At 65.3% G+C, this 55,244-nt stretch carries 57 protein-coding genes and 1 tRNA gene (2 of these 58 only partly in view); 19 read left to right on the forward strand and 39 right to left on the reverse strand.

Annotation, left to right across the window (positions count from 1 at the left end; genetic code table 11):
- From AC3WS4_RS01995 to AC3WS4_RS02070, 16 genes are all read right to left on the reverse strand, one after another.
- Positions 1-488: the start of an aldehyde dehydrogenase family protein gene (locus AC3WS4_RS01995; protein ID WP_157228455.1), read on the reverse strand. Its footprint begins 937 nt before the window's first position; only the first 488 of its 1,425 coding nucleotides appear in the window; it begins with the start codon at positions 486-488; the stop codon falls past the left edge of the window.
- 1 nt (position 489) lies between these two features.
- Entirely contained in the window at positions 490-633 is a 144-nt protein-coding gene (locus AC3WS4_RS02000) for a hypothetical protein (protein ID WP_168196078.1), read from the reverse strand.
- A gap of 86 nt (positions 634-719) precedes the next feature.
- On the reverse strand, positions 720-3,329 hold the full coding sequence (locus AC3WS4_RS02005) for a TonB-dependent receptor (RefSeq protein WP_223181513.1): 2,610 nt from the start codon (positions 3,327-3,329) through the stop codon (positions 720-722).
- Positions 3,330-3,767: 438 nt separating this feature from the next.
- Positions 3,768-5,093, reverse strand: a complete 1,326-nt coding sequence (locus tag AC3WS4_RS02010) for a tyrosine-type recombinase/integrase (RefSeq protein WP_081095415.1) — start codon at positions 5,091-5,093, stop codon at positions 3,768-3,770.
- Positions 5,094-5,283: 190 nt separating this feature from the next.
- A tRNA-Met gene (locus tag AC3WS4_RS02015) sits at positions 5,284-5,360 on the reverse strand.
- 87 nt (positions 5,361-5,447) lie between these two features.
- The gene (locus AC3WS4_RS02020) at positions 5,448-5,927 is read right to left on the reverse strand and encodes a 2'-5' RNA ligase family protein (RefSeq protein WP_492740347.1); all 480 of its coding nucleotides are present in this window, start codon (positions 5,925-5,927) and stop codon (positions 5,448-5,450) included.
- Between the two features lie 219 nt (positions 5,928-6,146).
- Positions 6,147-6,905 (reverse strand): alpha/beta fold hydrolase, encoded by a 759-nt coding sequence (locus AC3WS4_RS02025; RefSeq protein WP_187142348.1) that lies wholly within the window; start codon positions 6,903-6,905, stop codon positions 6,147-6,149.
- 30 nt (positions 6,906-6,935) lie between these two features.
- Entirely contained in the window at positions 6,936-7,853 is a 918-nt protein-coding gene (mltG, locus tag AC3WS4_RS02030) for an endolytic transglycosylase MltG (RefSeq protein ID WP_187142356.1), read from the reverse strand.
- A gap of 321 nt (positions 7,854-8,174) precedes the next feature.
- Positions 8,175-9,434 (reverse strand): beta-ketoacyl-ACP synthase II, encoded by a 1,260-nt coding sequence (fabF, locus tag AC3WS4_RS02035; protein ID WP_056349227.1) that lies wholly within the window; start codon positions 9,432-9,434, stop codon positions 8,175-8,177.
- Between the two features lie 181 nt (positions 9,435-9,615).
- Complete coding sequence (locus AC3WS4_RS02040; protein WP_003039428.1) at positions 9,616-9,852, reverse strand: acyl carrier protein; 237 nt, start codon at positions 9,850-9,852, stop codon at positions 9,616-9,618.
- A 44-nt stretch (positions 9,853-9,896) separates the two neighbouring features.
- Positions 9,897-11,099 carry a serine hydrolase domain-containing protein gene (locus AC3WS4_RS02045; RefSeq protein WP_492740065.1) on the reverse strand — a complete coding sequence of 401 codons (1,203 nt, stop codon included), beginning with the start codon at positions 11,097-11,099 and terminating at the stop codon, positions 9,897-9,899.
- A gap of 31 nt (positions 11,100-11,130) precedes the next feature.
- Entirely contained in the window at positions 11,131-12,939 is a 1,809-nt protein-coding gene (locus AC3WS4_RS02050) for a tetratricopeptide repeat protein (protein ID WP_492740064.1), read from the reverse strand.
- Between the two features lie 484 nt (positions 12,940-13,423).
- Positions 13,424-14,041: a cytochrome b family protein gene (locus AC3WS4_RS02055; protein WP_187142351.1), complete on the reverse strand. Its 618-nt coding sequence runs from the start codon at positions 14,039-14,041 to the stop codon at positions 13,424-13,426.
- Positions 14,014-14,415: a VOC family protein gene (locus tag AC3WS4_RS02060; RefSeq protein ID WP_056349214.1), complete on the reverse strand. Its 402-nt coding sequence runs from the start codon at positions 14,413-14,415 to the stop codon at positions 14,014-14,016. Before AC3WS4_RS02060 ends, AC3WS4_RS02055 begins: the two co-directional genes overlap by 28 nt.
- Positions 14,416-14,428: 13 nt before the next feature.
- The gene (locus AC3WS4_RS02065) at positions 14,429-14,986 is read right to left on the reverse strand and encodes a DUF3617 domain-containing protein (RefSeq protein WP_187142352.1); all 558 of its coding nucleotides are present in this window, start codon (positions 14,984-14,986) and stop codon (positions 14,429-14,431) included.
- A gap of 74 nt (positions 14,987-15,060) precedes the next feature.
- Positions 15,061-16,023 carry a TonB family protein gene (locus AC3WS4_RS02070; protein ID WP_492740060.1) on the reverse strand — a complete coding sequence of 321 codons (963 nt, stop codon included), beginning with the start codon at positions 16,021-16,023 and terminating at the stop codon, positions 15,061-15,063.
- A gap of 105 nt (positions 16,024-16,128) precedes the next feature.
- On the opposite strand from AC3WS4_RS02070, the gene uvrB reads away from it, so the two are divergent.
- From uvrB to AC3WS4_RS02085, 3 genes are all read left to right on the forward strand, one after another.
- The gene (uvrB, locus tag AC3WS4_RS02075; RefSeq protein ID WP_492740059.1) at positions 16,129-18,315 is read left to right on the forward strand and encodes an excinuclease ABC subunit UvrB; all 2,187 of its coding nucleotides are present in this window, start codon (positions 16,129-16,131) and stop codon (positions 18,313-18,315) included.
- 7 nt (positions 18,316-18,322) lie between these two features.
- The gene (locus AC3WS4_RS02080) at positions 18,323-19,291 is read left to right on the forward strand and encodes a Gfo/Idh/MocA family protein (RefSeq protein ID WP_492740058.1); all 969 of its coding nucleotides are present in this window, start codon (positions 18,323-18,325) and stop codon (positions 19,289-19,291) included.
- A 99-nt stretch (positions 19,292-19,390) separates the two neighbouring features.
- Positions 19,391-20,896 (forward strand): S10 family peptidase, encoded by a 1,506-nt coding sequence (locus tag AC3WS4_RS02085; protein ID WP_492740056.1) that lies wholly within the window; start codon positions 19,391-19,393, stop codon positions 20,894-20,896.
- Between the two features lie 166 nt (positions 20,897-21,062).
- Here the strand turns inward: AC3WS4_RS02085 and AC3WS4_RS02090 are convergent, their stop codons facing one another.
- Positions 21,063-21,500: a hypothetical protein gene (locus tag AC3WS4_RS02090; RefSeq protein WP_492740055.1), complete on the reverse strand. Its 438-nt coding sequence runs from the start codon at positions 21,498-21,500 to the stop codon at positions 21,063-21,065.
- A gap of 132 nt (positions 21,501-21,632) precedes the next feature.
- Here AC3WS4_RS02090 and AC3WS4_RS02095 point away from each other — a divergent pair, with 132 nt between their 5' ends.
- Positions 21,633-22,331 carry an NRDE family protein gene (locus AC3WS4_RS02095; RefSeq protein WP_492740053.1) on the forward strand — a complete coding sequence of 233 codons (699 nt, stop codon included), beginning with the start codon at positions 21,633-21,635 and terminating at the stop codon, positions 22,329-22,331.
- A 12-nt stretch (positions 22,332-22,343) separates the two neighbouring features.
- Here the strand turns inward: AC3WS4_RS02095 and infC are convergent, their stop codons facing one another.
- Positions 22,344-22,865 (reverse strand): translation initiation factor IF-3, encoded by a 522-nt coding sequence (gene infC / locus AC3WS4_RS02100; protein ID WP_056349184.1) that lies wholly within the window; start codon positions 22,863-22,865, stop codon positions 22,344-22,346.
- Between the two features lie 194 nt (positions 22,866-23,059).
- A complete protein-coding gene (locus AC3WS4_RS02105) occupies positions 23,060-24,196 on the reverse strand; it encodes a penicillin-binding protein activator (protein ID WP_492742719.1) in 1,137 nt (378 codons plus the stop codon).
- 61 nt (positions 24,197-24,257) lie between these two features.
- Here AC3WS4_RS02105 and rsmI point away from each other — a divergent pair, with 61 nt between their 5' ends.
- The 4 genes from rsmI to AC3WS4_RS02125 all read left to right on the forward strand — a co-directional run bounded on the left by rsmI (position 24,258) and on the right by AC3WS4_RS02125 (position 27,206).
- Positions 24,258-25,118, forward strand: a complete 861-nt coding sequence (gene rsmI / locus AC3WS4_RS02110) for a 16S rRNA (cytidine(1402)-2'-O)-methyltransferase (RefSeq protein WP_492740049.1) — start codon at positions 24,258-24,260, stop codon at positions 25,116-25,118.
- On the forward strand, positions 25,115-25,465 hold the full coding sequence (locus AC3WS4_RS02115) for a YraN family protein (RefSeq protein ID WP_492740047.1): 351 nt from the start codon (positions 25,115-25,117) through the stop codon (positions 25,463-25,465). The genes rsmI and AC3WS4_RS02115 overlap by 4 nt, the downstream gene beginning before the upstream one ends.
- A 153-nt stretch (positions 25,466-25,618) precedes the next feature.
- Positions 25,619-26,569 carry a glutathione synthase gene (gene gshB / locus AC3WS4_RS02120; protein WP_492740346.1) on the forward strand — a complete coding sequence of 317 codons (951 nt, stop codon included), beginning with the start codon at positions 25,619-25,621 and terminating at the stop codon, positions 26,567-26,569.
- 22 nt (positions 26,570-26,591) lie between these two features.
- Positions 26,592-27,206, forward strand: a complete 615-nt coding sequence (locus AC3WS4_RS02125; RefSeq protein ID WP_492740044.1) for a DedA family protein — start codon at positions 26,592-26,594, stop codon at positions 27,204-27,206.
- 111 nt (positions 27,207-27,317) lie between these two features.
- Here the strand turns inward: AC3WS4_RS02125 and AC3WS4_RS02130 are convergent, their stop codons facing one another.
- The 4 genes from AC3WS4_RS02130 to rph all read right to left on the reverse strand — a co-directional run bounded on the left by AC3WS4_RS02130 (position 27,318) and on the right by rph (position 30,892).
- On the reverse strand, positions 27,318-28,208 hold the full coding sequence (locus AC3WS4_RS02130; RefSeq protein WP_492740043.1) for a tyrosine recombinase XerC: 891 nt from the start codon (positions 28,206-28,208) through the stop codon (positions 27,318-27,320).
- Positions 28,209-28,309: 101 nt separating this feature from the next.
- Positions 28,310-29,488, reverse strand: coding sequence for a radical SAM family heme chaperone HemW (gene hemW / locus AC3WS4_RS02135; protein WP_492740042.1), 1,179 nt, complete (start codon positions 29,486-29,488; stop codon positions 28,310-28,312).
- Positions 29,489-29,550: 62 nt separating this feature from the next.
- Entirely contained in the window at positions 29,551-30,174 is a 624-nt protein-coding gene (gene rdgB, locus AC3WS4_RS02140) for an RdgB/HAM1 family non-canonical purine NTP pyrophosphatase (protein ID WP_492740040.1), read from the reverse strand.
- Position 30,175: 1 nt separating this feature from the next.
- Entirely contained in the window at positions 30,176-30,892 is a 717-nt protein-coding gene (gene rph, locus AC3WS4_RS02145) for a ribonuclease PH (RefSeq protein ID WP_492740039.1), read from the reverse strand.
- A 166-nt stretch (positions 30,893-31,058) separates the two neighbouring features.
- Here rph and AC3WS4_RS02150 point away from each other — a divergent pair, with 166 nt between their 5' ends.
- Complete coding sequence (locus tag AC3WS4_RS02150) at positions 31,059-31,718, forward strand: hypothetical protein (RefSeq protein ID WP_492742597.1); 660 nt, start codon at positions 31,059-31,061, stop codon at positions 31,716-31,718.
- 15 nt (positions 31,719-31,733) lie between these two features.
- Here AC3WS4_RS02150 and AC3WS4_RS02155 read toward each other — a convergent pair whose 3' ends face one another.
- Complete coding sequence (locus AC3WS4_RS02155; RefSeq protein ID WP_492740036.1) at positions 31,734-32,534, reverse strand: dienelactone hydrolase family protein; 801 nt, start codon at positions 32,532-32,534, stop codon at positions 31,734-31,736.
- 146 nt (positions 32,535-32,680) lie between these two features.
- Here AC3WS4_RS02155 and hrcA point away from each other — a divergent pair, with 146 nt between their 5' ends.
- Entirely contained in the window at positions 32,681-33,724 is a 1,044-nt protein-coding gene (gene hrcA / locus AC3WS4_RS02160) for a heat-inducible transcriptional repressor HrcA (protein WP_492740035.1), read from the forward strand.
- Between the two features lie 4 nt (positions 33,725-33,728).
- Positions 33,729-34,289 carry a nucleotide exchange factor GrpE gene (gene grpE, locus AC3WS4_RS02165; protein ID WP_187142261.1) on the forward strand — a complete coding sequence of 187 codons (561 nt, stop codon included), beginning with the start codon at positions 33,729-33,731 and terminating at the stop codon, positions 34,287-34,289.
- 102 nt (positions 34,290-34,391) lie between these two features.
- Here grpE and def read toward each other — a convergent pair whose 3' ends face one another.
- From def to recR, 3 genes are all read right to left on the reverse strand, one after another.
- Positions 34,392-34,925 carry a peptide deformylase gene (gene def, locus AC3WS4_RS02170; RefSeq protein ID WP_492740034.1) on the reverse strand — a complete coding sequence of 178 codons (534 nt, stop codon included), beginning with the start codon at positions 34,923-34,925 and terminating at the stop codon, positions 34,392-34,394.
- Positions 34,926-34,956: 31 nt separating this feature from the next.
- Entirely contained in the window at positions 34,957-35,469 is a 513-nt protein-coding gene (locus tag AC3WS4_RS02175) for a hypothetical protein (RefSeq protein ID WP_492742599.1), read from the reverse strand.
- Between the two features lie 157 nt (positions 35,470-35,626).
- Positions 35,627-36,223, reverse strand: a complete 597-nt coding sequence (recR, locus tag AC3WS4_RS02180) for a recombination mediator RecR (protein WP_492740031.1) — start codon at positions 36,221-36,223, stop codon at positions 35,627-35,629.
- 99 nt (positions 36,224-36,322) lie between these two features.
- Here recR and fmt point away from each other — a divergent pair, with 99 nt between their 5' ends.
- Together fmt and truA are read left to right on the forward strand one after the other, a co-directional pair.
- Complete coding sequence (gene fmt, locus AC3WS4_RS02185; RefSeq protein WP_492740030.1) at positions 36,323-37,243, forward strand: methionyl-tRNA formyltransferase; 921 nt, start codon at positions 36,323-36,325, stop codon at positions 37,241-37,243.
- 96 nt (positions 37,244-37,339) lie between these two features.
- Positions 37,340-38,080: a tRNA pseudouridine(38-40) synthase TruA gene (gene truA, locus AC3WS4_RS02190; protein WP_492740029.1), complete on the forward strand. Its 741-nt coding sequence runs from the start codon at positions 37,340-37,342 to the stop codon at positions 38,078-38,080.
- Between the two features lie 169 nt (positions 38,081-38,249).
- Here the strand turns inward: truA and AC3WS4_RS02195 are convergent, their stop codons facing one another.
- Positions 38,250-38,780, reverse strand: a complete 531-nt coding sequence (locus tag AC3WS4_RS02195; RefSeq protein ID WP_056349127.1) for a CarD family transcriptional regulator — start codon at positions 38,778-38,780, stop codon at positions 38,250-38,252.
- A 312-nt stretch (positions 38,781-39,092) separates the two neighbouring features.
- On the opposite strand from AC3WS4_RS02195, the gene AC3WS4_RS02200 reads away from it, so the two are divergent.
- A complete protein-coding gene (locus AC3WS4_RS02200) occupies positions 39,093-39,911 on the forward strand; it encodes an SDR family NAD(P)-dependent oxidoreductase (RefSeq protein ID WP_492740027.1) in 819 nt (272 codons plus the stop codon).
- 39 nt (positions 39,912-39,950) lie between these two features.
- Here the strand turns inward: AC3WS4_RS02200 and AC3WS4_RS02205 are convergent, their stop codons facing one another.
- The 6 genes from AC3WS4_RS02205 to hisG all read right to left on the reverse strand — a co-directional run bounded on the left by AC3WS4_RS02205 (position 39,951) and on the right by hisG (position 48,053).
- Positions 39,951-41,999, reverse strand: a complete 2,049-nt coding sequence (locus tag AC3WS4_RS02205) for an alpha/beta hydrolase family protein (RefSeq protein WP_492740026.1) — start codon at positions 41,997-41,999, stop codon at positions 39,951-39,953.
- A 194-nt stretch (positions 42,000-42,193) separates the two neighbouring features.
- Positions 42,194-44,311, reverse strand: coding sequence for a sodium-translocating pyrophosphatase (locus tag AC3WS4_RS02210; RefSeq protein ID WP_187142320.1), 2,118 nt, complete (start codon positions 44,309-44,311; stop codon positions 42,194-42,196).
- Between the two features lie 183 nt (positions 44,312-44,494).
- Positions 44,495-45,424 (reverse strand): thiamine-phosphate kinase, encoded by a 930-nt coding sequence (gene thiL / locus AC3WS4_RS02215; RefSeq protein WP_187142321.1) that lies wholly within the window; start codon positions 45,422-45,424, stop codon positions 44,495-44,497.
- A 119-nt stretch (positions 45,425-45,543) separates the two neighbouring features.
- Positions 45,544-45,996 carry a transcription antitermination factor NusB gene (gene nusB, locus AC3WS4_RS02220; protein WP_056349111.1) on the reverse strand — a complete coding sequence of 151 codons (453 nt, stop codon included), beginning with the start codon at positions 45,994-45,996 and terminating at the stop codon, positions 45,544-45,546.
- Between the two features lie 118 nt (positions 45,997-46,114).
- Positions 46,115-47,410 carry a histidinol dehydrogenase gene (gene hisD / locus AC3WS4_RS02225; RefSeq protein WP_492740025.1) on the reverse strand — a complete coding sequence of 432 codons (1,296 nt, stop codon included), beginning with the start codon at positions 47,408-47,410 and terminating at the stop codon, positions 46,115-46,117.
- Positions 47,397-48,053, reverse strand: a complete 657-nt coding sequence (gene hisG / locus AC3WS4_RS02230) for an ATP phosphoribosyltransferase (RefSeq protein WP_492740024.1) — start codon at positions 48,051-48,053, stop codon at positions 47,397-47,399. Before hisG ends, hisD begins: the two co-directional genes overlap by 14 nt.
- Before the next feature lie 39 nt (positions 48,054-48,092).
- Between hisG and AC3WS4_RS02235 the strand changes: the two genes are divergently transcribed.
- Positions 48,093-49,175 (forward strand): DUF2332 domain-containing protein, encoded by a 1,083-nt coding sequence (locus AC3WS4_RS02235; RefSeq protein ID WP_492740022.1) that lies wholly within the window; start codon positions 48,093-48,095, stop codon positions 49,173-49,175.
- A 182-nt stretch (positions 49,176-49,357) separates the two neighbouring features.
- Here the strand turns inward: AC3WS4_RS02235 and AC3WS4_RS02240 are convergent, their stop codons facing one another.
- Positions 49,358-49,840, reverse strand: a complete 483-nt coding sequence (locus AC3WS4_RS02240; protein ID WP_262408120.1) for a DUF1465 family protein — start codon at positions 49,838-49,840, stop codon at positions 49,358-49,360.
- A gap of 94 nt (positions 49,841-49,934) precedes the next feature.
- On the reverse strand, positions 49,935-50,132 hold the full coding sequence (locus tag AC3WS4_RS02245) for a YdcH family protein (RefSeq protein WP_056349099.1): 198 nt from the start codon (positions 50,130-50,132) through the stop codon (positions 49,935-49,937).
- A gap of 141 nt (positions 50,133-50,273) precedes the next feature.
- Here AC3WS4_RS02245 and AC3WS4_RS02250 point away from each other — a divergent pair, with 141 nt between their 5' ends.
- Entirely contained in the window at positions 50,274-50,432 is a 159-nt protein-coding gene (locus AC3WS4_RS02250; RefSeq protein WP_082545256.1) for a YdcH family protein, read from the forward strand.
- A gap of 57 nt (positions 50,433-50,489) precedes the next feature.
- On the opposite strand, the gene AC3WS4_RS02255 is transcribed toward AC3WS4_RS02250, so the two are convergent.
- From AC3WS4_RS02255 to AC3WS4_RS02265, 3 genes are all read right to left on the reverse strand, one after another.
- Positions 50,490-50,873, reverse strand: a complete 384-nt coding sequence (locus AC3WS4_RS02255) for a PilZ domain-containing protein (RefSeq protein ID WP_235535698.1) — start codon at positions 50,871-50,873, stop codon at positions 50,490-50,492.
- 126 nt (positions 50,874-50,999) lie between these two features.
- Complete coding sequence (gene dksA / locus AC3WS4_RS02260) at positions 51,000-51,461, reverse strand: RNA polymerase-binding protein DksA (RefSeq protein ID WP_056349089.1); 462 nt, start codon at positions 51,459-51,461, stop codon at positions 51,000-51,002.
- A 711-nt stretch (positions 51,462-52,172) separates the two neighbouring features.
- Positions 52,173-53,117 carry a hypothetical protein gene (locus AC3WS4_RS02265; protein WP_492742603.1) on the reverse strand — a complete coding sequence of 315 codons (945 nt, stop codon included), beginning with the start codon at positions 53,115-53,117 and terminating at the stop codon, positions 52,173-52,175.
- A gap of 116 nt (positions 53,118-53,233) precedes the next feature.
- On the opposite strand from AC3WS4_RS02265, the gene AC3WS4_RS02270 reads away from it, so the two are divergent.
- The 3 genes from AC3WS4_RS02270 to serS form a co-directional block, all read left to right on the forward strand.
- Entirely contained in the window at positions 53,234-53,578 is a 345-nt protein-coding gene (locus AC3WS4_RS02270) for an ArsR/SmtB family transcription factor (protein WP_492740018.1), read from the forward strand.
- Entirely contained in the window at positions 53,575-54,039 is a 465-nt protein-coding gene (locus AC3WS4_RS02275; RefSeq protein ID WP_492740017.1) for an SRPBCC family protein, read from the forward strand. Before AC3WS4_RS02270 ends, AC3WS4_RS02275 begins: the two co-directional genes overlap by 4 nt.
- 127 nt (positions 54,040-54,166) lie before the next feature.
- Positions 54,167-55,244 carry the 5' portion of a serine--tRNA ligase gene (serS, locus tag AC3WS4_RS02280; protein ID WP_492740016.1) on the forward strand. It continues 203 nt past the right edge of the window, so only the first 1,078 of its 1,281 coding nucleotides appear in the window; the start codon lies at positions 54,167-54,169; the stop codon falls past the right edge of the window.

Below are 55,244 nucleotides of genomic sequence, written 5' to 3' on the forward strand. Positions count from 1 at the left end.
CGGCGCACAAGCCGCTCGCTGGCTTCGGCGGCGTTGGCGGAAACTTCGCTCGGCTTTGCGATCACGCGGTTGCCGGCCGCCAATGCACCGGCCGCGCCAACGAATATGGTGCCGAGCGGATAGTTCCACGTGCCGAGAACGCCCACCACACCTAGGGGCTGGGGGACCAGGCGCGATGAACCGGGAAGGCCGAAGATGTCAGTCTTCACCCGCCGCGGCCTCAGCCACGTCTTCAGATTGCGGCGCGCAAATTTAATTTCCGATATGCCAAGCATCAGGTCGAGCAGGATAGTCTCGTAGCGGGATCGAATGCCGAAATCGGCGGCAACGGCATCGACCAATTCGTCTCTGTGCTGCTCAAATATCCGGCCAAGGCGCCCGAGCAGGTCCATGCGTTCTTCGTAGCTGCGCGAAACCTGCTCACGCGTCCCTTCGCGTTGGGTCGCGAAAATTCGTTCCAGCTCAGTTCTGTTCCGAGACGCATCCACGTTAAATCGTCCGGAGGCGCGCTGGCCGCTCGGCGCTGCTCGCCTGGGCGGTGCTTTCAGCTGCGCCGATCTCAGTGATCACAGCGCGCTCGATTCTGTACGCCGTGCCGATGAATGAGGGACCGTTGCCGGTGGAACGCATCATGGATGCTCCTCGGTCTGAAAGTCAGGTCGAAAAAATCGGGGGCAGCGGGCGGGAGAGGATGCCCGCCGCCCCCGTCGCAGCAGCGATCAGAACTTGACTGTCGCTTCGACGCCATAAGTGCGCGGCATGCCGCGGTTCAGATAATCGTAGCCGAACACGTTGATGTTGAGGCCGTAGGTGTAGTAATATTTGTCGAACAGATTCTTCGCCCACAAGCTAACCGACATATTGTCGTGCGCATAGGTTAATCGCGCATTGGCGAGCCAGTAGCCCGGATTTGCGCATGTAATCGCCTTACCCGCGAGCGTTATGTTCGATCCCGCTGGGGGTGTATCGCACGGTGTCTGCCCATAATTCTTGAACGGATCAAAATAGTACTTGCCCATGTAGGACGCATCACCGCGCAAGGTCAGCTTGTTGGTGCCGTCATCGATCATATCCCAGTCGAATCCGGCCTGGAACGTAACCTCCGGCGCGTTCGGGAAGGGATTGCCGTTGACGTTCAATGTCGGGCTGGCCGGGTTTGCCGGATCGATCACATTGCCTTTGTACTTGCTGTTGAGATAGCCCAGCGAAGCATCGAAACGCAACGTATCGGCCACCTGCCAGGCGAGTTCGGCCTCGCCACCGAACAGGCGACCATTGGCGCTGCGCGTGAAGGTTGTAGCGCCGACCACCTGCGTTACTTGGTGATTCGAATACTCGTAGTAGAAGCCCGCGAGGTTAAGTTGGACGCGGCGATCGAACAGCCGGGTTTTGAGCCCCGCCTCATATGCATTCACCTTTTCAGGCTGGATATAATAGACTTGATTGACGCCCTGATAGGCAAGCCCGTTGAAGCTGCCGCTGCGGTAACCGCGACTGTACTGGAGATAGCCCATGATATCATCGGCGAACTCATAGCTGACATTGATACGGCCGGTTAGCCTGTTTGCCTTTTCGCGCTGCTCAAGCGGCGCGAGATTGGGGTTGTATGGATTGCTGTAGGGGATCAGGTTGACAACCGGCGTCGTACCGTCGAGCGCATAGAGGAAAGTGCTGCCGTTAAGGTAATTGACCTTATCCTGGGTGTAGCGTGCACCCACCGCCACGGTCAGCCGCTCGGTCGCTTTCCAGGTTACGTCGCCGTAGATCGCCTTCGAGGGGCGCGACACGTCAAAACGCTGTTCGCCGAGGATCGGGGTGAACGGAGGCGCGCCTGCCCCGGCGCAGCCCGCCGAAAAGCTACCCCCCATGCCGCCATTGCCCGTATTATTGATCGCGATGTCGGTCTGGAGTGCAATCAGCGAGCGTGCATCAAGGAAGCCGTTGGGATTGATCTCGATCGCGTCGCAGAATCCGGCATCGCCAGGCCCCAACGCCGGATTGGCGGCAAAGGCTGGGATATAGCGGATCGCGTCGGGCGTTCCGATTGCGGCGTTATTGTAGCTGCCCGGAAGACCGGCGCCAAGCAGCAGCGGCCTCAGCGCCCCGAAAAAGTCCGGGTAGTTGACCGTCTTGACCTTGTCCCTGCCATAATAAAGGCCGGCAATGATATCGAGGCGGTCGTTCGAATAGCTGAAACGCAGGTCCTGGTTGAAATTCTTGCTCGTCGACGTGAGGCCGATCGAGCAGAGATCGGCTGGGCCGCCATCGCAATCATCAGGATTGTTGATATAGTCGCCGGTGTCGTAGCCGGTAATCGAGGTGACGGAGAATTGGTCGCTGACATCCCATTTGATGTTGAGGGCTATCCCTTTCGACTTGCTGATGTTCTTACCTACCCGATCAACTGCGACCTCATTGTCACGCAGCAACCGCCCGCCTAGGAAAGGTTGCGGATCGTAACGCGAATAGCCGAGCGCATCCTGCCCGCCCGCGAGTTGACCACCTGCATAGGGCGCGGTGCCCCATGGATCGTCCTTCGCGGCATAGAGCTTCAAATTGATGTCGAGATCGGGATCGGGCCGGAAGCGGATCGAGATGCGACCGCCGATCGTATCGGTGGTCCCTAGGTCGCGCTCATTCCCAGGCAGTACATTGCGCTGCCAACCATCCCCTTTTGCAAAAGTACCGGCGACGCGGACGCCCAAGATGTCGGGAACCAGCGTCGCTTCAGCGGCGCCCTGCACCGTGAAAGTGTCGTAATTGGCATAGCCGGCGGTCAGATAGCCATTGGCCTCTCCCAGATCCGGCTTGCGCGTGAAGAAGCTGATCGCGCCACCCGTGGTGTTGCGACCGTAGAGTGTTCCTTGCGGTCCGCGCAGTACCTCGACCCGGTCGATGTCATAGAGTTGCAGGCCATGGCTCGCCCGGAAGCTCTGATAGACTTCATCGACATAGACGCCAACCGGCGACGCAGTGGAGGCGGAAAATTCGTTCGCCACTGAAATCCCGCGCAGCGAGAAATTCGGTTGGGTGCGACCATAGGGAGTGGTGACTTGCAGGCTGGGGATCGCGCCCATCAAGTCTGAGGTCTCCGTGATGCCGCGCGTGCGCAGCGTCTCGCCGCCTATGGCGGAAACGGCGGCTGGAACATCCTGCAAATTCTGTTCGCGCTTCTGCGCCGTGACGACGATTGTCTCAAGGCCACCTTCCTGCGCCTCGGGCTTTTCGCCCTGCGATGCAGCGTCCTGGGCATGTGCCGGCACTGCAAGCGCACACGCGATCGATAGCGCGGTGGCACAAAGCAAATTTGTCCTAAAGGCTGTGACCATGACTGTCCTCCCCACGGCATTTTTTGATTTGGCGCCATTTGCCGCGCCTTGGGGCTCATCGTCCAATTCAATTTGTTGGCGAACTATTCCTCCCACTCATTGATTAAGGACTGATGAGCCTGCACCGCTGACGCTTCGTGGCGACGCAAATAACCCCATATATTTCATTGAATTAGTCACGCTGAGCGCGTCCATCGGGACGGATGCGCGCGTTCTGCTCGCCCCAATCGAGCCCTTCCAGACGATGTATCGGCGTAATTGGCGGTCCCGGCGGTTTCCCTTGTCGAGTTGCAAGGGGAATCAGCTATGATGAGATGTAGTGAGATACGGTTTCTTGGAGTTCATTCTACTATTCGCGGATGCATCTAAGTAGCTGATATTTCTAACAACTATGGCAGAAAACCGCGCCTCTAAATCGGCGGTTCTGACTTTTGAGGCTCATCGCGAAGCCGCCCGAAGGGGGCGTTGCCAATACGGCTGTCTCTGGTCGCTTGGTGGCAGGTGCTGGATGGGAGCGGAACAGCGCATGAATTGTGAGAACTCGATAGGATTCTTCTCGACATTCGACACTGCGGTTGCCGCGTCGATCACGTCGGCCCAGTCTTGGAGCATCCGCCTTCGCGGTGTGAGATAGAGCGCACTGTTGTAAGCGCCGCGCACCTCATCCTCGTCCTCGTGAGCGAGCGCCATCTCGATCCAATCCGGCTTGTAGCGTTCGGCTTCGTTCGCCCAGGTCGAGCCGAGCCCCCTAAACCCATGTACCGTCTGCCGATGGAGATACCCCATCCGATAACAGGCATAGATCATGGTGTTCTCGGAAATAGACTTTCCAGGCTTGGCTCCGGGAAAGAGGAACGCATCGTTCGTCGCCTGCAAGCGGCGCTGAACGATCATTGCGGCCTGGCGGGACAGCGGAACAAGATGCTCACGTTCCATCTTCATGCGCTCCGGCGACAGACGCCATAGCGGGTTCGGTCCATAGAGATCCTCGAACTCGTCCCTGGCCGCGAAGCGGGTTTCGCTGGTTCGGACCCATGTGAGCAAGGTGAACAGCAGCGCGTCACGGGTGATCTCGCGGCGGCGCGGCGTGTCCTCGCCGTCATAGGCGAAGATCGCTCGCACCAGCTTCGGAAACTCCGCGAGCGGCACGCGCGCCATGTGCCTGACGGGCGGCTTGGGCTTGAGCGCATCGTTGAGGCCGAGCGTCGGATCGATGGTCGCCCAGCCGCTCGCGATCGCGAAGCGATAGATCTGGCTGACGTTCTGCTTGAGGCGACGGGCGATATCGAGGGCGCCGCGCGCTTCGACCGCGCGGATCATCTCGAGAATCTCGGGCGGGTCGATTTCCGTGATCGGACGCTTCCCGATGACCGGAAAGACGTCGCGCTCCATCCGGTTGATGACGCGCAGGGCATGGGCCGAGTCCAGCCCTTCAATACGATTGGCGTGCCAGGCCCGCGCAATCTCTTCGAACAGCTTGAGCGCGGCCCTCTGCTTCTTCGCCCGCTTCCTGGCCTCGGCGGGGTCCTCACCCTGATCGAGCAGCCGCTTGGCTTCGGTCCGCTTCTCGCGGGCGATCGCCAGCGTGACGGTCGGATATTTGCCGAAGCTCAGCAGTTTTTCCTTGCCGTCGAAGCGGTATTTCAGGCGCCAGAGCTTCGATCCGTTCGGCTGGACGAGCAGGTGCAGGCCTTCTCCATCGGACAGCTTGTAGGGGCGCTGCCGCTTGGTGGCGTATTTGACCTCAAGTTCTTTCAAAGCCATCTGGGGGTATCGCCTGTTTTGGGGACAGCCGAAAAATACCCCCAAAATACCCCCAATCCAAATCGCCGTGGGTGGCCGCAGCCGGTCGCACCGGGACGCCGGCGTACGCAACGGGACGCGAAAAATATTTGATTTTCCTCGAAAAATGTCTGCCAGTGGCCTCAGTGGGTCACTGGTGGACAATCCGGGTTGGTAGCGGAGGAGGGACTTGAACCCCCGACACCCGGATTATGATTCCGGTGCTCTAACCAGCTGAGCTACTCCGCCCCGAAAGGCCGCCGCACCCAAGATCGGGCGGGCGAGCCGCGCCTATAGATAGGCGGTGCGCCCCGGTCAATATGCTCGCTGACCTCATCAGCGCCTGCCGCGAAAATTGCGCGTGACCGCGGTTTCCCAAGGACCGCCGCGATAATGATGCGCGGCCAGTCCCACGATCGACAGCGGACGCGGATGGAAGTCGCGCCGCAATTCGGCGAGCAGCGCCCTCGCCTGCGCTGACTCGACCTTGTTCTGGACCGTGATGTGGAGCCGCGGGATGCCGCGATCCTGCGCCGACAGCGATCCGGCGAACCAGTCGGCGATATATTCGCGAATCGCGAGCAGTTCGGGGCCGTCGACGCGATAGGCGACCCCGCCACCGAGCGAAAATATGTCGCTCACTGTCGCGGGCGGCGGCCCGTCGGCGACGATCACCTTGAGCAGTCGGTCGAGTTCGGCAAGGCACGACGGCGGCAGTTGGTGGAACAAGGTGAGGTGCGCGCTGAGGACATTGCGCGCGGGCGGGAAATGGGCCTGCCGCAGCGCATCGAAAAAGCGCTGGTCGGCCGCACCCATCGTCGCGGTCACGATGATGGGCGCGGCACCAGCGATCCGGCCGGGAGGGGGGGTGGCCGGATCGCCGATCACGAACGGAATTGGGCGCGGCAGGGAGGAGGGGGATGGCCATCGTCCATGGGACACCCGTTCGGGATCGCCGCGCATGTGGTTCGCCGGCCCGCAAACTTCCAATCGATTTTGTTCGTCACAATAATCGTACAAAGCGATGACATAATATTATCCGGTGCTTAGCCCGCTCCAGAACGCCTTCAGCGCCGCGGCGACCTCGACCGGGCGCTCGGCGATCGCCCAATGCCCTGCCCCGTCGATCACCGTGAGCGGGGTGCCGGTGGTCGCCGCAAAGCGCTGCGCCACCGACAATTCGACATAGGGATCGCCCGCGCCCCAGACGAGAGCGCCCGCCGTCGGCAGCTTCGGAATATCGAGCGCCCAGTCGTGCGCGAAGCTCAGCCCCTTCGCCGAACGATAAAGTTTCAGGATCGCGCGGCGCTTGTCCTTGTTCGCCCATTGCGCCGCCTCCTCCGCCGCGATGTCGGCGGGCATCCCCGCCGCCGCGAGTCCCTGGGCGAGCTTCGCGGGCTTGCTCAAGGCCATGAACAATTCGCCGAGGATCGGCGTGTTCCAGATCCGCGCCAGCCGGTGCCCGCGATAGTCAGGGTCAATCACCGCGTTCGACACCGCCCAGCTGCGCAGCAGGTCGGGCCGCAGCATCGCCACCCGCTGCGCGATCAGCGCGCCCCAGTCGTGGCCGATGATGTCGATCGGACCATGCGCCGCGAACAACGCCTCGGCCTGCCCCACCGCCCAGTCGGTATAAGCTTCCTTGGTTGCCGGAAAGCCCGCGGGCAGCGGCGCGGTGAAGCCGGGCAGCGCGGGCACCGCGACGGGCGTCTCGCCAAGGTCGAGTTCGGCGAGCAGGGGTCGCCAGATCGCCGGGCTGTCGGGAACGCCGTGGAGGAAAAGCTTTGCCGTCATACCGTCTCCCCTCGCCGCCGCCGATGCGACCTATTCGATCTCTCCGCGCTCCCGGCGCAGCGCGTACCATTTCTGCACATTGGCATTATGCTCCGACAGCGTCCGCGCGAAGATATGGCCGCCATCGCCCTTGGCGACGAAGAAGAGATAGTCGTTCGCCTCGGGGTCGAGCACCGCGGCGATCGACGCCTTGCCGGGGTTGGCGATCGGCCCCTGCGGCAGGCCGGCCATCGCATAAGTGTTATAGCCGTTCACCGCCTGGATTTCGGAGCGGAGGATGCGGCGGCCGAGCGGCTTGCCCCTGGTGATCGGATAGATGATCGTCGGGTCGGCCTGCAGCCGCATGCCGACACCGAGGCGATTGGTATAAACCCCCGCGACGGTGCGGCGCTCGGCGGCGACGCCGGTTTCCTTCTCGACGATCGAGGCCAGCGTCATCGCCTCGTTGCGGTCCTTGACCGCGGTGCGCGGGGACCGCTTTTTCCACAAATCCTCGAAGGCCCTGTCCATCGCCGTCTGCATCCGCTTGACGACGGCGGCGCGGCTTTCGCCGGTGGTGAAGGCATAGCTGTCGGGCAGGATGCTACCCTCGGCGGGCACCGGAATTTCGCCCTTCAGCCGTTTTTCGGCCATCAGCCGGTCCCAGACCATGATCGAGGGCATGCCTTCAGGAATCATCACAAGGCGCTGGATCGTCTTGCCCGACTGGAACAGCGCGAGGATGTCGCCCGCGTCCATCCCCTTTTCGATCCTGTATTCGCCGGGCTTGATCGGCGCGTCGCCGCCGAAGAAGCGCGCCTCGTTGCGAAAGCTCGACGCGGAGACCAACCCCGCTTCTTCGAGGATCTCGCCCGCCTTCGCGATGCTCGCGCCTTGCGGAATGACGACCTCGGCATCCTTCGGCGCCCCGTCCGAGCAAGCGGCGAGCAGGAGGGCGAGGATCGCCATCGTCAGCCAGCGGAACGGATGCACTTCTCATTCTCCCGTCGGTCAGATGGCTCTGCCTAAAGCCACAAAAGCCCCGCATGCACCGCACCCGATTGTGCCCTTTGTGGCTTTAACGCCGGTTGCCCGGCGGGTCGTGCCAAAGGGTAAAGCATGGTGGGATAATGTAGGAAAGGCTTTTAATCCTCCCTGTCGCGCCGCGATGGGGAGGTGGCAGCGCGAAGCGCTGACGGAGGGGCGATGGCGCGACGTTGCCGGCCCCTCCACCATTCGCTTCGCGAACGGTCCCCCTCCCCATCGCTGCGCGACAGGGAGGATCGGATGTTAGTCTACCGCCTTGACGATCAGGCTGGCGTTGGTGCCGCCGAAACCGAAGCTGTTGTTGAGCGCCGCCTTCACGACGCGCTTCTTGGCCTTCCACGGCACCAGGTCGACGCCGTCGGTGCCCTCGTCGGGATTGTCGAGGTTCAGCGTCGGGGGGACGATCTGGTCGCGGATCGCGAGGATGCAGAAGATCGTCTCGACCGCGCCGGCGCCGCCGAGCAGATGGCCGATCGCCGACTTGGTCGAGCTCATCGACACATTGGCGATTTCGTTGCCGAACAATTTCTTGACCGCGCCGAGCTCGATCGTGTCGGCCATCGTCGAGGTGCCGTGCGCGTTGACATAGTCGATGTCGCCGGGGGTCATGCCCGCTTTCTTCAGCGCCATTTCCATCGAGCGATAGGCGCCGAAGCCCTCGGGGTGCGGCGCGGTGACATGATAGGCGTCGCCCGACAGGCCGTAACCGACGACCTCGGCATAGATCTTGGCGCCGCGTGCCTTGGCATGCTCATATTCCTCGAGCACCACCACGCCCGCGCCCTCGCCCATGACGAAGCCGTCGCGATCCTTGTCATAGGGACGGCTCGCCTTTTCGGGGGCGTCGTTGCTGCTCATGTTGAGCGCGCGCGCCTGTGCGAAGCCGGCGATGCCGATCGGGCAGATCGTCGCCTCGGCGCCGCCCGCGAGCATGATGTCGGCATCGTCGTCGCGGATCATCCGCGCCGCGTCGCCGATCGAATGCGCGCCGGTCGAACAGGCGGTGACGACGGCATGGTTGGGACCCATCAGCCCGTATTTGATGCTGACCTGGCCCGAGATCAGGTTGATCAGGCGGCCGTGGACGAAGTGCGGCGAAACGCGGCCCGGTCCCTTTTCGGCGAGCAACAGGCTTTCGCTCTCGATCCCCGGCAGGCCGCCGATGCCCGACCCGATCGAGCAGCCAGCGCGCAGCTTTTGCTCGTCGGTCATATCCTCGAGGCCGGCGTCCTCGATCGCCTGGCCCGCGGCGTCGATGCCGAAGATGATGAAGGGGTCGACCTGGCGCTGCACCTTGTGGTCCACGCGCTTGCCGGGGTCGAAACCATATTCATGGTCGGGCCCCTTGACCTCGCACGCGATGGTGCATTTCTGGTCGGACGCGTCGAAATGGGTGATCTGGCCCGCGCCCGATTTGCCGGCGAGCAGATTGGCCCATGTGGTTTCCACATCGGCGCCCAGCGGCGTCACCAAACCCAATCCCGTCACCACAACCCGGCGCATAGTCATTCCTTTCGTCGGTCCCCGTTCGCCCGGGACCCGGCAGCATCATCGGCGCCCTTTTAGGGAAAGCGGGCGCATAAAAAAAGCTTCCCGGTCTCTGCGCGCGAGCGCTCGGGACCGGGAAGCCGGAAACGCGTGGGCGGCGTCGCCGCCGCGTCCGGCCAGGCCGGACCGCAGGGCGTTAGCCCTTGTTCGCTTCGATATAGTCGATCGCATCCTTGACGGTGGCGATCTTTTCCGCCGCGTCGTCGGGGATTTCGACACCGAATTCTTCTTCGAACGCCATCACCAGTTCGACGATGTCGAGGCTGTCTGCGCCCAGGTCGTCGATGAAGCTCGCTTCCTCGGTGACCTTGTCGGCTTCGACGCCCAGATGTTCGACGACGATCTTCTTAACCTTTTCGGCCGAATCGCTCATGCGCTATTCCTTTTCTGACTAAGCCGTGAATGTTGAAATTTGCCCTAGTGTGCGCCAGCGGGGCTGGCAAGAGGGCTGGCGTCGGGGTGCCCGGCGCGTGCTTTGTCGACCAATGCCTCCTCTGCGGCGCTATAGGCCGACCGCTTCCCTTTCTGCCCCTCCGGCACCTGGGTGACGAAATAGGCGATGCCTTGCCCGCGTTCAAGGTCGAACCACAATCCCGACCGCAAACCATAGGCATCGCCCGAATGACCAAGGCGCAGGCGGCCGTCGCCGAACAAATCGTCGCGGCACGCCGGATCGGCAAGCGCCGGGCCGCCATTGCTATGCATCGCAAGGCCAAATTCGCAGAAAAAGCCGCCGGTCCCCTCGCCGCTCGTCGGATGCACCGGGGCCATCGCCTCCAGCCGGGCCAGGCTTTGGGGCTTCAGAAAGCCGCCACCGCGGCGAAGAAACATCACGCCGATCCGCGCCAGCCCGTTCGCCGAAATACGCAAACCGCCCTGCGGGCTGAACCCGGCACCATGACGGCCGAGACGATAGGTGGCCAGATCGCAGCTGCCGTCGGCGGCGGGCACGGCCGGACAGGCGGGCAGGCGCCCTTTCAGGTCGTCGCGCTGAACGCTGCCGTCGGCGCCGTACAGCACCACCGCGCGCGCCATCGCGCCGTCGCCGCACGTCGTCCAGTTGAAACAGGCGTCGAGCTTGAGCGGCTCGAGGACCAGCCGTGCCATCGCCCGGTCGAACCGTTCGCCGGTCGCCGCCTCGATCACCGCGGCGACTACCGGATAGTTCAGATTGGCATAAGCGAAATCGCCCCCCGGCGGTCGGGCGATGTCCCACGCCGCGGGATTTCGCAGAACCCTTTCCAGATCGGTGCCGAGCGGCAGCGCATAGTCGATATTGTCGGTCAGCCCGGCGCGGTGGCCGAGCAATTGCGCCAGCGTCACCGGCGCATCGGGATGACTCGGCGCGCGCAGCCGCCAGCCGAGATAGTCGGACACGTCGCGGTCGAGATCGAGCGTCCCGGCCTCGACGAGCCGCATCACCCCGAGTGCGACGACCAGTTTGGAAATGGACGCGATCCGTACCGGATCGTCGGCGGTCAGCAGCCGCCCGGCGTCGCGATCCGCCGCGCCTTCGACGACCCGCGTTTCGATGCGGCCCTCGCGGTCGAACGCGACCGCGACCGCGGCGGGCGGAACCGGCGCGGCGGCGAGGGTCAGGGCGGCGATCGCGGTCAGCATCGGGCGATCCTGTTCGCCCGCGAACCCACTGTCAATTGGTCGCCCTGGCTGCGGCGGGCGGCGGCGCCGATCCCGGCCCGACGACACCCGATTCGCGCAGCGCTATCGACGCGCGCGCGATCACCGCGGGGGTGATCATGAACTGGCGCAGCACCATTTCGGGCGGCGCGGCGGCCGGCTGGCCGGTATAGTCGAGCAGCCGGCGCCACAATATCCGCGCTTCGTCGACCTTGCCCATCCGCGCCAGCACGACCGACCGCACCATCAGATATTGCGGTTCCATATTGCTCGGCGAGGGCATCCGGTCGAGCAGCGCCAGCGCCTCGGGCTGCTCGCCGCGCTGCGAGCGTAGGAAGGCGAGCGTCACCGCGGGAACCCCGGCGTGCGAATCGTCGAGCATCACCGAACGCGTCAGCAACGCCTCGCCGTCCGCCGTCAGCCCGCACGATGTCTTGAACAGCCCCATGAACCCCGCAAGATCGGGGTCATAGGGATTGAGCTCGACCGCGGCGTTGCCCATCGCCACCCCGCGCTGGCATTGACCGACATAAAAATGGGCGCGCGCCATCGCAAAAATTCCGGCCGCGCTGTTCGGCGCGGCCGTATAGGCGCGCCGGGCGAAATCCTGCGCCTCCGCAAAGGCTTGCTTACCCTTGGGGGTCGCGCGCAGCGGTTGCCAATCGCCGAAACGCAGCAACGACAGCGCGCCAAGCGGCACCGGATCGCCCGGCAGGTCGACGATCGTGGCGCGCAGGCAACGGTCGACCCGCTGCGCCGCCACCGGAGTGCGCATCTGCCGCAACCGGTTGAACTGCGCGAGGCACGGGAAGCCCGGCGCATAATTGTTCGGCTCGCGCTGCAACTGGTCGCGCACGATGATCCCATAATCGCCCGCCATCTGCGCGATCGCCGGCTCGAGCCCGCGAAATTCGGGAATATCGTCCTGCCCCAGCCGGATCTGCTGCGACCAGATCGCGCGCTCGTCGGCAACGCGGTTGAGCACCAGCGTCACGTCGACCGCACCGCCCTCGAGCGCGCGGACGATCGAGGCATCGAGGCGATAGTCGGCGGGGGTCTGCCGCGCCGCGGCGCCGGGACCGCGCGACGACAGCAATTGCACCAGTTCGAAACGCCGCAGCCCGTCGCGCAGCTTGCTGTCGAGCCCGCGCGCCATCGCCCGCGACGGCCCGGTGTCGCCCGCCGCCGGACTGCTCACCTCGATCGTCGGCATCGCGACGAAATCGGCGCCGAGCAAATGCCCGTCGGAACGGGCGAACCACCATCCGGCCGCGGCCGCGAACGCCAGCGCCACCACAAAACCCAGCCACAGCCAGATACCGCGCGGCCGCGATGCGGCGGCCTGCGCCGGCCTGGCGGGTACGGCGCTCCCGCCCGCGGCTTCCGGGACCGCCGCGCCGGCTGGCCCCTGCTCATCGTGCGGCGCGTCGGGCGCGTCGGCGCTCCGCGAACTCGGCGGCGCGGCGCGATGCTGGACGACGATCTCATAGCTGCCCTGCGGCACGCGCAAGCGGTGCAGCCACGGCGTCTCGGCATAATAACGGTCCAGCAGGTTGCGCAGCCGGCCAACCATCACGCGCGGATAGCTGTCGACCGCGGGATCGAAATCGGCACTGCGTCCCAGCGCCTCGGTCGCGATCGCATAGGCCTTGGGCGCGGTGCGATTGCCCTGCAGCCTGTGGTCGGCCAGATATTGGAGCAGGCGGGTGAGCACCGGCGAGCGCACGAACATCGGCGATTCTAGCAGGCGCGCCAGTTCGTCGGCGACGATCCGCTCGGCATCATCGCTGCTCTGGTCAACGCTCGCCTTCGTGCGGTCCATACTACCCCCAAATGCCCACAAGCGAGCTGCGGCGTGGTAGATACGCCAATAACGGGGCGCGACCAGCCGTTGTTACTTCTTTGTAACGGTAACAACGAACGCGAGTTCCATAACATAATATTGCGCGGCGGCAAAGTGTGTGCGGAAAAAGCCCAAACAAGGTTAAAAATTCCTTAATGGATTGCGACAACCCGCTACGTGACCCGATGTAACTCGCCAACTTGTCCCATTTCGGGCATTGCATGATTGTGGCGACGTTGTCTTCATGACGTCGCTGTCTGGTCCGGGCCTTGGTCTGGCTTGACGAATTGAGGTTGGTGAATCGGCAGGTGCGAGCTGGTCCCTGGCGCCGGTCACATGGTTCGCCCGCCTCATACACAGAGACTTCGCCGGGCGGGCGAATAGCCCCACCTGTTTTCCCGCCCGGCAAGTCCATTCATCCTTCCACAACCGAAAATCATGTGCGCGCGCCCTTGCCGGCGCATCATCGTCGCCTGCGCTGTGCATAAAGCCGCAGCGCGAGCGCGACAAGAAAGAGCGGCGCCAATATCCGCCCCTCGACATGATAGGCGGGGTCGGCGTGGATCGCCCGGCTCGCATAGCTGATGAAAAAGATCAGCCAGATATAATGGATGCCGATGCGATGGAGCCAGCTCCAGCCGCGCCCGAGCAGCCGCTGCGACGCGTCGTTCGAGGTCAGCGCCATCAGATAGATCATCGCATAGGCCAGCCCGCCGCCGACCAGCGTCGCGACCGGCCGCGGGCGAAAGGCGATGATGTTCACCAGCAGCGCGGCGAGATGGATCGTATGCGCCAGCGCGAACCCCAGCCCCCATTGGCGGCGGCGCCTTAACAGCGCGGCGGTGATCGCCCCCGGCCACAACCGCCACAGGGTCGACGCGAGATAGGCGACGAGAAAGACCGGCGCGGCGGCACGGGCGGTCCAGCGCGCCGCGAGCAGCGCCTCCTGCGGCGCCCCCTTGCCGGCGAGCAACGCCGCGCCGACCGCGACCAGCCCAGCCGCCAGTCCGATGAGGAGCGGCGTCCACCGCCGGTCGAGCCAGACCGCGGCGCTCAGGCCGGGCCGATCCGAAAGGCGCAAAGCTTGTTGCCGTCGAGGTCGCGGAAATAGGCGGCGTAAAAGGCCTGCTCGCCTTCGTCGCCGCGCACCCCCGGCGCCCCTTCGCACGTCCCGCCGAGTTCGAGCGCCCTGGCGTGCAGCGCATCGACCTTGGCACGCTCGTCAACGACCAGCGCCGCCATATGGCCGTTGCCGCGATCTGCGGGCTGGCCGTCATAGGGCCGCGTCACCGCGATCCCCGGCTGGCCCCAGCCGGTGCCGTACAGCGTGAAACCGTTGGCCTCCGTATCCGACATGCGCATCAACTCGCTGGCGCCGATCGTCCCGAGCAGCGCGGAATAAAATTCCCGCGCCCGGTCCAGATCGCTGGCGCCCATGGTCACATAACCCAGCATGACTCGTCTCCCTTCAGATTTTCGCGACCGGCGCTTCGGGGACCGGGATGACGATATCATCCGGCCCGCACTCACCCTTGCGTTCGCCGGTCACATGCCAGACCATCTTGCCCTTGACCGAACCATCGGGTTTGAGCCCGGTGATCGTCGCCGTCACATCCTGCGCGGTCGTGCCGCTTATTCCCTTGCCCGCAATCGTCATCGATCCGCCCGGCCCTTCGCATGTCGCGGAAAAATCGACATTCTTGCCGCTCGAAATCCGCCGTCCAAAGCGACAATCGCCACCTTGCGAAGCCAGATCCGCGACACGCTTCGCAATATCCATCCGCTCGGCCAGTTCGGGCGTGATGCACAGCGTTGCGTTGCCCAGTTCGGCGAACATCGCGTTCAACTCTTCCCTGGCATTCGCCGGAGCACCTTCGCCGCTCAGTTCGAGAACCTCGATCTTTTGCGTCCAGCTGCCGGGCCGGGGCTTTTCGGGCGGCGCCTGTTCGGCCGCCCCCTTGTCGCCGCACGCCGCGAGGACGAGGCTGCCGGCGAACGCCAGAACCATGCCTCTTGTCATGGCCATTCCCCTGTCCTTCGAAATCATGATGCGATCATCCTCCCCATATCGTCCGGCTTGGCAATGCCAATATCGCGGCGCTATTTCGCTTTCTCGGCCATCCGCCGCGCGATCGGTCCTTCGACCTTCATGACGTCGACGAAAAGCTTGTCGGGCCGGGCCGCACATTCGAGCCGGGCCGCGGCAAAGCGCATGTCGAACGCCGCCTTCTTTTCCTTGAACTGCGAAACCTGCGTCAGCATGCCCTGCGACAGCGCGCTGATGCCCAGCATCATCGAATAGAATTCATTCTTCTCGCTCGCCGGCCAATTGGCGGCCCACCAGCTTTCGTCGCGCGCGAACTGGTCGCAGCGATAGCGCAATATGCCGCCGCCGGGCCCGGGCGTGCGGTAATTGTCGAAGCTGAAGGGCACCCGCACCGGCAGCGCATAAGGCTGCCCCGCCCCATCGCGATAGGGACGATAGCGCGACGCGGTGGCGGCTTCGAGTGCCGCCGCGTCCAGCGAGGCCGACCGGCTGCTCTGGAATACGACCGCGTCGACCATCCGCCCGTCGGGACCAATTTTGCCGTCGATCACCACCTTGCCATGTTCGCCCGCCGCGCGTGCCGCATCGCTGAACACCGGTTCGACGCGCGTCACATACATGGGATGACCGCCCGCCGCTTCGAACGAAAAGGGCAACAGCGCGGGGACCGCAATCGCCTTGCCCGCCTTGTCGACCGCCGGGGTGAATGTCAGCCCGCGCGCCGCGGCGAGCGCCGACGCGTCGAGTTCGGGCGGTGCGTTGCTGTACCGGATCGCCGCTTCGCTGACACTCCCCTCGGCGGTTACGATGATCGATATGCGCCCCTGGCCCAGCATTCCCGCCGCACGCTGTTCGTCGCTATAGGCCGGCTGGAATTCGCCGATCAGCCGCGGCCCCCGCGCCATCTGCGCCTGGTTCGCGAGCGCCTCGACCATCGCCGGACTTTTCCCGGCTTCGACCGTTTCGGCGGGCGACGCGGCTGGTGCGGTGGCATCGCCCTGCAGCGTCATGGCCATGAAAATAAGCGGCAAAACAGACAGCGACACCCTATCCCCCTCGAAAGCCCGACCCCCTCGCCTTTCGGCCTTGGATTGGCGCCTATAACCTCCATATTGGCGGGGATGGCAATTCAGATTCGCACCTCGCTCGACGAAATCGATACCGCCCCCGATTACGTCCCCCACCGCCCCGCGCGCCCCGACAAGGTCGAGGGCGGCAGGGCGTTCGAACTGGTCAGCGAATATGAGCCGGCGGGCGACCAGCCGACCGCGATCCGCGAACTGGTCGATACCGCGCTGACCGGCGAGCGCGACCAGGTGCTGCTGGGGGTCACCGGCTCGGGCAAGACCTTCACCATGGCCAAGATGATCGAGGCGTTGCAGCGCCCGGCGTTGATCCTCGCCCCGAACAAGATCCTAGCGGCGCAATTATACGGCGAGTTTAAGAGCTTCTTTCCGAACAACGCCGTCGAATATTTCGTCAGCTATTACGACTATTACCAGCCCGAGGCCTATGTGCCGCGCAGCGACACCTACATCGAAAAAGAGTCGAGCGTGAACGAGGCAATCGACCGCATGCGCCACTCGGCGACGCGCGCTTTGCTCGAACGCGACGACGTGATCATCGTCGCATCGGTGTCGTGCCTCTATGGCATCGGCTCGGTCGAGACCTATTCGGCGATGATCTTCGACCTCAAGAAGGGCCAGGTCGTCGACAATCGCGAGATCATCCGCAAGCTCGTCGCGCTCCAGTACAAGCGCAACGACCAGGCCTTCGCGCGCGGCAATTTCCGCGTCCGCGGCGACAGCCTCGAAATCTTCCCCTCGCATTATGAGGACATGGCCTGGCGGATCAGTTTCTTCGGCGACGAGATCGAGGAGATCGTCGAATTCGACCCGCTGACCGGCAAGAAGATCGCCAACCTCAACCATGTCCGCATCTATGCGAACAGCCACTATGTGACCCCCGGCCCGACGCTCAAGCAGGCGTCGGAGGCGATCAAGCATGAACTCGCCGAGCGGCTGAAAGAGCTCGAAGCCGAAGGCCGGCTGCTGGAGGCGCAGCGGCTCGAACAGCGCACCAATTTCGACCTCGAGATGATCGCCGCGACCGGCAGTTGCGCCGGCATCGAAAATTACAGCCGCTTCCTGACCGGCCGCCTCCCCGGCGAGCCGCCGCCGACCCTGTTCGAATATCTGCCCGACAACGCCCTGCTCTTCGTCGACGAAAGCCACCAGACGATCCCGCAGATCGGCGCGATGTCGAAGGGCGACCATCGCCGCAAGATCACGCTCGCCGAATATGGGTTCCGCCTGCCGAGCTGCATCGACAACAGGCCGCTGCGTTTTTCGGAGTGGGACATGATGCGCCCGCAGACGGTCAGCGTCTCGGCGACCCCGGGCACCTGGGAGATGGACCGCACGCAGGGCGTCTTCGCCGAACAGGTGATCCGCCCCACCGGCCTGATCGACCCGCCGGTGTTCATCAAGCCGGTCGAGGAACAGGTCGACGACCTGATCATGGAGGCGAAAGCGACCGCCGCCGCGGGTTACCGCACGCTCGTCACCACGCTGACCAAGCGCATGGCCGAGGACCTCACCGAATTCCTCCACGAGGCGGGGCTCAAGGTCCGCTACATGCACTCGGATGTCGAGACGCTCGAACGCATCGAGATCATCCGGGACCTGCGGCTCGGGGTGTTCGACGTGCTCGTCGGCATCAACCTGCTGCGCGAAGGGCTCGACATCCCCGAATGCGGGCTCGTCGCGATCCTCGACGCCGACAAGGAAGGTTTCCTGCGCAGCGAGACCAGCCTCGTCCAGACGATCGGCCGCGCGGCGCGCAACGTCGACGGCCGCGTCATCCTCTACGCCGACCGCATCACCGGCAGCATGGAGCGCGCGATGCGCGAAACCGACCGCCGCCGCGAAAAGCAGGAGGCGTATAACGCCGAGCATGGCATCACCCCGACGACGATCAAGCGCAACATCGGCGACATCATCGCGCATGTCGCGTCGAAGGATCAGGTGACGATCGACATCGGCGACGACAAGCCGGCGCATATGGTCGGGCACAATCTGCGCGCACACATCGCCGACCTCGAAAAACAGATGCGCGACGCCGCCGCCGACCTCGAATTCGAGCAGGCGGGCAAGCTCCGCGACGAAATCCGCCGGCTCGAAGCCGACGAACTGGGCCTGCCGGCGGATCAGCAAGTGGCGCCGCGCGTCGGGCGCTCGAACGAGGGCAAGCCGGGCACGCGCAAGGGGCGCTTCGGGAAGGCGAGCAAAACCAAGTGGGGCCGGTGACGACCCGATGGCTGTGATCCGCTGGGGCATGATCGGTTGCGGCGACGTAACCGAGCGCAAAAGCGCGCCCGCCTATCAGCAGGTGGAGGGTTTCGCCCTGCACGGCCTCTATGGCCGCACCCGCTCAAAGGCCGATGACTATGCCACCCGTCACGGCGTACCGCATGTCTTCGATAGCGCCGAGGCGCTGATCAACGCCTCCGATATCGACGCCGTCTATATCGCGACCCCGCCCGACAGCCACGAAGCCTATGCGCTCGACGTCGCGCGCGCGGGCAAGCCCTGCTGCATCGAAAAGCCGATGGCACCCGACCACGCTGCCTGCGTCCGTATCCGCGACGCCTTCGCCGCGCGCGACCTGCCGCTCTTCGTCGCTTATTACCGTCGCACGCTCCCCCGCTTCCGGCAGGTCAAGGCTTGGCTCGACGAGGGTGCGATCGGATGCGTGCGCCATGTCCACTGGACGCTGACCAAGCCTGCCAGCCCCGCCGATGTCGAAGCGACCAACTGGCGCGTCGACGCGGCGGTCGCGCCCGGCGGCTATTTCGACGACCTCGCGAGCCACGGCCTCGACCTGTTCTGCTGGCTGTTCGGCGAGGTTGCCGACGTCGCGGGCTTCGCGGTCAACCAGCAGGGCCGCTACAGCGCCGCCGATGCGGTGACCGGATGCTGGCTGCACCGGGCGGGCGTGACGGGGTCGGGAAGCTGGAATTTCGGCGCGGCGGAGCGGCAGGACCGGGTCGAGATCATTGGCAGCGGCGGCCGCATCCTGTTTTCGATCTTCGACGACGCGCCCCAGCGGCTCGTTCGCGACGGCACCGCCGTCGAGACGGTCGTCGAGCATCCACCGGTCATCCAGCATTTCCACGTCGAGGCGATGCGCGATCATCTCGCGGGTCGCGGCCCGCATCCCTCGACCGGCGAAAGCGCCGCGCATACCGCTTGGGTGATGGACCGAATCCTGTCGCGCCGCTGAGGCTCTCCGCTTCGACCAAAGCCCCACCGCCACCGACCGACACCCTTGCCCGCTCCCCGTGCCCGGATTAGCGTCCGCGCCTCAACCGGGGAGAAAATCATGAAATCGGGTCCGTCGCTCATCGCCCTGGCGCTCGCCTTTGCCGCGCCTGCCATCGTCCATGCGCAGGACGCGCCCGCCGACAAGGCCAAGGCAGAAAAGCCCGCCGACATCACCCCGCAGGTTCGCACAACGAAACTGAGCGGAACCTTCGGCGGCCAGCGGATCAATTACGCCGCGACGATCGGTGAGACGATCATCAAGACCAAGGACGGCGTGCCCGAAGTCGCGGTCGTCACCACCTCCTATATCAAGGAGCCGCGCGACCCCAACCGCCCGATCACCTTCCTGTTCAACGGCGGCCCGGGATCGGGCACCGTCTGGCTGATGATGGGCGCCTTTGGTCCCAAGCGCGTCGCCATCCCCGGCACCGGGGTCGACGACGGCGCCCCGCCCTATCCGATCGTCGACAATCCCGACGCATTGCTCGACGTCACCGACGTCGTGTTCATCGACCCGCCGGGCACCGGCTTTTCGCACCTGATCGGCAAGGCCGATCCGAAGGATTATTACGGGGTCACGCAGGACGCCAAGCTCGTCGCCTCGGTCATCCGGCTGTGGCTCAACGACAATGGCCGCTGGAACAGCCCCAAATATCTCGGCGGCGAAAGCTATGGCACCACCCGCTCGGCGGCGGTCGCCAACGAGTTGATGAACGACACCTACAATGATGTCGCGCTCAACGGCATCATCCTGATCTCGACCGTGCTCGATTTCGCAGCGGGGGCCGACACCCCGGGCAACGAGTTGTCGCCGATCACCAACCTGCCCTCGATGGCCGCGACCGCGCTCTATCATGGCAGGGCGCAGGCCTCGTCGGTCGAGGGCTTCGTCGAGGAAGCGCGGCAATGGGCGATCGGCCCCTATGCATCGGCGCTGCTCAAGGGCCAGAAGCTCCAGGGCGAGGAACGCGCCGCGATCCGCCGCGACCTCGCGCGCTTCACCGGACTCAGCGAGACCTATCTCGAACAGGCCGACCTGCGCGTCACCCCGCAGCGCTTCTACAAGGAATTGCTGCGCGACCGCGGCCTCACCGTCGGCCGCCTCGACAGTCGCTACACCGGCAAGGATTATGACAATGCCGGCGAAGGACCCGACAACGACCCCAGCTTCTATGGCATCGACGCCTCTTATACCGCCGCGATCAACAGCTGGGCGCGCGACGGCCTCGGCTTCAAGACCGACCGCGAATATCAGTCGATCGGCAGCATCGGCGGGCAGTGGGACTGGCGCATCGGCGGCCGCGACACCAACGCCTACCTCAACGTCGCGCCCTATATCGGGCAGGCCTTGCGCGAGAACTCAGGGCTGAAGGTCTTGGTCGCCCAGGGCTATTATGATTTCGCGACGCCCTTTTTCGCCGCCGAATATGCGCTGTCGCGCACCGGCATCCCGCAGGACCGCATCCACTACACTTACTACGGCGCGGGCCACATGATGTATATCCGCGACGAGGATCGCCACAAATTGTCCGAGGATGTGCGCGCCTTCATCCGGGCGCGTTGAGCGCGGGCGAATGGCCCGTGCCGGGCAACAACGCTAGTCGCCCCCGCGCGAAGGCGGGGGCCGCTGGCCGCCTTGTTCAGCGGCGCCCCGTGAACCGATGGCGGCCCCCGCCTTCGCGGGGGCGACGCGTCAAATGGCGTCGGATCCGCTCTCCAAACCTGGCACGTCAGCGCAGCACGCCCTTCGCCGCCATCGCGCGGGCATAGAAGAACAGCGCGAGCAGGATCACCCAGACGGTGATGCTCGTGTAGAGCGGAATGTCGCCAAGCAATTGCTTCAGCCGGTCGCCATTCTGCACAAGCTGGTAATAGCTTACTGCCGCCAACCCCGCTGCCGACACCATGAAGGCAATCGGCGCATGGCGCGATCGCATCAGCAACAGCAGCGAACCGATGAAGGAACCGAAACCGCCAACTGCCCAGCCCAGATTGGCCCACGTCGGCGTCGACAGGAAAAAGGCGCGCTGCGCCTCATTATATTGCGACAGCCAGAATTCATTCTGCATGTTTGTCATCGTGAAATCGACCACCGGGAACAGGTTCCATAGCAGCGATAGACCCCCGACCACCCATAGATGCCAGGGTGTTTTGACCCCATTGTTCATATTCACCTCCCCCTCCAGAAAGAGGCGCGAAGGCTATCACCATTTCAAGACGCGGGCAATGAGTGATATATCGACACAATACACTGAAGAGGTGGCTTGGCAAACGGTCCGCAGCACCCGATAGGCACCGCCATGTGCGTCGTCGCCCTCGCCTGGCAGGTCCATCCCGACTGGCCACTGATCCTGATCGGCAACCGCGATGAATTTCACGGCCGCCCCGCCGCGCCGCTCGCCGCATGGGACGACGGCAGCGGCATCGTCGCCGGCCGCGACCTGCAGGCGGGCGGTACCTGGCTCGGCGTCCATGCGCCGAGCGGCCGGGTTGTCGTCGTCACCAATGTGCGCGGCGCGATGCCCGACCCCGCGAAGGAATCGCGCGGCGCGCTCGTCACCGACATGCTGCGCGGCGATGGCCGCTTCGCCGATCCCGAAGCGGACGATCTGCCGCGGTTCAACGCCTTCAATCTGCTTGCCGTTGGCGGCGGCGAGGCGCGGCTGCTGACCAATCGCCCGGTGCCGCTGATCATGCCGCTCGCGCCCGGCGTCCACGCGCTCGCCAACGAACCCGTCGACCAGCCCTGCCCGCGCGCCGAACGGCTGCGCGCCGCGCTGGCGGCGGTGGTCGAAGCGCGCACCGATCCGGCATCGCTGCTCGACACGCTGATGGAGGAGGACGACCCCGCGCTGTTCCTGCGCGGCGACCTTTACGGCACCCGCGCCTCGACCCTCGTCCTGATCGCCGCCGACGGTAGCGTACAGATGACCGAGCGCCGATACGAAGCGGGCGGCCGTCCCATTGGAACGACCGCCCGCAATTTTTCGATCGGCTGAACGCCCGCGCGCTTATTTCGGCGCGATCACCATCAGCATCTGGCGGCCTTCGGTGCGCGGATGCGCCTCGACCTTCGCGATTTCCGAGGTCAGTTCGGCGACGCGCTGGAGCACGTTGAGGCCGAGCTGGGTGTGGCTCATTTCGCGGCCGCGGAACCGCATGGTCATCTTGACCTTGTCGCCTTCCTCGAGGAAGTCGAACACCTTGCGCATCTTCACGTCGAAATCATGATCGTCGATGTTCGGACGCATCTTGATCTCTTTGATTTCCTGCGTCTTCTGGCTCTTGCGAGCGAGGTTCGCCTTTTTCTGGGCTTCGTATTTATACTTGCCCACGTCGAGGAACTTGCACACCGGCGGATCGGCGTTGGGGGATACTTCGACCAGGTCGAGGCCCACCGAGGCCGCCTGTTCGATCGCTTCAGCAGTCAGCATGACGCCCAGATTTTCGCCTTCCTCGTCGATCACGCGGACCTTGGGCGAGGCGATGAATTCATTGTATCGCGGGCCGTTCTTGGGCGGCATAGGCGCCATCGGGCGGCGAATTGTGGGCGGTGGTATAGCTGTATCTCCTGGTCGTGAATAATAGGCGCGCGGAATCGACGCGATCGCGCGCACCGCTCATATAGGGAACGCGCAGCCGTCGTAAAGGCTGCCCGTGGTAAATGGGTGCCGCTTTTCGCCCGACTGTGGCGACTATGCCACGCTCGGAGAGGCGCGAACCCCGCTCACCACTTCGTCGGCGCGGGTTCGATCACGCGAAAACCGCCCGCCCCGACTTCGCTGACCTCGAGCGCGCGGATCGCGATGCCGCGGTTGTTGAAGCGAAAAATGCCGTCGATCCCGCCGAAACCGTCGGCCGCGAGCAGCTGGTTCACCGGGAAATTCGTCCCCGGTTTCCAGTCGCGCGAAATCCGCACCGTCAGCAGGACCGAGTCATAGCCCAGGCTGGCGAGACGATAGGGCGACTTGCCGAACCGGGTGCGATATTTGCCCGCGAGCTGGCCATAGAGCCCGTCCGACACGCTGGCGAACCACGACCCGCGCATCGCGGCGTTCGTGCCGAGCGACGAATCGGTGTTCCACAGCTCGGTCCCCAGGATCTGCTTGCCACCGGTGCCCTTGATGATCGGCACCGCGCGGATCGCATTGCCGCCCGAATCGGCGATCAGCACCGCATCCATCGCGCCGCCATTGGCGAGCCGCCGCGCCGCACCGGTCAGCGCGGTGGCGCTGCGGTCATAGCTTTCGACCGCGACCAGCGTGCCGCCCGCTTCGGCCACCGCAGCGCGGAATGCCGCCGCCGACCGGTCGCCATAGACATTCTTGGGCACCAGCGCGCCGAAGCGGACGTGGCCCTTGCCGCGCGCATAGGCGACGACGCGCTCGACCGACTGGCCGGGGACGAAGCCCATGATGAAGACGCCATTGCCGGCGACGCCGCTGTCGTTCGAAAAGCTCAATACCGGCACCTTCGCGGCGCGGGCGACCGGCGCCACCGCCGCGACATCTTCGGTGAGCAGCGGGCCGAGGATCAGCTTGTTGCCGTCGGCGACCGCCTGCTGCGCCGCCGCCGCCGCGCCGAGCGCGGTGTCATAGGTGGTAATGCGCAGCCGCTCGGTCTTGGTGTCGAGCAGCGCAAGCGTCGTCGCATTGGCGATCGCCATGCCGACATCGGCATTGGGTCCGGTCTGCGGCACCAGCAGCGCGACGCGGTGACGGTCGGTATCGGTCGGCAGTCCGGGTTCGATCGCCTCGGGCGGACGATCGGGCGTCACCACTGTCGTCGGACCATTGCCCTTGGGCACGACCTGGCACGCCGCGAGCAGCCCCGCCATCGCCATCACCGCCGCCATGCGCAGCATTTGCCGCCGCGGCGACGCATTATTTTGGCGCTCGGCAGCAGTTTCTGCCATTTGCGGCATCATGCCGGATTCGACCATCTCAAATTCTCCCTTGCCCGGACTCTATATCGTCGCGACCCCTATCGGCAACCTTGGCGACATCACCACGCGCGCCGCGGCGACGCTGGCCCGCGCCGACCTGATCGCCGCCGAAGACACGCGTGTGACGGCGAAGCTGCTTTCGCATCTGGGTTTGCGAATTCCGATGACCCCCTATCACGACCATAGCGACGAACGCACGCGCGCCGCGCTGGTTGCGCGGATGGCCGACGAAGTCGTCGTTTTGGTGTCGGATGCCGGCACCCCGCTGATTTCCGACCCCGGCTACAAGCTGGTGCGCGACGCGCGCGCGGCGGGGCGCCACGTCACCACCCTGCCCGGCCCTTGCGCCGCGATCGCCGCGATCACTTTGTCGGGGCTGCCCAGCGACCGCTTCCTGTTCGCGGGTTTCCTGCCCAGCAAGGCCAAGGCCCGCTCCGACACCATCGCCGAATTCGCCAGCCTGCGCGCAAGTCTCGTCTTCTACGAAAGCGGCCCGCGCCTCTCGGCATCGCTCGCCGCGCTCGCCGAAGGACTGGGCGACCGCGAGGCTGCCGTGGCGCGCGAGATCAGCAAGCTCTTCGAACAATGTGTCACCGGCACGCTGACCGAGCTGTCGGCACGCTACGCCGACACGCCCCCGAAGGGCGAGATCGTCGTCATCGTCGGCCCGCCCGGCGAAGCGGTGACCGAAACCGCCGACGACGCCACCCTCGATGCGGCGCTGCGTGAAGCGATGGCCGATAAGCCGGTCGCGCAGGCCGCCAAGGCGGTCGCCAAGCGCTTCGGGCTCGACCGTCACGATGTTTACGCCCGCGCGCTCACGCTCAAGGGCGCCGGGTGAAACGCGCCGAGGCCGAGGCGCGCGGGCGCAAGGCCGAACGCCGCGCCGCCTGGTGGCTTCGCCTCCACGGCTGGCGCATCCTCGGCCAGCGATTGCGCGTCCCGGTCGGCGAAGTCGATCTGGTGGCGCGGCGCGGCCGCACGATCGCCTTCATCGAGGTCAAATGGCGCGACCGGCCCGAGGATCTCGATCTCGCGATCGACCAATATCGCCTCCGCCGCGTCGCTGCGGCGGCCGGAATGCTCGCCCCGCGCTTCGCCGGACCGCGCGACGACATCCGGATCGACGTGATGCTCCTTGCGCCGCGCCGCCTGCCACGCCATCTGGTCCACGTCTGGCAGCCCTAGGGGTGTCGCAACATTGCTCTTGTCGTCATCCCGGCGAAGGCCGGGATCTCGCCGGTGCACCCTGTTGAAACGACGAAATCCCGGCCTTCGCCGGGATGACGAATTGATTTAAGCGGCGCAGACCTCGTGTCCGCTTTGATAATGGAGCAAATGATGACCCTGCGCGCCGCCGTGCAAATGGACCCGATGGATGGCATCAACATCAATGGCGACAGCAGCTTTGCCCTGATACTGAGCGCGCTCGAACGCGGCTACACCGTCTATCACTATGACGTGCGCGGCCTGACATGGGAGGCCGGGCGGCTGACCACCAAGGCGCACCGGGTGCTGGAGGCGCAGCGCGAAGCCGGGGCGCATTACAAATTCGGCGAAGAGATCACCCTCGACCTCGGCCGCGACATCGACGTCGTGCTGATGCGCCAGGACCCGCCCTTCGATCTCGGCTACCTCACCGGCACCTGGCTGCTCGAACGGATCAAGGGCGAGACGTTGGTGGTCAACGACCCCGCGGCGGTGCGCGACGCCCCCGAAAAGGTCTTCGTGCTCGACTTTCCGCAGTTCATGCCGCCGACGATGGTCACCCGCAGCCTCGATGCGACCAAGGATTTCCAGGCGCGCCACGGCGCGGTCGTGATCAAGCCGCTCCACGGCAACGGCGGCAAGGCGGTGTTCAAGATCGACGCCGACGGCGGCAACCTCGGCGCGCTCGTCGAACTGTTCGGACAGGTGTGGCCCGAACCCTTCATGGTCCAGCAATTCCTGCCCAGCGTCAGCCAGGGCGACAAGCGCATCGTGCTCATCGACGGCGAGGTTGCGGGCGCGATCAACCGCAAGCCCGGCGAAGGCGAATTCCGCTCGAACCTCGCGGTCGGCGGCTATGCCGAGGCGGCGGAGCTGACCCCGCGCGAACAGGAAATCTGCGCCGCGCTCGGCCCCGCGCTCAAGGAACGCGGGCTGATCTTCGTCGGTATCGACGTGATCGGCGGCGAATGGCTGACCGAAATCAACGTCACCTCGCCGACCGGGATCGTCGCGATCGACCGTTTCAACAACAGCGACACGGCGGGCATGATCTGGGATGCGATCCTGCGGCGGATCGGCTGACCCCGGCGCGCGTTGACCCGCCATGACCGATTTTATCCTGAACCTGATCCATAGCTGGGGCTATGTGGGGATCTTCATCCTCATGCTGCTCGAAAATGTCTTCCCGCCGATCCCGTCCGAAGTGATCATGGGCCTCGGCGGCATCGCGGTTTCGCAGGGCCGCTTCGACTTCTGGACCCTCGTCGCGGTCGCGGTCGCGGGGACGACTGCGGGCAATTGGGTCTGGTACGCGATCGGGCGCTGGATCGGCTATGAGCGCCTCAAACCCTTCATCGACCGCCACGGCCGCTGGCTGACGCTCGACTGGGCCGAGGTCGAACGGCTGCACGGCTGGTTCGTGAAATATGGCCCCGCGATCGTCTTTTTCGCGCGCTTCATGCCCGTCGCGCGCACGATGGTGTCGCTGCCCGCGGGCATGGTGCGGATGAACCAGGCCAAATTCCTCGTCTGGACGGCCGCGGGGTCGACGATCTGGATCGCCGCGCTCGCCGGCGCGGGCAACTGGTTCGGCAAGCAGTTCGCCAATCTCGACGCCTTCGTCGGCCCGCTCGCGCTGGTCGCGATCGGGACGCTGGTGCTGATTTACGTTTGGCGCGTGATTACGTGGAAGCCGAAGCCAAGCGAGGACGAAGCATAGAGCGCAACCCAACGCCGTTCGTGTCGAGCGAAGTCGAGACACGCGAAGGAAAGCGCCAGCACAACGTCTCTCGACTTCGCTCGAGACGAACGGAAAAGGGAATAGCGCCGCTCAAGCCCTAGGATGCGCATTCCGATAAATATCCAGCAGATGCGCGGCATCGACCGCCGTATAGACCTGCGTCGACGCCAGGCTCGCATGGCCCAGCAATTCCTGCAGCGACCGCAAATCCGCCCCGCCCGCCAGCAGATGCGTCGCGAAACTGTGGCGCAGCGCGTGCGGCGTCGTCCGCTCGGGCAGCCCCAGTGCGCGCCGCGCCGACCGCACGCTCGCGCGCACCACCCCGGGCTGGAGCGGCCCGCCGCGCGCGCCCAAAAACAGCGGCGTCTCCTTCGCCATCGGCCAGGGACAGGCGTCGACATAGCGCGCCACCGCTTTCGCGACCGCCGGCAGGACCGGCACCACGCGCGTCTTGTTCCGCTTGCCCGTCACCCGCAGCACATCGCCGAGCGGCAGCACCGAGCCGGTCAGCGACAGCGCCTCGCCGATGCGCAGCCCCGCGCCATAGAGCAGCAGCAGCAACGCAAAATCGCGCGCGCCGACCCAGCCCAGCCGCGCATTGTCCTCGACATCCTGCGCCAGTTGCAACGCCTCGGCGGGCGCCACCGGCCGCGGCAGACCCTTTTTGACGCGCGGCCCGCGCAGCGCGGGCAAGGTCGCTCCCTCGCCCCCGACAAAACGCAGGAAACCGCGCAGCGCCGACAGTTCGCGCGCCGCCGACGCATTGCCCAGCCCCTCGGAACGCCGCGTCGCCAGATAGGCGCGCAGGTCGTTGGCGCTCGTCCGCCGCAGCATCGCGGCATCGACCGCGCCACCATGATGACCCGACAGGAAGGCTGCGAAACGCTCGGCCGTCGCGATATAGGCGCGCCGCGTATGCTCCGACCGGCGCCGCTCATGCGCCAGATGGGCATCCCAGTCGCGGATGATGTCTGAAGTCAAAGACCGTCCTTCAAATCCCGTTTGTGTCGAGCGAAGTCGAGACACGTTGGCGCCATGCCGCGCGTCCCTCGACTTCGCTCGGGACGAACGGTGCGGGAAGGTTACTGAGTTTTCACCACCTCGGAAAGGATCGAGTCGAGCAGCAAGATCCCCTTGCCCGTCACCACCAGCCGGTCGCCCTCGGCGCGCATCAGCCCCAGGCCCGCCAGCCGCGCCACCGCCGCATCATCCACGAACGCCGCGCGCGCCAGCCCGCTCCGCGCCTCGACGCGCGCCAGATCGACACCATCGCTCAGCCGCAGCCCCATCAGCATCGCCTCTGTCGCACGCTCCTGCGCGGGCAGGTCATTCTCGACCTTCAGCCCGTGCCCGTTGCGCTCGACCGCCGCGATGAAATTCTCGGGCTTCTTGTGCCGTTCAGTCGCCTGCGCCAGCCGCCGCCCATGCGCCCCGGGCCCGACGCCCGCATAGTCGCCATAGCGCCAATAGGTCAGGTTATGCCGGCTCTCCTCGCCCGGCCGCGCATGGTTCGACACTTCGTAGCGCGGCAGCCCCGCCGCGCGCGTCATCGCCTGCGTCGCGTCGAACAGGTCTGCCGCGGCATCGCCGTCGGGAATGATCAGGTCGCCCTTCGCCGCCAGCGTCGCAAAGCGCGTCCCCGGCTCGATCGTCAGCTGGTACAGCGACAAATGCCCCGTCCCGAACGCCAGCGCGTCGCCCAGTTCGCGTTCCCAGTCGGAAAGCGCCTGCCCCGGCCGCGCATAGATCAGGTCGAAACTCGCGCGGTCGAAATAAGTTTGCGCCGCCGCAATCGCCCGCCGCGCCTCATCGCCGCTATGCGCCCGCCCCAGAAATTCCAGCACTTTTGGATCGAAGCTCTGCACCCCGATCGACACGCGATTGACCCCCGCCGCCGCCAGATCGGCGAAAGCGGCAACTTCCACCGAATTGGGGTTCGCTTCGAGCGTGATCTCGCAATCGTCCGCCAGCCCCCACAGCGCCCCCGCCTCGGCAATCACCGCCGCCACCGTGGCGGGCGGCATCAAACTCGGCGTCCCGCCCCCAAAGAAGATCGACGACACCGTCCGCCCCGGCAGCAACGCCGCCTCATGCCGCAAATCCGCCAGCAAAGCCGCGCGCCAGACCTCTTGGTCGACTCTGTCGCGCACATGGCTGTTGAAGTCGCAATAGGGGCATTTGCTGACGCAAAAAGGCCAATGGACATAGAGGGCGAGCGGTTCACTCCCCTCCCGCTTGCGGGAGGGGTCGGGGGAGGGCATGTCTCGTGGATCAGTGGTGGCCACAGGCCCTCCCCTAGCCCTTCCCGCAAGCGGGAGGGGAACTAAAACGCCCCCGCCACCAGCTTGGCAAAGGCATCGGCCCGATGGCTGATCTTGTGCTTCTCGGCCGGATCGATCTCCGCGAAAGTCAGTGTGTTACCGGCCGGAACGAAGACCGGGTCATAACCGAAGCCCAGCTTGCCCCGCGGCGGCCAGGTCAGGCTGCCCTGCGCGGCACCTTCGTAAACATCGGCATGCCCGTCGGGCCACGCCAGCGCCAGCGTGCAAACGAAGCGCGCGCTGCGGTCGACCTCCGCCCCCTGCTCGGCGAGCAGCCCTTCGACCTTGCCCATCGCGAGATACCAGTCGCGCCCCGGATTGCCCTCGAAGCGCTGCCGCTCGGCCCAGTCGGCGGTATAGACCCCCGGCCGCCCGCCAAGCGCCGCGACCTCGAGCCCGCTGTCGTCGGCGAGCGCGGGCAGCCCCGCCGCCGACGCGCTCGCATGCGCCTTCAACAGCGCATTCTCGCGGAAGGTCGTCCCCGTCTCTTCGGGTTCGGGCAGCCCGAGGTCGCCCGCCGACACCGGCTCGATCCCGAACGGTTCGAGCAGCGCGCGAATCTCGCGCACCTTGCCCGCATTGTGGCTCGCGATGACAAGCTTGCCGGGGGCGAGCTTGCGATTCACCTCAGCGCCCCGTCGCCTTGTCCTGCGCCGCGAAAATCTCGGCGCAACCGATACGCGCCAACCGCAGCAGACGCAGCAGGCCCTCCTCGTCATAGGTCGCACCCTCGGCGCTCGCCTGCACCTCGACGATCTGGCCGCGCCCGGTCAGCACGAAGTTGCCGTCGGCCTCGGCGACCGAATCCTCGTCATAATCGAGGTCGAGCACCGGCGTGCCGTTGTAGATGCCGCACGAGATCGCGCCGACCTTGTCCTCGATCGGATCCTCGGCGATCGCACCCGACGCGAGCAGCTTGTCGACCGCGATCCGCAGCGCGACCCACGCGCCCGAAATCGACGCGGTGCGCGTGCCGCCATCGGCCTGGATCACGTCGCAATCGATCACGATCTGGCGTTCGCCCAGCTTCTTGAAATCGACCACAGCGCGCAGACTGCGGCCGATCAGCCGCTGGATTTCCTGCGTCCGCCCCGACTGCTTGCCTTTCGCCGCCTCGCGGCTGCCACGCGTGTGCGTCGCGCGGGGCAGCATGCCATATTCGGCGGTCACCCAGCCCTGACCCTTGCCGCGCAGGAAGGGCGGCACCTTCTCATCGACGCTGGCGGTGACGAGCACCTTGGTGTTGCCGAAGCTGACGAGGACGCTGCCCTCGGCATGGATGGTGAATTCGGTCTCGATGCCGATGGGACGCATCTGGTCGGGCGCGCGGGCGGAAGGGCGCATGGGGGATTCTCCTGTGAATGTGTGCGGCGGCGCTTAGCGGCGCCGGAAAGGATTGGCGAGTCTTCACCGCCGTCGACTTTGGCGATCGGCAAGTTATGATCGCGCAATGCGCCCAGGATCACTCGCCACCGTAACGGTCGCCACCCTGCTCGCCATCGGCGTTACCTTGGCCGCGTCGATCGGATCAACAAGGACCGACGGCCCCGCTATCTCCAAGGTCACCTACATCCGTGATATAGATCATCGCCAACCGGAGCGGCTTGGGGATTGCCCGCTGTCACAGTGGGTCACCGTGGAACAGGACGGCGCATTGCTGTCGATCTGGTACCTCCAGCGTCGCCAAAACGGGCGGTGCGTACCGCTCATGGATTTTGAGGATGCCTCGCCGGCATCCGAGCCGGACGCTCCCGATGTCGCCGCGCGATCGTCAATCCGCCTCACGCCGAATCAAGTGAACTTGCTTCATGAAGAGCTGGGGCACCTGCGGTGGAAACCAGCATGGGGAAGCATCGAGGACATCGGTTTCCCGCCGACAATGTCCTCGGCCTGCGATCGCCACTTCCCGCGCAGCGATATGAGCGGCGACGATTATGACACGCGATTGCTCGTTATCGAACGCTCCGACAACATGGCAGCAGCGCTGACATTCTTCAGTGCAAGAGAAGCACGGCGCGCGGGAGAGCGTTGCAACGAAGCGCAATCGCGCAATATTGCGCGCGCCGATGCCGCAATTGCCCCTTACGTGAGGGGCATACCCAAAACGATGAAGCTCCCACCGAACCGTCCGGAACTGCTGGAACCAAAAACACTCTACCTGACCGACTGAACGCTAAAATCGCGCTCAATCGCTCAACCGCATACGAAAGAAATCGAGGATTTCGTCGCGCGCCTGCACCGTCGGCTGGCCGGCTTCGTCGATCAGGTGGATCGTCACCACGCTGTGCGGGTTTTTCATCGGGCTGTTCGGGTTCGCCGCCGCGTCGGGCAGCACCTTGCCGATGAACCGGTCGCCGAGCGCGTCCTCATAGGCCGCGAAGCGCGCCGCCTTGCAGAATTTGTCGCCCTCGAAGCGGTAGGCGAGCACGGTCAGATCCTCGGCCTCCATCCGCGCCTTGACCGCCGCGAGTTCGTCGGGGGCGATATGCATGCCCGCCGCGCCGTTCAGCGGCAGCGACGGCTGCGACAGCACCGGCGCGAGTACCGAGGGTTCGAGCATCATCGACAGTGCGAAATTGCCCGTGAAGCACATGCCGATCGCGCCGACGCCCTTGCCGCCGCATTCCAGATGCGCGAACGCCGCCAGCGCGCGCAGCCACAACGTCGCGGGTGAGCTTTCATTGGCCTGAAAGGCGCGGAACTGGCGGCTGATGCACCCGCCGATCATCGTGAAGACCGCACCAGGCATCCGCGGCACCGCGCCGTCCTTGCCGAAAATATGCGGCATATAGACGGTGAAGCCCGCATCGCGGCCCCAGCGCGCGAAACGCGCGACATGCGGGCTGATGCCCGGCATTTCGGTCATCACGATCACCGCGGGACCGCGGCCCATCGTGTAGACGCGGTGCTTGCGGCCAAGCAGGACGATGTCGCGATGGTCGAAATCGTCGAGCGGATCGTCCTGGTTCAGCGGGCGTGTGGTCATGTGTCTCTCCCCCGGTCGGAGGCTAGGCAGAAGAATCGCCTTTTGCACCCCCTTTCGTCATCCCCGCAAAGGCAGGGATGACGATCCTTGGGGAGCCGAGGTCCAGCTTTGTTGCGCTCGGCCTCCTGCATCCCTAAATCCTCCCCATGACCACGCCGCCTATCACCGAACTCACCACGCGCGCCCGCGACGTGTTCCGGATGGTCGTCGACGCCTATCTCGAAACCGGCCAACCGGTCGGCTCGCGCACGCTGTCGAAGCTCGCCAGTCTCAACCTCTCCCCCGCGTCGATCCGCAACGTGATGCAGGATCTCGAGGAATATGGCCTGCTCGCCAGCCCGCACACCAGCGCCGGGCGCCTGCCCACCGAACAGGGGCTGCGCCTGTTCGTCGACGGCATGATGCAGGTCGCCGAACCATCGGCCGAGGACCGCGCCCAGATTGAGGCGTCCTTGTCCGACGCCGGCCCGATCGAAAGCGCGCTCGCGCAGGCGACCTCGGCGCTGTCGGGGCTGTCGGCGTGCGCCGGCCTCGTGCTCGTCCCCAAGCATGAGCGCGTGCTCAAACAGCTCGCCTTCGTGCCGCTGTCGGCGAATCAGGCGCTCGTCGTGCTCGTCGCGGGCGACGGCGCGGTCGAGAACCGCGTCATCGCCATTCCGCCTGGCCTCAACCCGTCGGCGCTCGTCGAGGCGGGCAATTATATCAGCGCGACCCTGTCGGGCCTCACCCTCGCCGAAGCGATGGTGCGCGTCCGCCGCGAGATGGAGGCCGAGCGCATCGCGATCGACCGCGCCGCGCAGGATCTGGTGTCGCGCGGGCTCGCGGTCTGGTCGTCGGACGGCGCCGACCGCCCGGTGCTGATCGTGCGCGGCCAGGCGAATCTGCTCGACGAAAGCGCGGTCGGCGACCTCGACCGGGTCCGCCAATTGCTCGACGAACTCGAAACCAAGCAGGACATCGCGCAGTTGCTCGACAGCGCGCGCGAGGGCGCCGCGACCCGCATTTTCATCGGGTCGGAGAATAAATTATTCTCGCTTTCGGGCTCGTCCGTGATAGCGGCGCCCTATCGCGGATCGGCCGGGCGCGTGGTCGGGGTTGTCGGCGTGATCGGTCCGACGCGCTTGAACTATGCCCGGATCGTTCCCATGGTGGATTTCACCGCTCAATCGCTCTCCAGACTGATACGATAGGTTTATGACAAATACTGAAAACGACACGCGCGCCGAAGACGCGCTGACCCCCGAAAATGTCGCAGCCGAGGCCGATGCGACGACGCCCACCACCGGCGAGAATGACGAAGTCGCGAAGCTCGCCGAACAGGTCGCCGCGCTGCAGCAGGACCTGCTCTATTCGCGCGCCGAGACGCAGAATGTCCGCCGCCGCGGCGAAAAGGAAGTCGCCGACGCGCACGCCTATGCCGCGACGAAATTCGCGCGCGATATCCTGTCGGTCGCCGACAATCTCGGCCGCGCGCTCGCAGCGCTCAGCGAGGAGCAGCGCGCCGACGAGGGGATCAAGCCGCTCGTCACCGGACTCGAAGCGACCGAGCGTGAATTGCTCAGCGTCTTCGAACGCAACGGCATCACCCGCATCGCCGCGATCGGCCTGCCGCTCGACCCCAACCAGCACCAGGCGATGCTCGAAATCCCGAGCGATCAGACCCCCGGCACGATCGTGCAGGAAATGCAGGCGGGCTATATGATGAAAGACCGCCTACTGCGCCCCGCGATGGTCGCGGTCGCGAAGGCGGGATAGCCCGTTCGTGTTCCCCGGCGAAAGCCGGGGTCCATGCTGGCTCGATCTAACTTCGCTTTCAGGCGTTCTGGACCCCGGCTTTCGCCGGGGAACACGTAAAGACTAGGCCGCTTTCCGCATCTTCATCAGCTTCTTGAGCACCATCTCGCGCTTCAACCGCGACAGATGATCGATGAAGAGAATGCCTTCCAGATGGTCGTGCTCGTGCTGGATGCACGTCGCCATCAGCCCGGTCATGCGTTCGCTGTGAGGCTTGCCGTCGGCGTCCTGCCAGTCGACCGTGACCTCGGCAGGGCGCGTCACATCGGCATATTGCTCGGGGACCGACAGGCAGCCCTCCTGATAGACGCTATGCTCCTCGCTTTCCTCGGAGAAAACGGGGTTGATGAAGACGCGCGGAGTGCGGATCAGGCGCTTGCCCTCCTCGTCCTCGGGATCGGGTTCCTGCAGGTCGATCACCAGGATGCGCTTGGGCACCCCGACCTGGATCGCGGCGAGCCCGATACCGGGGGCGTCGTACATCGTCTCGAACATGTCGGCGATCAGCGTCTTCAGCTCGGCGTCGAACGTCTCTACGGGCTTCGAAATGACGCGCAGCCGCGGATCGGGGGTCTCTATGATGGGTAAAAGGGCCATGGCGTGCAGGTATGGTCGGAGAGGCGCAGGGTCAAGGGGCCATATTTTCACCACAGGCGGCCAGATTTAGAAGCCCCGTCGCAACGTCGAACGTCCCAAAAGCCATCCGATAATCGCGATCATCGATCCCGCCCGAACCCTCGGGATAGTTGGAATAGCTCCGTCTTCCGTTCCCAAATTCCTCAAAATTAGCCTCGCGCAAATCCACTTCGATAACAGATTTGTTATAGGCGGTCGGCTGCGGCTCACGCCGCTCCTTCCAAGCTGCCTCTGACTCCTCCGGCGAGAATTCCAGTTTGTAATGATAGCGGCGAAGCCAGCTTTTGAGATCGCCTATACACTCCTCGCGTCCCAATGCCGCCTCGACCCGGTCCATTTCAGCCTCGGTCGGCTTGACCTCGCGCGCGGCACAAGCGGACAGGGCAAGCGCGATCAAGGCGACGCATCGCCATTTCATGCCCGCTGGCGCCAACGCGAAATGACCGTTCGGATCAGGATGAAACAGGTCGCCAAAACAACCAGGAAGACGCACGACATGATCCACCACGCTGCGAAAATCTCATAAAGGTCGCTCTTCCACACGTCGGTTTCCAGATCGACGAATTCGCCCTGCGGATTATGCGCCCAAGCGGCGAAACCTGCGAACAATGCAGGCAGGGTGGCAACCAGCATACAAACGAGCAGAAGACGAAAGTAGCTTCTCACCCCACCGGCCGCCGCGCCCTCAGCGCCTGCGCCAGCGTCCCCTCGTCGAGATAATCGAGCTCGCCGCCTACCGGCAGGCCATGCGCCAGCTGCGTCAGCCGCACCGGATAGCCCTCCAGCCGCTCGGCGAGATAATGCGCCGTCGTCTGCCCCTCCAGCGTCGCGTTCATCGCCAGCACCACCTCGTCGATCCCGCCCGCCGCGACGCGCGCGACCAGCGCATCGATGCTGAGGTCCTGCGGCCGCACCCCCTCCAGCGCCGACAGCCGTCCGCCGAGCACATGATATTTGCCCGGAAAAAGCCGCGACTTGTCGAGCGCCCACAGGTCAGACACCTCCTCGACGACGCATAAAGACCGCTCATCGCGGCGCGGATCGGCGCAGATCGCGCACGGGTCCTGCGTGTCGACATTGCCGCAAATGGTACAGGTGACGAGCCGTTCGGACACGCTCTGCAACGCCGCGAGCAGCGGCGCAAAACTGCTCTCGCGCTTCTTCATCAGGTGCAGCACCGCGCGCCGCGCCGAGCGCGGGCCGAGGCCCGGCAGGCGGGCGAGTTGCTGGACGAGGGCTTCGATTTCGGTGGACGCCATGGGGTGGTGGTAGTGAGGCTGCGGGGTCGGCGCAATATCCCCTCTCCCGTCGGGAGAGGGACTTGCGCCGCATCGCAACCTCATCCAAAGCCCGCACCCATGCGCATCGCCTTCATGGGAACGCCGCCCTTCGCGGTACCGACGCTCGCCGCGCTCCACGCCGCGGGGCATCAGATCGTCGCGGTCTACACCCAGCCCCCCCGCCCCGCCCAGCGCGGCAAGAAGGTGCAGCAAAGCGCCGTCCACAACTGGGCCGAAGACCATAGCCTGCCCATCTGCACTCCTAAGAGCCTGAAAAGCCCCGAAGCGCAGGCCGAATTCGCCGCACTCGACCTCGATGTCGCGGTGGTCGCCGCTTACGGCCTGATCTTGCCGCAGGCGATCCTGAGCGCGCCGCGCGAGGGCTGCCTCAACGTCCATGGCTCGATCCTGCCGCGCTGGCGCGGCGCGGCGCCGGTGCAGCGCGCGATCCTGTCGGGTGACGGCGAAACCGGCGTCACGATCATGCAGATGGACGCGGGGCTCGACACCGGCGCGATGAGGCTCGTCGGGCGCACCGGGGTCGACGACAAGACCGCGGGCGAACTGACCGACGAACTCGCCGCGATGGGCGCCGCGCTGATGGTGAAGGCGCTCAGCGATCTCCACGCCTTCCTGCCCGAAGCGCAGCCCGACGACGGCGTTACTTACGCGGCCAAGATCGACAAGAGCGAGGCGCGGCTCGATTTCCTGACCAGCGCGGTGCAGGTCGAACGCCAGGTCCGCGCCTTCAACCCGATGCCGGGCGCCTTTTTCGAGCTCGATGGCGAGCGGTACAAGCTGCTCGCCGCCGAGGTCGTTCATCCCACCAATAGCATCGCGGGCGCCACCCCCGGCGTCACGACCGACGATGCGCTGACAATCGCCTGCAATCCCGGCGCGATCCGCGCCACCCGCGTCCAGCGCGCCGGCAAGCCCGCGATGGACGCCGCCGACCTGCTGCGCGGCCGCCCGATCCCCCAGGGCACGCGCCTCGCCTGATTTCCGTTGGTGTCGAGCGAAGTCGAGACACCTCGAAGGCGCGCGCGACCGATGAGCATCTCGACTTAGCTCGATGCGAACGGCTAAGGGGCGGCGATGACGCGCTTTGCCCTCACCATCGAATATGACGGCCGCCCCTATATGGGCTGGCAGCGGCAGGCGCACGGCCCGAGCGTGCAGCAAGCGATCGAGCAAGCCGTCACCAAGATTACCGGCGAAGACACCGCGGTGTTCAGCGCCGGACGCACCGATGCCGGGGTCCACGCCATCGCGATGCGCGGCCATGTCGATATCGAAAAGCCGCTGGCGCCCTTCCGCCTGATGGAGGCGATCAACGCCCAGCTTCGCCCTGCCCCGATCGCGATCATCGGGTGCGAGGTGGCGGACGACGCCTGGCATTCGCGCTTCGCCTGCATCGGTCGTTCCTATGAATATCGCATCGTCAATCGCCGCGCGCCGCTGACATGGGACAAGGGACTGGCCTGGCAATTCGCCCGGCCGCTCGACGCCGCGGCGATGCACGACGCGGCGCAACTGCTGATCGGGCTGCATGATTTCACGACTTTCCGTTCGGCGCATTGCCAGTCGCAAAGCCCGGTGAAGACGCTCGATAAGCTGACCGTCAGCCGCCATGGCGACGAGCTGATTATCGAGGCCGCGGCGCGCAGCTTCCTCCACCACCAGGTGCGCTCGATGGTCGGCTGCCTTACGCTCGTCGGGTACGGGAAATGGTCGGCGCGTGATTTACGGGCGGCACTGGAGGCCGCGGATCGCAACGCGCTGGGGCTGAACGCGCCGCCCGACGGGCTGTATTTTGTCGGGGCGAAATATCCCTGAATCCCCCCTCCCATTTGGGGAGAGGGAGGGGCCCGCGCCGCCCACCCGCTGCGACTAGCGAATAAATTCGCAAGTCTCGCTGCCCTCTCCCTAAATGGGAGAGTGGCAATGAAAAAGGGCGGCCCTTTCGGACCGCCCTTTCCTCTGTCTCATCGCGTCGAAGCGTGGCTTAGACCACCTTCTCCACATAATAGCGCGGCGCATTTTCGTTCAAAATCTCGAGGATCTTCGCCTGCGCCGTCTTTTCGTCGCTCTCTTCCATCGCGCCCAGTTCGCGGGCGAGGCGGCTAGAGGCGGCCTCGAAGATCTGGCGTTCCGAATAGCTCTGCTCGGGCTGGTCGTCGGCGCGGAACAGGTCGCGGGTCACTTCGGCGATCGACACCAGGTCGCCCGAATTGATCTTCGCTTCATATTCCTGGGCGCGGCGCGACCACATGGTGCGCTTGACCTTGGGCTTGGTGGTCAGCACCTGCAGCGCTTCCTTCAGCGTCTTGTCCGACGACAGCTTGCGCATGCCCACGCCCTCGGCCTTGTTGGTCGGGACGCGCAGGGTCATTTTTTCTTTTTCAAAGCGCAGGACATAGAGTTCGAGCTGCATGCCGGCGATTTCCGACCGCTGCAGTTCGATGACGCGCCCCACGCCATGCTTCGGATAAACGACATAGTCACCGACTTCGAAGAGGAGGGTGTTTGCGGACATGCAGTTTCCTTTCTGTGCCTTGTCGGGGACGGGGAAGCGGGTCAAAGCCGGTGCATCCTGCCCTCCTGCGAGGGGGATCGGAGCATTTCGGCGGCGCTAGCCAGTCAGAGTGACAAGGGATATGGCTCCATCGGAAACGCCGAACGTGCCCCAGCCCAGCGACGGGAAGAGACAGAATGTCGGCGTGTTGATATTTATTATAACAGAGTCGCAACAAAATTGCCACCCCTGCACGGAAATGCGTGGGTAGGCGCCTTGACGCCCCCGCACAGCCGTTTCAGGCTGGGACGAAATGACAGATAGGATGCCAATATGCAGGATCAAGTTTGGTGGGTCACGGGCGCGTCTTCGGGGATCGGTGCCGCACTGGCGCGGGCGCTGTCGGCGCGCGGCGCGCGGCTGATCCTGTCGGGGCGCAATGTCGCGGCACTCGAAGCCGTGGCGAAGGATTGCGGCCCCGGCACGATGATCCTGCCCTTCGAGGCGACGGATTACGCCGCGCTGCCGTTGATGGCCGAGGAAGCGTGGAACTGGTGCGGCCGGATCGACGGCCTCGTCAACAACGCCGGCATCTCGCAGCGCAGCCTCGCGATCGAGACCGATTTTTCGGTGTATCAGAAGATCGTCGACGTCGACCTGCTCGCCCCCATTGCCCTCACCCAGCAGCTGCTGCCGCGCATGGTCGCGGCGGGCGGTGGCCAGATCGTCGCGATTTCCAGCGTCGCGGGCATCGCCGGGGTGCCGCTGCGCAGCGCCTATTGCGCCGCCAAGCATGGGCTGATCGGCTATCACGACAGCATCCGCGCCGAGAATGAGCATCTCGGACTGAAAATACTCGTTGTAGCTCCCGGATCGATCGCGACCAACGTCAGCCGCAACGCGCTCAACGCCGACGGCAGCGTGCGCGGCGAAAGTGACAAAGCGATCGACAATGGCCTGTCGCCCGATTTCGCCGCAGCCGAGATTCTCGCCGCGGTCGCCGCGGGCACGCGCGAGCTCGTCGTCGCCGAAGGTGCAGAAGCTGCGATCCCCGGCCTGCGCCGCAGCGATCCCGACGCGCTGTTCGACCGGATGAGCGCGATGGTCCAGGCCGGCTATGCCGCCCAAATGAAAGCGGGCCGCGAAGGATAATCCTTCGCGGCCCGCCTCGGGTTCCAACAATAGCCGATGCTATTTGGTGTCGACGGTCACCACGACCGGAACCGGCTTGTCGGGATCGCTGGCGATATAGGCGGGGTTGAACCGCTCCAGCCACTTCTCGGTCTCAACCAGCCATTCGGTGTGCACATCCTCATAGGGCAGGTTGTGCGTTCCCTTGGGCTGTTCGACATAACGGAAGTCGACGCCTTCCTTCTTGCCCGACCCCTTCAGGCGCGACACCAGCGTGCGCGACTGCTCGATCGGGATACGCGCATCGCGCAGGCCGGCGACGATCAGGATCGGTGCCCATTTGCCGTCGGTGTTGCGTGCCGACGAGATCGAGATCAGGTCGGCAGCGGTCGCCTGGAAATTGGCGCCGAAGCTGCCGAAGGTGTTGGTGTCGTAAGACTTCATCATCGGAAAGTCATAAACGCCCGCACCCGCGATCGCGCATTTCCACAGATTGCCGTCGCGCTGCGCGCCGCGCGCGGTCGCATAGCCGCCATAGGACCAGCCCATGATACAGGCCCGCTTGGGATCGATCAGGCCCTGCCCGGCGAACCAGGTGACAGCGTCGTTGAGGTCGTCCTGCATCCGGTTGCCATAGCCGTTGGGCTTGCGCCCTTCCTTGACGAACTCCTTCCCATAGCCGCCCGAGCCGCGATAATTGGGCTGGATGACGACATAACCGAGTTCGGCAACCGCCTGATGCCAGGGGAAAAAGCCGAAGCCTTCCTCGTCGCGGATGCCATAGGGTCCGCCGTGCGGCATTACCACGACGGGCAGGTTCTTGGCGCCCTTGCGGTGGCGCGGATAGGTGACGACCGCCTCGATCTCCATCCCGTCCGACGCCTTGTAGCGGACGGTGTCGGTCGGATTCATCTTCGCACCCTGCAAAATCGGGTGGACCCAGCCGAGCAGCTGCAATTTGCCGCTTTCGGTATCGTACAGATAATAGCCGCCCGGATCGCTCGTCTCGCCGACACGGACGACCAGCTTGGTATCGCCGTCGTTGGTCGAGGTGATGATCGCATTGCCTTCACCGAAATCCTCGTCGAAGAATGCCTGGACCTGCGCGAGGCGCGGATCCGTCCATTTGCGACGCTCCTTGTCGGTGGTGAAAGCGACACCCAGCATGTCGTTCTCAGCCTCGTTGACGACAATGCCATCGACATCGTAGCGGCTGAGCTGGAACACCGGCCCGCCGACGACTTCCATCGTCTTCATATTGACCTTGTAGACGCGACGCAGATTGTCCTTGTTGCTGGTCGCATAGGCCATGTCGGGTTCGTCGAGGAAGACTTCCGGTACGATCTGCGAATTGGTGAAGGTCGGGTCCTTCGCGTTCGACACGGTCTTGAGCGTCCCGCTGGCGTCCGAACGATACATCAGCCGCTGGTTGCCCTTGTCGTCCTGGCCCAGGCCGCCGCGGATCACGCCCTTGCCATCGACCAGCCAGGTACTGACCTCGACATTGGGGCGTTGGACGGACTTGTACTTGCCGGTGCGTACATCGACGTCGAGCACTTCGGGACCTACCGAGAAGCTGCCGTCCTTGAAGAAACCGCGCTGGATCAGCATCGTTTCTTTCTCGTCGTCGATGTGCAGGATCGTGCCGCCGTCGCCGCCGGCTTCGGTCCACGCGATCGGGGTCAGCTTGCCCGATTCAAGATCATAGGCGGCCAGGCGGCGAAGGTCGGCGCGCTGCCCGAAGATATTCTCTCGCGACAGCAAAGTCACGATCAGCGTGCGATTGCCGACCCAGCGCCAGCCCCCCATCGTACGGTCGCCCGCCTCGCGAAATTCTTCGGCCTTGGCGATCAGCGTCGGTGCGCTGCCCGGCTTCGCGAGGTCGAGATAGACCAGATTGTCGACGCCATCGCGGCTCATCATCACCGCGATCTTGGTGCCGTCGGGCGACAGGCGCGGATCGCGCATGAACGGCCTTTTGCCGAACACGGCGGTATCGACGCGCCCCTTTTGCGCGGTGACGACGATATCGCTCGCCTGCGCCATGCCGACCGCCGGCCACGCCACTGCCGATGCCAGCAAGGCGGCGGCAAACATCTTCTTGATCATCATAATCTCCGTATTCATGCCCCGACGGAGAGCGCAACCCACTGGCATTCGGGCCGATTGCCCGCGCTTCCCTCTGCCACGCAGCCTAGAAAGCGCGCGCGGGGATGGCAACCGACATAAGTTGAAATTGAAACCAAAAAGCCCCGCCGGATCGCTCCGGCGGGGCCTCTTGTTTCACCCGCAGGCGGTGCGGCTTAAGCCGCGCCGTGCGCCAGCGCCGCGAGGAGCAGGATCGCCACGATATTGGTGATCTTGATCATCGGGTTGACCGCCGGACCTGCGGTATCCTTGTACGGATCGCCGACGGTGTCGCCGGTCACCGCGGCCTTGTGGGCCTCGCTGCCCTTGCCGCCGTGGTTGCCGTCTTCGATATATTTCTTGGCGTTGTCCCACGCGCCGCCACCCGAGGTCATCGAGATCGCGACGAACAGCCCGCCGACGATCACGCCGAGCAACAGCGCACCGAGCGCTTCGAGCGCCGCGGCCGGCCCCGCGACGCCGCGAATGACGAAATACACCACGATCGGCGCCAGCACCGGCAACAGCGACGGGATGATCATTTCCTTGATCGCCGCCTTGGTGACCAGGTCGACCGTGCGCGCATAGTCGGGCTTGCTCTCATAGGTCATGATGCCGGGGTTGTTCTTGAACTGCTCGCGAACATCCTTGACGACCTCGCCCGCCGCGCGGCCGACGGCGGTCATGCCGAACGCCCCGAAGAGGTACGGCAAGAGCGCACCGAGCAGCAGCCCGACGATGACATAGGGCGACGAGAGCGAGAAGGTCAGCGGCGCGTCGAGGCCGAGCTTCGCCGAATATTCGGTGATGTCGGCGGTATAGGTGCCGAACAGCACCAAGGCCGCAAGACCCGCAGACCCGATGGCATAGCCCTTGGTCACTGCCTTGGTCGTGTTGCCCACGGCGTCGAGCAGGTCGGTCTTTTCACGCACGCTGTCGTCGAGTCCCGCCATTTCGGCAATACCGCCGGCGTTGTCGGTGACCGGGCCATAGGCGTCGAGCGCGACAACCATGCCGGCGAGTGCCAGCATCGCGGTCGCCGCAAAGGCGATGCCGATGATGCCCGCGATCTGGAACGCGATGACGATGCCCGCGCAGATCACGAGCGTCGGCAACGCGGTCGATTCAAGGCTGATCGCCAGACCCTGGATGACGTTGGTGCCATGGCCCGTTTCCGAAGCCTTGGCGATCGACCGCACCGGGCGGTAATTGGTGCCCGTGTAATATTCGGTGATCCAGATGATCAGCCCGGTGATGACGAGGCCGAGCAGCGAACACAGGAACAGGTCGGTGCCGTTGAACGACTGACCCGTGACGACGGTCTTCATGTCGCCCTTCAGCACATAGCTCGTCGAGAACCAGATCGCCGGGACCGAGAGGATCGCGGTGACGAGGAAGCCCTTGTACATCGCGCCCATGACATTCTTGCCGCCACCGAGACGAACGAAATAGGTGCCGATGATCGAGGTGATGATGCACACGCCGCCCATCAGCAGCGGCAGGCTCATCAGCGGCAGCAGCTGGTCGCCCGCGCTCTTCAGGAGCAGCGCGATCAGCACCATGGTGGCGCCGACGGTGACAACATAGGTTTCGAACAGATCGGCGGCCATGCCGGCGCAGTCGCCGACATTGTCGCCGACGTTGTCGGCGATCACCGCGGGATTGCGCGGATCGTCCTCAGGAATTCCGGCCTCGACCTTGCCAACGAGGTCGGCGCCGACGTCGGCGGCCTTGGTAAAGATACCGCCGCCGAGACGCGCGAAGATCGAGATCAGCGAAGCGCCGAAGGCGAGCGCGACGAGCGCGTCGACGACGGTGCGATCGTCACCGCCGACGGTGTAGCCGCCGGGACCGATCAGATACCAGAAGAAGACCGAGATCGCGAGGAGCGCCAGGCCCGCCACGAGCATGCCGGTGATCGCGCCGGCGCGGAACGCCATGGTCAGGCCGGCCTGAAGACCCGTTTGCGCCGCGGCCGCGGTGCGGACGTTGGCCTTTACCGAGATGTTCATGCCGACGAAGCCGGCGACGCCCGACAGGATGGCGCCGATCAGGAAGCCCGTCGCCGAAACTTCGCCAAGGAACCACCAGACGAGGATGGCGACGACGACGCCGACGATGGCGATGGTGCGATATTGACGGCCCAGATAGGCCTTGGCGCCTTCCTGGATGGCGGCGGCGATTTCCTGCATCTTTTCATTACCCGCCGATGCGCTGAGCACCTGCCGCGAGGTAATGAATCCATAGAGTACGGCCACCAGGCCGCACGCTATCGCGATCATAACCGGATTCATGCGTGTCTATTCCTTCCCCATTGAAGAAGGGCGAACGCGAAGATAGCAGTCGAACGTCCGACTTATTGATGCCGGTTCGCTCTCTCCCCTGATGCGACCGCCCCAAATTGGACGCCGCGTTATGGGAAGAAAGCGAAACGAGGGCAAGCCCGGTTATTCGGCCGTTTCGCGGGGCTTTCGCGCTCAGTGCATGAAACCGAGATGCGCGGGCAGCGCGATCCGCTGCGCGCGGTGGGTCAGCATGATTCCCGTGCCGACCCCGGCGTGGCCGACCGGCGTGACCGCGACATTCAGCCCCGCCGATATCTCGCGGATCGCCGCCGCCGCGCCCGGGTCGGCCGCGAAAAGCAGCTGGTAATCGTCGCCCGCCGTCGCCGCGGCGAGGCGCGTGTCGAGGATATCGGGCCGCACCGCGAGCAGCGCCGCCGACAAGGGTATCGATTCGAGCATGATCCCAAGCTCGCACCCGCTCGCCGCCGCCATCCGCTGCGCGTCGATCAGCAGGCCGTCGGAAACATCCATCATCGCATGGACATGCGGAACCACCGCCCGGCCAAAGGTCAGCTGCGGCTGCGGGCGGCGATAGGCCGCGAGGCAGGTTTCGTTCGGTTCGACCTGCCCGAGCCGCATCGCGAGGCCGAGCCCCGCATTGCCGATCGTCCCGGTCACCCACAGCTGGTCGCCGGGCTTCACCCCGCCGCGCGACGGCGCGCCGCCCGCCGGCGCACGGCCGATCGCGGTCAGGCCAAAGCTGCGCGGCGTCCCCGCCGGCACCCGCACCGTGTCGCCGCCGAGCAGGACGATCCCGAACCGCCGCAGCGCGACATCGAGCCCGTCGACGAAGGCCGCGTTCCAGTCATCGTCGCCGAGGCTGTAGCCGACCAGCACCCCGATCGGCGCGGCGCCCTTGGCGGCAAGATCGGACAGGTTCACCGCGACGAGTTTCCATGCGACATCCTGCGGCGTGTCGTCGGGCAGGAAGTGGATTCCCTCGACGATCATGTCGTGGGTAAGCACGAGGTCGCCGAGCACCGCGGCATCATCGACCAGCCCGCGCGCGGCGGGATCTGTCGCGATGGCCTGCAGGCGGGCGATGAAATCGGCTTCGGACATTACGACCCTCTCGCCGAAACAATGTGCCCTAATTCCGTTCGTGTCGAGCGAAGTCGAGACACGCTTGGGACGCGCTAGGCTTCACGTGTCTCGACTTCGCTCGGCACGAACGGGAATTTTTAGGAAGGCTTGCGCGCATCCTTGCCGATCGCATCGAGTAGCCCGTTGGCGAACCCGGCCTCGCGCGCATCGAAAAACGCCTTCGCGACGTCGACATATTCGCTGACCACCGCGCCGACCGGCACATCGCCGCGCGCGAACAGTTCATAGGTGCCGGCGCGCAGGATCGCCTTCATCGTGCGGTCGAGCCGCTCCATCGACCAGCCGCTCGCCAGCCGCGCGACGATCGCCGCGTCGATTTCGGGGAGCCGCGCCAGCGCGCCCTTCACCACATCGTCGAAGAAGGCGAGGTCGGCGTCGGCATATTCGGCATCCTCGATCGTCGCGCCGATCCGGTGCTGATGGAATTCATGGATCAGCCGGGCGACCGGGGTCGCCTCCATCTCGTGCTGGTACAGCGCCTGGACGGCGGCGAGCCGGGCGGCGGAGCGGGATTGGGCGCGTTTGTTCATGGCATCTACTCTAACTTAAATCGTCATCCCGGCGAAGGCCGGGATCTCAGCCTTGCATCATGAAGGCGGAGGCGAGATCCCGGCCTTCGCCGGGATGACGAACATGAGGGTTCAAAAGCTATGGTTTCAATCTGTTCTGGACGCTGAGCGCGTGGGCGGGCAGCCCCTCGGCGCCCGCGAGCGCAACGGCAGCGGGGCCAATAGCAGCCAGCGCCGATTCGTCCAGCGCGAGGAAGCTGGTGCGCTTCATGAAGTCGCCGACCGACAGCCCGCTCGAAAAGCGCGCGCGGCGTCCGGTCGGCAGGACGTGGTTGGGACCCGCGACATAATCGCCGATCGCTTCGGGGGTATGACGACCGAGGAAGACCGACCCCGCGTGGCGGACCTTGGCGAACAGCGCGTCGGCAACATCGGCATCGACCGCGAGCTCGAGATGTTCGGGCGCCAGTCGATCGCAGAGCGGGATTGCCTCGGCGAGGGTCGACACGACAATCACCGCGCCATTGTCGGCCCAGCTCGCTTCCATCGTGCGCGCGGTTGCGAGCGTCGGAATGACCTCGGCGACCGCCGCCGCCACCGCCTCGCCGAACGCGGCATCGTCGGTGAACAGGATCGACTGGCTCGTCGGATCATGTTCGGCCTGGCTCAGAAGGTCGGCGGCGATCACATGCGGTGCATTCCGATTGTCGGCGACGACGACGATCTCGCTCGGCCCCGCGACCATGTCGATGCCGACGACCCCGTAAACCTGCCGCTTCGCCTCGGCGACCCAGGCATTGCCCGGGCCGGTGACGACGTCGACCGGCGCGATCCTGTCGGTGCCATAAGCGAGCGCCGCGACCGCCTGCGCGCCGCCGATCCGCCAGATTTCGTCGACCCCGCCGATATGTGCCGCGGCCATCACCACCGGATTGACCTCGCCGCCCGGGGTCGGGGTCATCATCACGATCCGCCCGACCCCGGCGACCTTCGCGGGAATGATGTTCATCAGCACCGACGAGGGATAGGCAGCGCGCCCGCCGGGAACATAGACCCCCGCGGCATCGACCGCGTTCCAGCGCGCGCCGAGCCGCGCACCCGCCGCGTCGCGATAGTCGCGGTCTTCGGGCAACTGCGCGGCATGATAGGCGCGGATGCGGTCGGCCGCGAGATTCAACGCATCGCGCAGTTCGGGTGCGAGCGCGTCGTAAGCCGCGGCGCAGTCCGCTTTCGAAATGCTCCACCCGCTCGCGTCGAGATCGAAGCGGTCGAACTTCGCGGTATAATCGGCGAGCGCGGCATCGCCCTCGGCCTTCACCCGCGCGATGATCGCCGCGACGTCGGCCGACACGTCGGATGTGCTTTCGCGCCGATCGTTGACGAGCGCATCGAACGCGGCCGCGAAACCGGGTTCGGAGGCATCAAGCCGCCGCATCGCCCACCGCCTGACGGAACTGTTCGACCAGCGCCGGCACTTCTGCCGAGCGCAGCTTGAACGCGGCGCGGTTGACGATCAGCCGCGCCGACACCTCGCTGATGATCGTCTGCTCGGCGAGCGCGTTCTCGACCAAAGTTCGTCCGGTCGAAACCAGATCGACGATGTGCGAAGCGAGCCCCAGCTTCGGCGCGATCTCCATCGCACCGTTCAGCTTGATGCATTCGGCCTGGATGCCCTGCGCGGCGAACCAGCGGCGCGTCGTCGCGGGATATTTGGTCGCGACGCGGATATGGCTCGACCCCAGCCCCGGCGGCGCGCTGTCCGCCGGGCCGGCAAGCGACAGGCGGCAATGGCCGATGCCAAGGTCGACCGGCGCGTAAAGCTCGCTGTAGTCGAACTCGTCGATCACGTCCGAGCCGACGATACCGAGCTGCGCCGCGCCATGCGCGACGAAGGTCGCGACGTCGAAGGCGCGCACGCGGATCAGCGAAACATGCGGCTGGTTGGTCGCGAACACCAGCGCACGGCTCTTCGGATCGAAGAAGTCCGCTGCAGGTTCGATGCCGACCTTGGCCAGCAACGGCAACGCCTCGTCGAGAATCCGCCCTTTCGGGATGGCAAAGATGATGGGTTCGGGCATAAGCGCGCCAGCCCATAAGCGGGCCCGGGAGAAAGGGCAATGAGCGAGCGACCCCAGCCGATGGAACTTGGCGACACCGGCGCCGACGCGGTACGCGGCGCCTTCGCCAACCAGGTGCTTTATTGCCGGGCCAACGACGCGCCGGTGACCGCGCGCATCGTCGCCGCGATCGCGACCCTGCTCGACACGCCCGCGACCGAATTCGCGCGGCGGATCGCCGAATGGCAAGGTCCGCCGCTCGCCGATGCCCTGCCCCTGCGCGCCGCGGGCGGGCTGCATGCGCTGCACCTCGCGGGGATCGCGCACGAACTCGCCCCCATCTACGCCGATGCCGAGGGGATCAACGACGCCGCGATCGTCGCGGGCACGGTGCAGCGGCACGAGGCGGCGCTCCTCCCCTGGCTCGACGGCCCGCCGCAGACCAACGAGGCGGGGCGCTCGTCGAACTTCATCGCCGCGATGCTCTGGCTAACCGAACAAGGCCTGCCGCCGCATTTCCAGTGCCTCGAAATCGGGTCGAGCGCCGGGATCAACCTGATGCTCGCGCGCTATCATTATGATCTCGCGGGCGTGCAGGTCGGGCCTTTGCCCGGCGCGATGGCCTTCACCCCCGAATGGCGTGGGCGCCATCCGCCACAGCACAAGATCGAAATCCTGGGCACCAGAGGCTGCGACGTCGCCCCCGTCGACCTCACCGACCCGGCGCAGGCGCTGCGTCTGAAAGCCTATATCTGGCCCGAGCATCATATCCGCTTCGCACGCATGGAGGCCGCGATCGCCGCCGCGACCGCGCAGAAACCCGACATCGTCCACAGCAATGCCGCCGATTTTGTCGAGGCCGAACTTGCGAAACCGCAGGCCGCGGGCACGACGCGCGCCCTGATGCATTCGATCGTCTGGCAATATGTCCCCGCCGATCAGCAGGCGCGCGTCACCGCGGCGATGGAGGCCGCCGGCGCCCGCGCCACCGCGGAGCGTCCGCTCGCCTGGATCGCACTCGAAGCGAACCGCACCGTGCACCATCACGAACTCGTGGTGCGCCACTGGCCGGGCGATGGCGCACCAAAGATGCTCGGCCGCGCGCACGCCCATGGCGCATGGATCGAGTGGCTGGCCGGCTGACTGTTAACAAGCGAGAGTCGGCCTTTCTTGTTTCGTCACCCCGGACTTGATCCGGGGTCCCGCTTGAGGCTGAAGCCTGCTGATGCCTTAAAAAGCGGGATCCCGGATCAAGTCCGGGATGACGACGGAAAATGAGGCGACGTCCACTCCCCACCCCAAAGCCGCCGCCAATCAGCCAAAGCTCAAAGCCGCGCTTCCAGCCGCGCCAGCATCGCCTGCACCGGCGGCGCGGCGACGGGCGCGTCCCATCCCGCCTCGATCGCCGCGATGCGTTCGAACAGGCGCTCGCTCGCGGCGATGATCCGGCGGACGGGGTCGTCGAACCGGACGCAGATGTCCCAGTCGGCGACGACGGGTTCGCCGATGCGCGCCGCGCTGTCGTTCGGCCCGGCTCCGGGATCGCCGCCGATCATCGCGCGGCGATGGAGCAGCCAGGCGATGATGTGCATCAGCCGTGTTGTCGTCTTGAGCGATTCGCAGGCAAGCCCGATCTGAAGCAGGCTGTCACGCGTGCCCCCGACGCCGACCACCCCCAGGTCACGCGCGGCGGCGAAGGCGGTGTGCGCTTCGTCGGCCAGCACCATCGCCTCGACATAGAGATTTTCGACCTGGGCACGCCGCACCGGCAGGCCGATCGTCGCCAATTCTGAAACGCCCCTGTTCATGCGGCGGGAAATGCCACGGCCGGCGCCATGCCTGCAACGGCGCTAACCAATATTTCGAAAGCCCGTCCCATTTTGAGTCGGATGACGCCGCGGGTCAGGCGATGATGTCGGGGATCAACTGGTCCTCGCACCACGCGATCTCGTCGCGCAGCCGCAGCTTTTTCTTTTTGAGTCGAGCCAGTTGCAGCTGGTCGGGAACCACCGTCACGCCGAGCGCGGCGATCGCCGCATCGAGGTCACGATGCTCGATACGAAGAAGCTCGAGGCGCTGGCTGATCTCGTCGGGGTTCACGCGCCGCTTCCTGCCACGATCACAATCTATCCGCAACGGGGACCGGCTGACCGAATCGCCGCGTTAACGGCGCGACAAACTCTGTGATCCATGTTTTATTCGGTCCTGCCAACCGAGTCGAAAAATGAAGGAGACTGGCCGATGAACATGTCGCACCTTTCCGCCCTGAAGTCCCGCCACGCGGACCTCGATGCGAAAATTGCGAATGAAGAACGGCGACCGGCCCCCGATGTGGGCCTGCTGGCTCAGATGAAAAAGCAGAAGCTGAAAATCAAGGAAGAGCTGTTCGCGAACGGCTGACGATCGCGCCAGGTTCGGCCGCTGATCGCCCGCTGCGCCTTCCGAACGCGGAACGGGTCAGCGCGGACGGATCGGCGGTCGGCCCTTATTCAAACGAAGGCCGGCCAGCGTCGGCGGCACATCCTCCTTTTGCGGCGCCACGTCGCGGCGCACCGCCTGCGGATTGACCGCGCGGTCGAAGGCGATCCCGAATTTCTTGTCGCCGGTCCATACGATGCGCCCGGGCACATGTCCGACATTGCGCAGTTCGATCTCGACCACCGCACCCTGCACGACCGAAATCGGGCTTTCGGCGAGCATGCCGCCCGCCGACAGATTGCGAACGCGGACAAGAATCGGTTCGGGTTTTCCGGCCATCGCCACCCTCGCCTGCATGAACAGGCTGTCCCGATCGGCGCTGCGCGACAGCGCCGCCACTTCTTCGTCTATCGATGTCGGCACGCGCGATTCCATTGCGACCCGTTCCCCGCGTTAAAAGTCAGGATAGCGAATCTAGGGCGCAGCCCTTGCGGAAACGTAAATTTCGCCGGTCCGTCCCACTCTGGGGCAGACACTGCCGGTCTTCGATCAGTCCTCGCGCGAGATCCGCTCGTTGCGCTCGTGGCGTTCCTGCGCCTCGAGCGTCATCGTCGCAATCGGGCGTGCCTGGAGCCGCGCGAGCGAGATCGGCTCGCCGGTCACCGCGCAATAGCCATATTCGCCCTCGTCGAGGCGGCGGATCGCCGAGTCAATTTTCGAGATCAGCTTGCGCTGACGGTCGCGGGTTCGCAGTTCGATCGCCCAGTCGGTTTCGCTCGACGCGCGGTCGGCCAGGTCGGGTTCGCGCAGCGGACCGTCCTGAAGCTGGGCGAGCGTCGATTCGGATTCGGACAGGATCGACCTTTTCCAGGCGACCAGAAGGCCGCGGAAATAGTCCTGCTGCCGTTCGTTCATGAACGGCTCGTCGTCGCGGGGGACGTAGTCCGTATCGAGGTTGGATTTGGCTTCGCGGAGCGCGTCGGCGCCAATGTCGGCGGTCTGTGTCGGCATGACGGGCTCTTGCGTCCTTTCGTCTCGCGGACCGCCGGGCATGGCGGACCGGGGGAGTGCGCGCGCCTATAACCAGCCGTTGGATGCGATACAAGCGTCGAAGCGGTGAATGGCGTTTGCGGGGTGAAGCAAGGCTGAACCGCCGTCGATGCCGATGCGATTCTCGTCGGTCGCCATCGCGGTCGCCGAACGCCTGTTTTCGGCACCCGGGTTAACCACAGCCGGGGAATCGCCCAAACTTCCGTTCCGTTTTGGGACAGTGGGTCTGACAGGAGTTGATTCCGCCCTCCTTTTCCCGCTGTCGGACAGTCAAACGCGGTTAACGCAATTGCGGCGTTCACAAAGCTTTGGCCTTTTGGCCCCAGAACAGGTGCAAGCGGGTGTCGGGGTGTGGCACCTTCCCACCAAGCAACGGGAAAAGAGAGAGAAACCTATGTCTGTCCGAATGGCCCTCGCAAAGCTCTGCGCCTGCACCTGCGGCGGTGCGATCATCGGTACCGGCGCGATGCAGATCAGCGACGTGCCGGCGGCACGGGCGCAAACGACCAAGTCCTGTTCGCCCTGCGCCGGCAAACCCGTCGTGCGCAAGCGCCATGCGGCGAAGAAGCCGGTCAAGCGCGTGCGCCGCGTCGTCACGACGAAGCGCGTTATCCGCACCGTAACTCCGCAGACCCAGGTCGTCACCCAGACGATCCCCCTGCCCCCGATCCCCTATGCGCCCTTCCCGCAGCGCGGCGGCTGGGAAGGCGGCGGCGGCGGTGGCGGCGGTGTCACCGTGGTCGGCGGCGGCTTTGGCGGCGGCTTCGGCGGCGGCTTCTTTGGCGGTTTCTTCGGCGGATCGAGCGGCGGCGGCAGCAGCGGCAGCATCGTCGTCACCTCGACGACGACCGGCGGCGTGAGCACCTCGTCGAGCACCTCGTCGGGCGTCTCGACCTCGACCGGCAGCGTCTCGACCTCCACGGGCAATGTCGATGTTTCGACCTCAACCGGCGGTGTGAGCACCTCGACGGGCAGCGTGTCGACTTCGACCGGCAGCGTGTCGACCTCGACCGGCAGCGTCTCGACCTCGTCGGGCAATGTCAGCACGTCGTCTGGCAACGTCTCGACCTCCTCGTCGAGCAGCAGTTCGTCGTCGAGCTCCTCCTCCTCCTCTTCGTCGTCGAGTTCCTCGTCGTCGGGCGGCGGCAACTCGTCGAAGGGCGGCTCGTCGCATGGCGGCAGCTCGCACGGCGGTTCGTCGCATGGCAATTCGTCGAAAGGCGGCTCGTCGCACGGCAGTTCGGGCTGGGGCGGTTCGTCGCACGGCAGCTCGGGTGGTTCGGGCGGCAGCAGCTCGTCCTCGTCGAGCTCTTCTTCGTCTTCGTCCTCGAGCAGCAGCACGTCGTCGGGGGCCACCTCGTCGGGCGCGACCGGCGGGAGCAGCAGCTTCGGTTCGACCGGCAGCAGTTCCTCTTCGTCCTCGTCGAGCAGCAGCTCGTCATCGAGTTCCTCCTCGTCGTCGAGCTCGGGCGGTACCAGCAGCGGTTCGTCGGGCACCCCGACCCCGGTTCCGGCCCCGCCGATGCTCCTGCTCTTCGGCGCCGCCGCCGCCGCGCTCGTCGCGCGCCGCCGGGCCGCGAACAGCAACGGCCAGGAACAGGACGCCGCATAAGCCATCCACTGGAGGTCCGATCCGGACCACCATTTCAAGGGCCGCCCGCAAGGGTGGCCCTTTTTCTTGGCGCCGCAGAAACAGTTTGCCATATGGAAAACTGTTTCATATGGTTCACTAGATGGTAAACCAACAAACACCCCTCGACACCGTCTTCCACGCCCTCGCCGATCCGACTCGCCGCGCGGTCATCAGCCGCCTGCTCAAAGGCGCGGCGCCCGTGAAGCGGCTGGCCGAACCCTTCGCGATGGGCCTTCCCGCCTTCCTCAAGCATCTGACGGTGCTCGAAACCTCGGGACTGATCCGGTCCGAGAAACGGGGCCGCGTGCGGACCTGCCACATCAACGAGGACCGCCTCACGGCAGCCGAAAGCTGGCTCTCGCAGCAGCGCGCCATCTGGCAGGGCCGCACCGACCGCCTCGCCGCCTTCGTCGAATCGCAAATCCCCCAGGAGAAGAGCCCATGAGCAACGAAACCGAACTGACCATTTCGCGCCTGATCAAGGCACCGCCGTCGGCGGTGTGGGACGCCTGGAGCGACCCCGCCAAGCTCGCTGCATGGTGGATTCCCGCACCGATCGAATGCCGCGTCGACAAGCTCGACCTGCGCCCCGGCGGCGGTTTCGTTACCCGGATGCGCGAGGGCGACGGCGCGTTTCAGCCGCACGTCGACGGCTGCTTCCTCGAGGCGGTACCCGAGAGAAGGCTCGTCTTCACCACCGTCCTCACCGAAGGCTGGCAACCCACCGAACCCTGGCTCGCGATCACCGCGATCCTGACCTTCGAGGCGCAGGACGGCGGCACGCTCTACGCGGCGCGCGTCCTCCACAAGAACCCCGAGGACAGCGCCAAGCATGACGAGATGGGCTTTCAGCTCGGCTGGGGGACGGCAATCGGCCAGCTTGCGGCGCTACTGGAACGGCCCTGAGTCAAACACCGTAGCCCTGAGCCTGTCGAAGGGCGCCTATCCGAGAAGCGCCCTTCGACAGGCTCAGGGCTACGGTTTTGAGGCGCACGGGGTTGCGCGCCGCCACCCGCGCCGTCATAGCGCGGCCATGCACGATATCCGCCTGATCCGGGATAACCCGCAAGCGTTCGACGCCGGCCTCGCGCGCCGTGGTCTCGAACCCCTGTCCACCGAAATCCTGACGATGGACGCATCGCTGCGCGCGCTGCAGACCGACATGCAAGGCGCGCTCGCACGGCGCAACGAAGCGTCGAAGCTGATCGGCCAGGCGATGGCGCAGGGCGACAAGGACCGAGCCGAGGCGCTGAAGGCCGAGGTCGCGGACCTCAAAATCGCGCTCCCGGCGCAGGAAACCGCCGAGCGCGAGCAACTCGCGGCGCTGCAGGACAGGCTCGCCGCCCTCCCCAACCTGCCCGCCGCCGACGTGCCCGAGGGCGAGGACGAGGACGGCAATGTCGAAATCTCGCGCTGGGGTACCCCGCGCAGCTTCGACTTCGCGCCGCAGGAACACGCCGATTTCGCCCCCGCGCTCGGCCTCGATTTCGAGACGGCGGCGAAGATGTCAGGCGCGCGCTTCGCCTTCCTCCGCGGTCAGATGGCACGCCTCGAACGCGCGCTTGGCCAATATATGATCGACCGCCAGACGATCGAGCAGGGTTACACCGAATGCGCGACCCCGCTGATGGTGCGCGACGAGGCGGCGTTCGGCACGACCCAGCTCCCCAAGTTCCGCGAGGATCTGTTTCAGACCACCGACGGCCGCTGGCTGATCTCGACGTCGGAAATGAGCCTGACCAACGCGGTGCGCGAAGAGATTCTGCCCGAAGAGCAGCTCCCGATCCGCATGACCGCGCTGACCCCCTGCTTCCGCTCCGAAGCCGGATCGGCGGGCCGCGACACGCGCGGCTATATCCGCCAGCACCAATTCTGGAAGGTCGAGCTGGTCTCGATCGTCCGTCCCGAGGACAGCGACGCCGAACTCGAACGCAAGACCCGCGCCGCCGAACTGATCCTCGAAGGGCTAGGCCTGCCCTATCGCAAAATGCTGCTCTGCGCCGGCGACATGGGTTTCGCCGCGCGCAAGACCTATGACCTCGAAGTCTGGCTGCCCGGCCAGAACGCCTATCGCGAGATTTCGAGCTGTTCGAACTGCGGCGATTTCCAGG

Source organism: Sphingopyxis sp. EU05-FHT14B03 (genome assembly GCF_058790875.1).

Excerpts from the sequence above, each read along its gene's own strand:
- AC3WS4_RS02000 (WP_168196078.1), bottom strand. The coding sequence starts at position 633 with ATGATGCGTTCCACCGGCAACGGTCCCTCATTCATCGGCACGGCGTAC.
- AC3WS4_RS02005 (WP_223181513.1), bottom strand. The coding sequence starts at position 3,329 with ATGGTCACAGCCTTTAGGACAAATTTGCTTTGTGCCACCGCGCTATCG.
- AC3WS4_RS02010 (WP_081095415.1), bottom strand. The coding sequence starts at position 5,093 with ATGGCTTTGAAAGAACTTGAGGTCAAATACGCCACCAAGCGGCAGCGC.
- AC3WS4_RS02020 (WP_492740347.1), bottom strand. The coding sequence starts at position 5,927 with ATGGGTGCGGCCGACCAGCGCTTTTTCGATGCGCTGCGGCAGGCCCAT.
- AC3WS4_RS02025 (WP_187142348.1), bottom strand. The coding sequence starts at position 6,905 with ATGACGGCAAAGCTTTTCCTCCACGGCGTTCCCGACAGCCCGGCGATC.
- mltG (WP_187142356.1), bottom strand. The coding sequence starts at position 7,853 with ATGGCGATCCTCGCCCTCCTGCTCGCCGCTTGCTCGGACGGGGCGCCG.
- fabF (WP_056349227.1), bottom strand. The coding sequence starts at position 9,434 with ATGCGCCGGGTTGTGGTGACGGGATTGGGTTTGGTGACGCCGCTGGGC.
- AC3WS4_RS02040 (WP_003039428.1), bottom strand. The coding sequence starts at position 9,852 with ATGAGCGATTCGGCCGAAAAGGTTAAGAAGATCGTCGTCGAACATCTG.
- AC3WS4_RS02045 (WP_492740065.1), bottom strand. The coding sequence starts at position 11,099 with ATGCTGACCGCGATCGCCGCCCTGACCCTCGCCGCCGCGCCGGTTCCG.
- AC3WS4_RS02050 (WP_492740064.1), bottom strand. The coding sequence starts at position 12,939 with ATGGACCGCACGAAGGCGAGCGTTGACCAGAGCAGCGATGATGCCGAG.
- AC3WS4_RS02060 (WP_056349214.1), bottom strand. The coding sequence starts at position 14,415 with ATGCTGGGTTATGTGACCATGGGCGCCAGCGATCTGGACCGGGCGCGG.
- AC3WS4_RS02065 (WP_187142352.1), bottom strand. The coding sequence starts at position 14,986 with ATGGCCATGACAAGAGGCATGGTTCTGGCGTTCGCCGGCAGCCTCGTC.
- AC3WS4_RS02070 (WP_492740060.1), bottom strand. The coding sequence starts at position 16,023 with ATGGCCATGACGCTGCAGGGCGATGCCACCGCACCAGCCGCGTCGCCC.
- uvrB (WP_492740059.1), top strand. The coding sequence starts at position 16,129 with ATGGCAATTCAGATTCGCACCTCGCTCGACGAAATCGATACCGCCCCC.
- AC3WS4_RS02080 (WP_492740058.1), top strand. The coding sequence starts at position 18,323 with ATGGCTGTGATCCGCTGGGGCATGATCGGTTGCGGCGACGTAACCGAG.
- AC3WS4_RS02085 (WP_492740056.1), top strand. The coding sequence starts at position 19,391 with ATGAAATCGGGTCCGTCGCTCATCGCCCTGGCGCTCGCCTTTGCCGCG.
- AC3WS4_RS02090 (WP_492740055.1), bottom strand. The coding sequence starts at position 21,500 with ATGAACAATGGGGTCAAAACACCCTGGCATCTATGGGTGGTCGGGGGT.
- AC3WS4_RS02095 (WP_492740053.1), top strand. The coding sequence starts at position 21,633 with ATGTGCGTCGTCGCCCTCGCCTGGCAGGTCCATCCCGACTGGCCACTG.
- infC (WP_056349184.1), bottom strand. The coding sequence starts at position 22,865 with ATGGCGCCTATGCCGCCCAAGAACGGCCCGCGATACAATGAATTCATC.
- AC3WS4_RS02105 (WP_492742719.1), bottom strand. The coding sequence starts at position 24,196 with ATGCTGCGCATGGCGGCGGTGATGGCGATGGCGGGGCTGCTCGCGGCG.
- rsmI (WP_492740049.1), top strand. The coding sequence starts at position 24,258 with ATGCCGGATTCGACCATCTCAAATTCTCCCTTGCCCGGACTCTATATC.
- gshB (WP_492740346.1), top strand. The coding sequence starts at position 25,619 with ATGACCCTGCGCGCCGCCGTGCAAATGGACCCGATGGATGGCATCAAC.
- AC3WS4_RS02125 (WP_492740044.1), top strand. The coding sequence starts at position 26,592 with ATGACCGATTTTATCCTGAACCTGATCCATAGCTGGGGCTATGTGGGG.
- hemW (WP_492740042.1), bottom strand. The coding sequence starts at position 29,488 with ATGCCCTCCCCCGACCCCTCCCGCAAGCGGGAGGGGAGTGAACCGCTC.
- rph (WP_492740039.1), bottom strand. The coding sequence starts at position 30,892 with ATGCGCCCTTCCGCCCGCGCGCCCGACCAGATGCGTCCCATCGGCATC.
- AC3WS4_RS02155 (WP_492740036.1), bottom strand. The coding sequence starts at position 32,534 with ATGACCACACGCCCGCTGAACCAGGACGATCCGCTCGACGATTTCGAC.
- hrcA (WP_492740035.1), top strand. The coding sequence starts at position 32,681 with ATGACCACGCCGCCTATCACCGAACTCACCACGCGCGCCCGCGACGTG.
- grpE (WP_187142261.1), top strand. The coding sequence starts at position 33,729 with ATGACAAATACTGAAAACGACACGCGCGCCGAAGACGCGCTGACCCCC.
- def (WP_492740034.1), bottom strand. The coding sequence starts at position 34,925 with ATGGCCCTTTTACCCATCATAGAGACCCCCGATCCGCGGCTGCGCGTC.
- recR (WP_492740031.1), bottom strand. The coding sequence starts at position 36,223 with ATGGCGTCCACCGAAATCGAAGCCCTCGTCCAGCAACTCGCCCGCCTG.
- fmt (WP_492740030.1), top strand. The coding sequence starts at position 36,323 with ATGCGCATCGCCTTCATGGGAACGCCGCCCTTCGCGGTACCGACGCTC.
- truA (WP_492740029.1), top strand. The coding sequence starts at position 37,340 with ATGACGCGCTTTGCCCTCACCATCGAATATGACGGCCGCCCCTATATG.
- AC3WS4_RS02195 (WP_056349127.1), bottom strand. The coding sequence starts at position 38,780 with ATGTCCGCAAACACCCTCCTCTTCGAAGTCGGTGACTATGTCGTTTAT.
- AC3WS4_RS02200 (WP_492740027.1), top strand. The coding sequence starts at position 39,093 with ATGCAGGATCAAGTTTGGTGGGTCACGGGCGCGTCTTCGGGGATCGGT.
- AC3WS4_RS02205 (WP_492740026.1), bottom strand. The coding sequence starts at position 41,999 with ATGATCAAGAAGATGTTTGCCGCCGCCTTGCTGGCATCGGCAGTGGCG.
- AC3WS4_RS02210 (WP_187142320.1), bottom strand. The coding sequence starts at position 44,311 with ATGAATCCGGTTATGATCGCGATAGCGTGCGGCCTGGTGGCCGTACTC.
- thiL (WP_187142321.1), bottom strand. The coding sequence starts at position 45,424 with ATGTCCGAAGCCGATTTCATCGCCCGCCTGCAGGCCATCGCGACAGAT.
- nusB (WP_056349111.1), bottom strand. The coding sequence starts at position 45,996 with ATGAACAAACGCGCCCAATCCCGCTCCGCCGCCCGGCTCGCCGCCGTC.
- hisD (WP_492740025.1), bottom strand. The coding sequence starts at position 47,410 with ATGCGGCGGCTTGATGCCTCCGAACCCGGTTTCGCGGCCGCGTTCGAT.
- hisG (WP_492740024.1), bottom strand. The coding sequence starts at position 48,053 with ATGCCCGAACCCATCATCTTTGCCATCCCGAAAGGGCGGATTCTCGAC.
- AC3WS4_RS02235 (WP_492740022.1), top strand. The coding sequence starts at position 48,093 with ATGAGCGAGCGACCCCAGCCGATGGAACTTGGCGACACCGGCGCCGAC.
- AC3WS4_RS02240 (WP_262408120.1), bottom strand. The coding sequence starts at position 49,840 with ATGAACAGGGGCGTTTCAGAATTGGCGACGATCGGCCTGCCGGTGCGG.
- AC3WS4_RS02250 (WP_082545256.1), top strand. The coding sequence starts at position 50,274 with ATGAACATGTCGCACCTTTCCGCCCTGAAGTCCCGCCACGCGGACCTC.
- dksA (WP_056349089.1), bottom strand. The coding sequence starts at position 51,461 with ATGCCGACACAGACCGCCGACATTGGCGCCGACGCGCTCCGCGAAGCC.
- AC3WS4_RS02265 (WP_492742603.1), bottom strand. The coding sequence starts at position 53,117 with ATGGCTTATGCGGCGTCCTGTTCCTGGCCGTTGCTGTTCGCGGCCCGG.
- AC3WS4_RS02270 (WP_492740018.1), top strand. The coding sequence starts at position 53,234 with ATGGTAAACCAACAAACACCCCTCGACACCGTCTTCCACGCCCTCGCC.
- AC3WS4_RS02275 (WP_492740017.1), top strand. The coding sequence starts at position 53,575 with ATGAGCAACGAAACCGAACTGACCATTTCGCGCCTGATCAAGGCACCG.